Annotated in this window: 44 protein-coding genes and 15 pseudogenes (1 of these 59 cut by a window edge); 31 read left to right on the top strand and 28 right to left on the bottom strand. The window is 70.3% G+C overall.

What is annotated here, in order from left to right; translation table 11 throughout:
- The first annotated feature begins 223 nt into the window (after positions 1-223).
- Positions 224-559, top strand: coding sequence for a hypothetical protein (locus tag ACH4LD_RS38930; RefSeq protein WP_398059036.1), 336 nt, complete (start codon positions 224-226; stop codon positions 557-559).
- Positions 560-1,325: 766 nt separating this feature from the next.
- Here the strand turns inward: ACH4LD_RS38930 and ACH4LD_RS38935 are convergent.
- From ACH4LD_RS38935 to ACH4LD_RS38960, 6 genes and pseudogenes are all read right to left on the bottom strand, one after another.
- Positions 1,326-2,633, bottom strand: a complete 1,308-nt coding sequence (locus tag ACH4LD_RS38935; protein WP_398059108.1) for a ricin-type beta-trefoil lectin domain protein — start codon at positions 2,631-2,633, stop codon at positions 1,326-1,328.
- Positions 2,634-2,706: 73 nt separating this feature from the next.
- Positions 2,707-4,689, bottom strand: coding sequence for an alpha-L-fucosidase (locus ACH4LD_RS38940; RefSeq protein ID WP_398059037.1), 1,983 nt, complete (start codon positions 4,687-4,689; stop codon positions 2,707-2,709).
- A 68-nt stretch (positions 4,690-4,757) separates the two neighbouring features.
- Positions 4,758-7,166, bottom strand: a complete 2,409-nt coding sequence (locus ACH4LD_RS38945; RefSeq protein ID WP_398059038.1) for a ricin-type beta-trefoil lectin domain protein — start codon at positions 7,164-7,166, stop codon at positions 4,758-4,760.
- Between the two features lie 405 nt (positions 7,167-7,571).
- Positions 7,572-9,110 carry an arabinofuranosidase catalytic domain-containing protein gene (locus ACH4LD_RS38950; RefSeq protein WP_398059039.1) on the bottom strand — a complete coding sequence of 513 codons (1,539 nt, stop codon included), beginning with the start codon at positions 9,108-9,110 and terminating at the stop codon, positions 7,572-7,574.
- A gap of 930 nt (positions 9,111-10,040) precedes the next feature.
- Positions 10,041-10,181, bottom strand: a pseudogene (locus ACH4LD_RS38955) (IS5/IS1182 family transposase); the annotation flags it as partial.
- 2 nt (positions 10,182-10,183) lie between these two features.
- Positions 10,184-10,347, bottom strand: a pseudogene (locus ACH4LD_RS38960) (IS5/IS1182 family transposase); the annotation flags it as partial.
- A gap of 289 nt (positions 10,348-10,636) precedes the next feature.
- Here ACH4LD_RS38960 and ACH4LD_RS38965 point away from each other — a divergent pair.
- The 4 genes from ACH4LD_RS38965 to ACH4LD_RS38980 all read left to right on the top strand — a co-directional run bounded on the left by ACH4LD_RS38965 (position 10,637) and on the right by ACH4LD_RS38980 (position 15,025).
- Entirely contained in the window at positions 10,637-12,067 is a 1,431-nt protein-coding gene (locus tag ACH4LD_RS38965; RefSeq protein WP_398059040.1) for a selenium-binding protein SBP56-related protein, read from the top strand.
- Between the two features lie 563 nt (positions 12,068-12,630).
- The gene (locus tag ACH4LD_RS38970; protein WP_398059041.1) at positions 12,631-13,404 is read left to right on the top strand and encodes an SDR family NAD(P)-dependent oxidoreductase; all 774 of its coding nucleotides are present in this window, start codon (positions 12,631-12,633) and stop codon (positions 13,402-13,404) included.
- A gap of 144 nt (positions 13,405-13,548) precedes the next feature.
- Positions 13,549-14,559 carry an aldo/keto reductase gene (locus ACH4LD_RS38975; protein ID WP_132791490.1) on the top strand — a complete coding sequence of 337 codons (1,011 nt, stop codon included), beginning with the start codon at positions 13,549-13,551 and terminating at the stop codon, positions 14,557-14,559.
- A gap of 46 nt (positions 14,560-14,605) precedes the next feature.
- Positions 14,606-15,025: an SRPBCC family protein gene (locus ACH4LD_RS38980; RefSeq protein WP_398059042.1), complete on the top strand. Its 420-nt coding sequence runs from the start codon at positions 14,606-14,608 to the stop codon at positions 15,023-15,025.
- Positions 15,026-15,123: 98 nt separating this feature from the next.
- Here ACH4LD_RS38980 and ACH4LD_RS38985 read toward each other — a convergent pair whose 3' ends face one another.
- Positions 15,124-15,294, bottom strand: coding sequence for a hypothetical protein (locus tag ACH4LD_RS38985; protein ID WP_398059115.1), 171 nt, complete (start codon positions 15,292-15,294; stop codon positions 15,124-15,126).
- Positions 15,295-15,375: 81 nt separating this feature from the next.
- Positions 15,376-16,344, bottom strand: a complete 969-nt coding sequence (locus tag ACH4LD_RS38990) for a helix-turn-helix domain-containing protein (protein WP_030653041.1) — start codon at positions 16,342-16,344, stop codon at positions 15,376-15,378.
- Positions 16,345-16,588: 244 nt separating this feature from the next.
- Between ACH4LD_RS38990 and ACH4LD_RS38995 the strand changes: the two genes are divergently transcribed.
- The 4 genes and pseudogenes from ACH4LD_RS38995 to ACH4LD_RS39010 all read left to right on the top strand — a co-directional run.
- Complete coding sequence (locus tag ACH4LD_RS38995; protein WP_398059043.1) at positions 16,589-20,329, top strand: S8 family serine peptidase; 3,741 nt, start codon at positions 16,589-16,591, stop codon at positions 20,327-20,329.
- Positions 20,330-20,416: 87 nt separating this feature from the next.
- Positions 20,417-20,680 (top strand): annotated as a pseudogene (locus ACH4LD_RS39000) (S8 family serine peptidase); the annotation flags it as partial.
- Between the two features lie 679 nt (positions 20,681-21,359).
- Positions 21,360-21,596, top strand: coding sequence for a helix-turn-helix domain-containing protein (locus ACH4LD_RS39005; RefSeq protein ID WP_398059109.1), 237 nt, complete (start codon positions 21,360-21,362; stop codon positions 21,594-21,596).
- A 94-nt stretch (positions 21,597-21,690) separates the two neighbouring features.
- Positions 21,691-21,819 (top strand): annotated as a pseudogene (locus ACH4LD_RS39010) (IS481 family transposase); the annotation flags it as partial.
- A 278-nt stretch (positions 21,820-22,097) separates the two neighbouring features.
- On the opposite strand, the gene ACH4LD_RS39015 reads toward ACH4LD_RS39010, so the two are convergent.
- On the bottom strand, positions 22,098-22,778 hold the full coding sequence (locus tag ACH4LD_RS39015; protein ID WP_398059044.1) for a hypothetical protein: 681 nt from the start codon (positions 22,776-22,778) through the stop codon (positions 22,098-22,100).
- Between ACH4LD_RS39015 and ACH4LD_RS39020 the strand changes: the two are divergent.
- Positions 22,773-22,976: pseudogene (locus ACH4LD_RS39020) on the top strand (CGNR zinc finger domain-containing protein); the annotation flags it as partial. The gene ACH4LD_RS39015 and the pseudogene ACH4LD_RS39020 sit on opposite strands and share 6 nt — an antisense overlap.
- Here the strand turns inward: ACH4LD_RS39020 and ACH4LD_RS39025 are convergent.
- Both ACH4LD_RS39025 and ACH4LD_RS39030 read right to left on the bottom strand, forming a co-directional pair.
- The gene (locus ACH4LD_RS39025; RefSeq protein WP_398059045.1) at positions 22,943-23,080 is read right to left on the bottom strand and encodes a hypothetical protein; all 138 of its coding nucleotides are present in this window, start codon (positions 23,078-23,080) and stop codon (positions 22,943-22,945) included. The pseudogene ACH4LD_RS39020 and the gene ACH4LD_RS39025 overlap by 34 nt on opposite strands.
- The gene (locus ACH4LD_RS39030; protein WP_132791495.1) at positions 23,077-24,315 is read right to left on the bottom strand and encodes a PP2C family protein-serine/threonine phosphatase; all 1,239 of its coding nucleotides are present in this window, start codon (positions 24,313-24,315) and stop codon (positions 23,077-23,079) included. Before ACH4LD_RS39030 ends, ACH4LD_RS39025 begins: the two co-directional genes overlap by 4 nt.
- A 502-nt stretch (positions 24,316-24,817) precedes the next feature.
- Between ACH4LD_RS39030 and ACH4LD_RS39035 the strand changes: the two genes are divergently transcribed.
- On the top strand, positions 24,818-25,246 hold the full coding sequence (locus tag ACH4LD_RS39035; protein ID WP_398059046.1) for a hypothetical protein: 429 nt from the start codon (positions 24,818-24,820) through the stop codon (positions 25,244-25,246).
- Here the strand turns inward: ACH4LD_RS39035 and ACH4LD_RS39040 are convergent.
- Positions 25,212-25,490, bottom strand: a pseudogene (locus ACH4LD_RS39040) (FAD-dependent oxidoreductase); the annotation flags it as partial. The gene ACH4LD_RS39035 and the pseudogene ACH4LD_RS39040 sit on opposite strands and share 35 nt — an antisense overlap.
- Here ACH4LD_RS39040 and ACH4LD_RS39045 point away from each other — a divergent pair.
- Positions 25,377-26,279, top strand: a complete 903-nt coding sequence (locus tag ACH4LD_RS39045) for a YncE family protein (protein WP_398059047.1) — start codon at positions 25,377-25,379, stop codon at positions 26,277-26,279. The pseudogene ACH4LD_RS39040 and the gene ACH4LD_RS39045 overlap by 114 nt on opposite strands.
- 98 nt (positions 26,280-26,377) lie before the next feature.
- On the opposite strand, the gene ACH4LD_RS39050 is transcribed toward ACH4LD_RS39045, so the two are convergent.
- Both ACH4LD_RS39050 and ACH4LD_RS39055 read right to left on the bottom strand, forming a co-directional pair.
- The gene (locus tag ACH4LD_RS39050; RefSeq protein ID WP_398059048.1) at positions 26,378-26,527 is read right to left on the bottom strand and encodes a hypothetical protein; all 150 of its coding nucleotides are present in this window, start codon (positions 26,525-26,527) and stop codon (positions 26,378-26,380) included.
- Positions 26,528-27,096: 569 nt separating this feature from the next.
- Positions 27,097-27,702: a TetR/AcrR family transcriptional regulator gene (locus ACH4LD_RS39055; RefSeq protein ID WP_398059049.1), complete on the bottom strand. Its 606-nt coding sequence runs from the start codon at positions 27,700-27,702 to the stop codon at positions 27,097-27,099.
- A gap of 70 nt (positions 27,703-27,772) precedes the next feature.
- On the opposite strand from ACH4LD_RS39055, the gene ACH4LD_RS39060 reads away from it, so the two are divergent.
- On the top strand, positions 27,773-28,666 hold the full coding sequence (locus tag ACH4LD_RS39060; RefSeq protein WP_398059050.1) for an NADP-dependent oxidoreductase: 894 nt from the start codon (positions 27,773-27,775) through the stop codon (positions 28,664-28,666).
- 184 nt (positions 28,667-28,850) lie between these two features.
- On the opposite strand, the pseudogene ACH4LD_RS39065 reads toward ACH4LD_RS39060, so the two are convergent.
- The 4 genes and pseudogenes from ACH4LD_RS39065 to ACH4LD_RS39080 form a co-directional block, all read right to left on the bottom strand.
- A pseudogene (locus ACH4LD_RS39065) lies at positions 28,851-29,475 on the bottom strand (NADPH-dependent F420 reductase).
- A gap of 33 nt (positions 29,476-29,508) precedes the next feature.
- Entirely contained in the window at positions 29,509-30,255 is a 747-nt protein-coding gene (locus ACH4LD_RS39070; protein WP_398059110.1) for an SDR family NAD(P)-dependent oxidoreductase, read from the bottom strand.
- Between the two features lie 605 nt (positions 30,256-30,860).
- Positions 30,861-31,022, bottom strand: a complete 162-nt coding sequence (locus ACH4LD_RS39075) for a hypothetical protein (RefSeq protein WP_398059051.1) — start codon at positions 31,020-31,022, stop codon at positions 30,861-30,863.
- A 510-nt stretch (positions 31,023-31,532) separates the two neighbouring features.
- Positions 31,533-32,042 carry an SDR family oxidoreductase gene (locus ACH4LD_RS39080; RefSeq protein ID WP_398059052.1) on the bottom strand — a complete coding sequence of 170 codons (510 nt, stop codon included), beginning with the start codon at positions 32,040-32,042 and terminating at the stop codon, positions 31,533-31,535.
- A gap of 1,072 nt (positions 32,043-33,114) precedes the next feature.
- Here ACH4LD_RS39080 and ACH4LD_RS39085 point away from each other — a divergent pair.
- Positions 33,115-33,915, top strand: coding sequence for a universal stress protein (locus ACH4LD_RS39085; RefSeq protein ID WP_398059053.1), 801 nt, complete (start codon positions 33,115-33,117; stop codon positions 33,913-33,915).
- Positions 33,916-33,942: 27 nt separating this feature from the next.
- On the opposite strand, the pseudogene ACH4LD_RS39090 reads toward ACH4LD_RS39085, so the two are convergent.
- Positions 33,943-34,990 (bottom strand): annotated as a pseudogene (locus ACH4LD_RS39090) (lactonase family protein).
- A gap of 288 nt (positions 34,991-35,278) precedes the next feature.
- Between ACH4LD_RS39090 and ACH4LD_RS39095 the strand changes: the two are divergent.
- The 5 genes from ACH4LD_RS39095 (at position 35,279) to ACH4LD_RS39115 (ending at position 40,696) form a co-directional block, all read left to right on the top strand.
- A complete protein-coding gene (locus ACH4LD_RS39095) occupies positions 35,279-36,328 on the top strand; it encodes an NAD(P)-dependent alcohol dehydrogenase (RefSeq protein ID WP_398059054.1) in 1,050 nt (349 codons plus the stop codon).
- A 69-nt stretch (positions 36,329-36,397) separates the two neighbouring features.
- Positions 36,398-38,245, top strand: coding sequence for a glycoside hydrolase family 15 protein (locus ACH4LD_RS39100; protein WP_398059055.1), 1,848 nt, complete (start codon positions 36,398-36,400; stop codon positions 38,243-38,245).
- Complete coding sequence (locus ACH4LD_RS39105; protein ID WP_398059056.1) at positions 38,242-39,675, top strand: glucose-6-phosphate dehydrogenase; 1,434 nt, start codon at positions 38,242-38,244, stop codon at positions 39,673-39,675. Before ACH4LD_RS39100 ends, ACH4LD_RS39105 begins: the two co-directional genes overlap by 4 nt.
- A complete protein-coding gene (locus ACH4LD_RS39110) occupies positions 39,662-40,222 on the top strand; it encodes a gluconokinase (RefSeq protein WP_398059057.1) in 561 nt (186 codons plus the stop codon). The genes ACH4LD_RS39105 and ACH4LD_RS39110 overlap by 14 nt, the downstream gene beginning before the upstream one ends.
- A gap of 90 nt (positions 40,223-40,312) precedes the next feature.
- On the top strand, positions 40,313-40,696 hold the full coding sequence (locus tag ACH4LD_RS39115; RefSeq protein WP_398059058.1) for a TIGR02391 family protein: 384 nt from the start codon (positions 40,313-40,315) through the stop codon (positions 40,694-40,696).
- Between the two features lie 20 nt (positions 40,697-40,716).
- On the opposite strand, the pseudogene ACH4LD_RS39120 reads toward ACH4LD_RS39115, so the two are convergent.
- A pseudogene (locus tag ACH4LD_RS39120) lies at positions 40,717-41,392 on the bottom strand (M48 family metalloprotease); the annotation flags it as partial.
- Positions 41,389-41,703, bottom strand: a pseudogene (locus tag ACH4LD_RS39125) (BlaI/MecI/CopY family transcriptional regulator). The pseudogenes ACH4LD_RS39120 and ACH4LD_RS39125, both read right to left, overlap by 4 nt.
- 167 nt (positions 41,704-41,870) lie before the next feature.
- On the opposite strand from ACH4LD_RS39125, the gene ACH4LD_RS39130 reads away from it, so the two are divergent.
- From ACH4LD_RS39130 to ACH4LD_RS39150, 5 genes and pseudogenes are all read left to right on the top strand, one after another.
- The gene (locus tag ACH4LD_RS39130; RefSeq protein ID WP_398059059.1) at positions 41,871-42,539 is read left to right on the top strand and encodes a DedA family protein; all 669 of its coding nucleotides are present in this window, start codon (positions 41,871-41,873) and stop codon (positions 42,537-42,539) included.
- Positions 42,536-42,985: pseudogene (locus ACH4LD_RS39135) on the top strand (phosphatase PAP2 family protein); the annotation flags it as partial. The gene ACH4LD_RS39130 and the pseudogene ACH4LD_RS39135, both read left to right, overlap by 4 nt.
- Positions 42,968-43,852, top strand: a complete 885-nt coding sequence (locus ACH4LD_RS39140; RefSeq protein WP_398059112.1) for a phosphatase PAP2 family protein — start codon at positions 42,968-42,970, stop codon at positions 43,850-43,852. The pseudogene ACH4LD_RS39135 and the gene ACH4LD_RS39140, both read left to right, overlap by 18 nt.
- Complete coding sequence (locus ACH4LD_RS39145; RefSeq protein ID WP_398059060.1) at positions 43,821-44,483, top strand: response regulator transcription factor; 663 nt, start codon at positions 43,821-43,823, stop codon at positions 44,481-44,483. Before ACH4LD_RS39140 ends, ACH4LD_RS39145 begins: the two co-directional genes overlap by 32 nt.
- The gene (locus tag ACH4LD_RS39150; protein ID WP_398059061.1) at positions 44,480-45,853 is read left to right on the top strand and encodes a sensor histidine kinase; all 1,374 of its coding nucleotides are present in this window, start codon (positions 44,480-44,482) and stop codon (positions 45,851-45,853) included. Before ACH4LD_RS39145 ends, ACH4LD_RS39150 begins: the two co-directional genes overlap by 4 nt.
- Positions 45,854-46,160: 307 nt before the next feature.
- Here ACH4LD_RS39150 and ACH4LD_RS39155 read toward each other — a convergent pair.
- Together ACH4LD_RS39155 and ACH4LD_RS39160 are read right to left on the bottom strand one after the other, a co-directional pair.
- Positions 46,161-46,241, bottom strand: a pseudogene (locus ACH4LD_RS39155) (hypothetical protein); the annotation flags it as partial.
- 84 nt (positions 46,242-46,325) lie between these two features.
- Positions 46,326-47,165 (bottom strand): hypothetical protein, encoded by an 840-nt coding sequence (locus ACH4LD_RS39160; RefSeq protein WP_398059062.1) that lies wholly within the window; start codon positions 47,163-47,165, stop codon positions 46,326-46,328.
- A 243-nt stretch (positions 47,166-47,408) separates the two neighbouring features.
- Here ACH4LD_RS39160 and ACH4LD_RS39165 point away from each other — a divergent pair.
- The 3 genes and pseudogenes from ACH4LD_RS39165 to ACH4LD_RS39175 all read left to right on the top strand — a co-directional run bounded on the left by ACH4LD_RS39165 (position 47,409) and on the right by ACH4LD_RS39175 (position 49,981).
- Positions 47,409-48,409 (top strand): annotated as a pseudogene (locus tag ACH4LD_RS39165) (sodium-dependent transporter).
- 95 nt (positions 48,410-48,504) lie between these two features.
- On the top strand, positions 48,505-49,296 hold the full coding sequence (locus ACH4LD_RS39170; RefSeq protein ID WP_398059063.1) for a hypothetical protein: 792 nt from the start codon (positions 48,505-48,507) through the stop codon (positions 49,294-49,296).
- 553 nt (positions 49,297-49,849) lie between these two features.
- Positions 49,850-49,981 (top strand): hypothetical protein, encoded by a 132-nt coding sequence (locus tag ACH4LD_RS39175; protein ID WP_398059064.1) that lies wholly within the window; start codon positions 49,850-49,852, stop codon positions 49,979-49,981.
- An 18-nt stretch (positions 49,982-49,999) separates the two neighbouring features.
- Here ACH4LD_RS39175 and ACH4LD_RS39180 read toward each other — a convergent pair whose 3' ends face one another.
- Genes ACH4LD_RS39180 through ACH4LD_RS39190 form a run of 3 tightly spaced genes read right to left on the bottom strand, consistent with a single transcriptional unit; the run spans position 50,000 to position 51,557 of the window.
- Positions 50,000-50,422, bottom strand: coding sequence for an arsenate reductase ArsC (locus ACH4LD_RS39180; protein WP_398059065.1), 423 nt, complete (start codon positions 50,420-50,422; stop codon positions 50,000-50,002).
- A 26-nt stretch (positions 50,423-50,448) separates the two neighbouring features.
- A complete protein-coding gene (locus ACH4LD_RS39185) occupies positions 50,449-51,186 on the bottom strand; it encodes an aquaporin (protein ID WP_398059066.1) in 738 nt (245 codons plus the stop codon).
- On the bottom strand, positions 51,183-51,557 hold the full coding sequence (locus tag ACH4LD_RS39190) for an ArsR/SmtB family transcription factor (protein WP_398059067.1): 375 nt from the start codon (positions 51,555-51,557) through the stop codon (positions 51,183-51,185). The genes ACH4LD_RS39185 and ACH4LD_RS39190 overlap by 4 nt, the downstream gene beginning before the upstream one ends.
- A gap of 104 nt (positions 51,558-51,661) precedes the next feature.
- Between ACH4LD_RS39190 and arsM the strand changes: the two genes are divergently transcribed.
- The 3 genes and pseudogenes from arsM to ACH4LD_RS39205 all read left to right on the top strand — a co-directional run bounded on the left by arsM (position 51,662) and on the right by ACH4LD_RS39205 (position 54,109).
- Positions 51,662-52,555: an arsenite methyltransferase gene (gene arsM / locus ACH4LD_RS39195; protein WP_398059069.1), complete on the top strand. Its 894-nt coding sequence runs from the start codon at positions 51,662-51,664 to the stop codon at positions 52,553-52,555.
- 268 nt (positions 52,556-52,823) lie between these two features.
- A complete protein-coding gene (locus ACH4LD_RS39200) occupies positions 52,824-52,973 on the top strand; it encodes a hypothetical protein (RefSeq protein ID WP_398059070.1) in 150 nt (49 codons plus the stop codon).
- Between the two features lie 306 nt (positions 52,974-53,279).
- Positions 53,280-54,109, top strand: a pseudogene (locus ACH4LD_RS39205) (IS5 family transposase).
- Between the two features lie 132 nt (positions 54,110-54,241).
- Here the strand turns inward: ACH4LD_RS39205 and ACH4LD_RS39210 are convergent.
- A pseudogene (locus tag ACH4LD_RS39210) lies at positions 54,242-54,477 on the bottom strand (hypothetical protein).
- A 346-nt stretch (positions 54,478-54,823) separates the two neighbouring features.
- On the opposite strand from ACH4LD_RS39210, the gene ACH4LD_RS39215 reads away from it, so the two are divergent.
- Positions 54,824-55,882, top strand: coding sequence for a hypothetical protein (locus ACH4LD_RS39215; protein ID WP_398059071.1), 1,059 nt, complete (start codon positions 54,824-54,826; stop codon positions 55,880-55,882).
- A 311-nt stretch (positions 55,883-56,193) separates the two neighbouring features.
- Here the strand turns inward: ACH4LD_RS39215 and ACH4LD_RS39220 are convergent, their stop codons facing one another.
- Positions 56,194-56,239: the final stretch of a hypothetical protein gene (locus ACH4LD_RS39220; protein ID WP_398106215.1), read on the bottom strand. 518 nt of this gene lie beyond the right edge of the window; only the last 46 of its 564 coding nucleotides appear in the window; its start codon lies beyond the right edge, outside the window; the stop codon is at positions 56,194-56,196.

Raw genomic sequence — 56,239 nt, forward strand, 5'->3', positions numbered from 1 at the left:
GGGTATTTGCGTGGTGCTGGCACTGCTCGTGGTTCTCCTTCGGGCCAGAATCATATGCCTGGCTTCAGGGACTCCACGAAACCGGGGTCAGCTCACCTCCGCCTCCGTGTATTCCTCAGGACTCGCAAGGACAGTGCCGAAGGTGCCACCACGATCAGCAGGCAGGGCACGCCAGCGCAGAACCGGTTCGAGCGCGTTGATGGCACCGGAGAGGAACCAGGCCATGCGGGCCGTGAGTGCGAGCGAGGGAGATCGCCAGGACGGCGAGCGTTTCCCGCAGGTGTTCGAGCCGGTCGATCTGCCGCAATGCCTCCTGGACATCCGGTGGCCCGACAACTCTGCGCAGGCCGGCCTCAGTCTCTTGAGCCAGAGCACGATCGCCCGGAGCCAGTTCCCACACCTGGTCATGGATCTGTTGCTCGGCTTCCTCGGCCAGCACCGCGACGATCCTCCGCATGTCCATGCGGCTCACTCCAATGAACGAGTCAACGCCGTCCGACACGGCTTCGTTCGAATCCTGACCTGGCTCAACGACACACCGGGGATCAGAAACAGGTAGGCGCCGAACTGCCCAGGCTTCCGCGGCCGGCTCAACGCCGGCCACGTCACGCGTGAAGCCGATCAGGTCGAGCAACAGGCCTGGCCAGCCGGACCGCCGACCAGTTCGGCGCAGCACCGGTCGGGTCGCGGGGTCGGCTGGTCGTGCCCGGTGCCGTGGATCGGGCGGCGTGGCAGCTGCTGAGCAGGTCCGCTGCGAGTGCGGCACGCTGGGGGCGGCCGTGCGTCACTGGGTTCTCAGACGCGTTCTCCGACGACGCGGCCGCCCCCGTGCCGATGCCGCTGCCGCCGAATCGGCACTCGGGACCCGGCGGCGAGGCCGGGGCGGGCGGGCCGGTCGCGTGCACCCGGACGGCGCGGGGCCGGGGATAGCGGGCCGGGCGGCGTGCGGGACGGCGGCGCACCCCGCATCCCGCGCAGTCTGCGCGGACGGGACCGGCCCCACCGTCCGGGCGTAGTCGGCTGACGAAACGGCCGCACATGATCGGGCCACCCATTCGGTGCAGTGTGCGTGTACAGGCGAGGGGTACTCCGCTGTGTGCGTTGTGCATGCCCTGCGGGCAGGGGCGTCGCGGCCGGTCCCCGAGTCCGGTCGCAACGCCTCTGCCGGGACGCCCGGGGCCGGTATGCCTGTTGAGCAACCGCATGAAGGCCCTCACCTGTTCAAGGCACCCAGCATCAACCCCGGCGACTCGCTCCAGACGATGCAACCTCGCGAGGCTTGGTCCGGGGCCAGGTCAGAGCGGCGTCGTATCTGCCCCGGTGTGTCAGTTCTGCAAGTGCCAGCGCTGGTTCGTACCGCCCGTGCAGGTCCACAGCTGGATCTTCGTTGCGTTGGCGGTCCCCTGGCCGTTGGCATCCAGGCAGAGCCCCGAGCGCAGCGCTGTGATCGTGCCGTCGGGATTGATGTTCCATTGCTGGTCTGTCTGTCCGTTGCAGTCCCAGATCGCCGCCGGGGTGCCGTTGGCCGCTGTCTGGCCGGCGCTCAGGCACTTGTTGCCGTAGACGACCAGTTGCTTTCCGGATGTGTGGGTCCACCGTTGGTTGGCGCCACCGTTGCAGTCCCACAGTTGTGCCTGTGTGCCGTTGGCCGTGGTGGAGTTGTTGATGTCGAGGCAGCGCCCTGACTGCTGACCGACGATCTCCTGGTTGCCGGTGGACGGCGGCGGATTCGAGTCGAACTGTGTGAAGAACTGCCACACCGCTGCCGATGTCCAGGTGCGCCAGCCGTCACCGGTGGAACCGTCTACGGGGCCGGGGTCGTGGCCCGCTCCGTCGAACGCGGCCCAGACGACGGGGTATCCCGACCGGCAGCCGGAGTAGGCGGTGACGATGTGCGTCAGGCTGCCGTAGGCGGGCTCGGGCGGGTTCTGCGGGGTGCAGCCGTTGTTCCGGACGAAGGTGTCGCGCAGTCCCCGTCCCGACGCGATGGGCAGCACGTTGTCCCTGATGCCGTGCAGGCCCATGTAGGCGATGGGCTGAGTACCGCCGTCGCATCCGCTGAGGTTCGCGCCGGCGTAGACCGCGACCGCGCGGAAGACCGTGGCCCGGGAGCAGGCGAGGGCATACGACATCGCACCGCCGTAGCTGAAGCCGGCGGAGAACAACTGCGTGGTGTCCACGCACAGGCCTGCTTCGAGCTGGCTGACCATGGCGTCGACGAAGGCCACGTCCTGGCCGCCTGGGTTGGCCCAGCCGTTGCCGTTGCCCTGGGGGGCGACGAAGATGGTGCTGTTGCTCGCGTCGGCCAGGCGCCGCAGGCCGTAGTAGGACCAGTTGTACCCGTCCGTTCCACCTGAGTCGACGTCGTTGGCCGTGCCGCCCCGCCAGTGGAAACCGAAGATCAACCGGTAGGGGTGGTTGTTGTCGTAGCCGGCGGGGACCCGCAGGAGGTAACTGCGGGTCTGGCCGCCGCTCTGGATCGTGTGCGTGCCGCTCGTCAGCGCCGGAGCCTTGCCGCAGCCGGCGGTCGCCCTGACGGTGCCTGGGGTGGCCGGCGCGGTCACTGCGCGGGCGCTGCCGAACGAGGTGCCCGCGGCCGACAGGACGAGGAGTATCGCAGCCGCGATCGACATCAAGAGTGGTTTGCGTTTCATACACTCCTTCTTCCGTGGGTGAGGAGGTGCAGGGGACGCGGTAGCCGGCGTTTCAGGCGCCGTTGATGGTCCATTCGTTGTTGGTGCTGGAGTTCGGCGTCCACATCACCGTGGTGGAGCCGACCGTGGTGCTGCCACTGCCGTCGAGTGCGGTGCCGGTTCCGCGGTTGACGATCTGGTAGCGGTTGCCGCCGAGGCTGTTGAGCGACCACTGCTGGTTGTCGCCGCCGTTCCACGCCGCCTGGCGGGCGGGAGCGCCGTTGGCGGAGTCGCCCCAGCTGTCGACGTCCATGCCGTTGGCGCGGTTCGTGATGCGGTGGTAGCCGTTGCCGAGGTCGATCAGCTGCCACTGCAGGTTGACGCTTCCGTCGTAGTTCCACTGCTTGAGGTTGGAGCCGGAGGCCACATTGCCCCCGCTGTCGAGCACCAGCCCGCTGGTCACGTTGGCGATCCGCACCCAGGTGGTCGAGCCTCCCGGCCCGCCCAGTGGGGGGATCCGGCCGGAGAAGGTGAGCTTGACCGTGTAGGCCAGGGCGCTGAACGGCGGGTTGGCCGAGGGCATGGTGAGGTGCAGGCCGGAGGCGTCCTGGACCGGTGCGGGCAGGTCGGTGTAACTGCCGGCGGCGTTGTTCAGCAGTTGGGCGCTCGTCAGGGTGCTGAGGCTGAACTGGTTGGAGTTCAGGGTCGTGATGGTCATGGTGCCGCCCTGCCAGCCCAGCGCGGTGGCGTAGAGGATCTTGTCGTCCTTGCTGCGGGTGAACCGGACGTCCTTGGCGGTGCCGGCCACCGGTCCGCTGAACGAGCCCCCGCCCATCTTGGTGGGGCCCTCGCCGTAGCTGGTCCAGGAGCGGGTGGAGTAGACCGCCTCCCCGAAGCGGCCGAGCCAGTCGCCCATGCCGAGCAGGATGGACTGCTGTCCGGAGGGGATGACGCCGGCGGCCGTCGGTGCGATGTTCAACAGCATGTTGCCGCCCTTGCTGACCCGGTCGATCAGCGAGTGGAGCAGCGCCTGCGTCGAGTAGTAGCCGATGCCCGTCGTGTAGCACCAGCTGGAGGAGGAGATGCTGTCGTCGGTCAGCCAGTAGGGGGTGAGCAGCCCGGCCGGGCCGCCGCGTTCGAAGTCGTAGACCTCACCCTTGGCGTTGAGGCCGTCCTTGTAGGTCGCGACCACGTCCTTGTTCCAGGAGACGGCCTGGTTGTAGTAGTGCGCGAGGAACTGGAGGCGGTAGGACTCCTGCACCAGGCCCAGGTCGAAGTCCTGCCAGATCAGGTCGGGCTGGTAGCCGTCGATGACCTCGACCAGCTTGTCGAACCAGAGTCTGTTCTCCGCTGCCGCGCCCTGCTGGCCGTAGAGCACGCGCAGCGACGCGTCCGACTGGGACGGCACGTGGTCGTAGTAGCCGTTGAAGTGGTACGCGTGGTGCAGCGAGGCCATGAACTTCAGCCCCTGCCCGCGGATGGATTGCGCGTGCAGTCCCACGAGGTCGAGCCGGGGGCCGTGCTGGACCGAGTTCCACGGGTTGGCGCGGCTGTTCCACATGGAGAAGCCGTCGTGGTGTTCGGCGACCGGGCCGGCGAACCTGGCGCCCGCGGACCTGAACAGCCGGGCCCAGGCGTCGGGATCGAAGTCGCCCCCGTCGGAGGCCAGTTCGGGCGCGAACCGCACGTAGTTGCCGGCCTTGTCGCGGGCGCCGTCGATGAAGTTGTGGTACGGCCATACCGAGGGGTCGCCGTAGGTGGCGATGTGGTGCCTGTTCTCGTTCGAGCCGCCGATGTACATGTTGCGCGGGTACCACTCGTTGCCGAACGCGGGAACGCTGAAGACGCCCCAGTGGTAGTAGATGCCGAACTTGGCGTCCTGGAACCAGGCCGGGGCCGGGGGGTGCTGGTCCACGGACGGCCAGCTCGCGGTGTAGCTGCCGGGACCGTCGGTCGCGGCGGCCTCGGGAGCGAACCGCAGCAGGCCGAAGGCCGTGGCCGCGCCGGCCGCCGCCAGCAGTCGACGGCGGCTGACCGGCAGGGAGGAGGAAGACATGTGGAGGCCTCTCGGGGGTGGTCGACTGGGGTGGTGCGGGAGCCGGTGGTCGTCGGCCGGTCACCGGATCAGTCGCGCGTCCACTGCTGGTTCCTGTTGCCGTTGCAGGTCCACAGCTGGAGGAGGGTGCCGTTGGCCGTACCCCCGCCGGTCGCGTCGAGGCACAGGCCTGACTGGTCGCCGGTGATCGTGCCGTCGGAGTGGAGCGTCCACTTCTGGTTGCCGCCGCCGTTGCAGTCCCAGATGTCCACCTCGGTTCCGGGGCTGGTGCCCTGTCCCGCGGCGTCCAGGCAGGCGTTTCCGTAGACCCGCAGCTCACCGGCCGAGGTGTTTGTCCACTGCTGGTTGGTGCCTCCGTTGCAGTCCCACAGTTCCACCTGGGTGCCGGCCGTCTGCGACTGGTTCGGCACGTCCACGCACCGGCCGGATGCGGCCCCGACGATCGCGCCTGTCGTGCCACCGTCGTTCCCGCCGCTGCCGGGGGTGATGGACAGGTTGTCGAACTGCGCCGTCTCACCCTGGCTGGTCGCGTAGCCGATCTGTCCGCCGGCCCAGGTCCGGTCGTTCACGGAACCGACCGTGGCACCGTCGATGACGGCGGTGATGGTGGTGCCGGAGAAGGTGAGCGCCAGGGAGTGCCACCGGTTGGTGCCCAGCGCCGTGGTCGTGCCATGGGCCAGGGTGGAGACGTTGCCGTTGGTGTTCGAGTTCAGGACCGACCAGGCACCGGTGTCGCTCACCCGCAGGTGGTAGGCGTTCAGTCCTCCGGTACTGCTGTAGTCCTGCGCGCCCGCACGGCCGATCAACTCCGCGTATCCGGCCTGTTCGAGCATCACGTCCGACGAGACGGTGTAGTTGCTCCAGCTCACGTCACCGAGCAGGGCGTGCGGATCGGACAGCGCGTCCCAGGTGATCGGCTTCTGCGGGCTCATCTGGCGCACGCACCTGCCGCTGCGTCCGCCGCCGCAGCCCACCTCCTCGAAGGCGCCCTGCCAGTCCATGAGGTACCTGGCCTCGGTGCCGGCGGCGTAACCGTCGAAGGAGTCGCTGTACGGCAGCTTCAGCGTGCCCTGGGCGGGACCGGTGACGGTGCCCTTGCCCTGGCCGGTCGTGGTGGTGAGGGTGTACACGCGGCCCGGCTGGACGGTGAGGCTGAAGCTGCCGCCGGACGGGGTGATGTCCGCGGTGTGCACGAGGTGGTCGGCCGGGTTGCCGGAGGTGACGTCGGTCGACCAGACGTGGACGGTCTTCGTGGACAGTCCCCCGGTGACGGTGAGGTTCAGCGTCTGGGCGCTTGGGGCGTCCATCGTCTCGATGACCGTGGAGTAGTCGGAGTTGTTGGTGGACTTCAGCGAGACGTAGCTGCCGTTGTTCCGGTTGCCGCCGATGTAGCCGCTGGAGGCGTCGAGGTAGTGCCAGCCCGGGGCGGTGAACTGGCTGGTCTGCGCCGTCACCCAGGCGTTCTTGCCGATCGCGTAGTGGCCGGACCAGGGCTGCGGGGCCAGGGCGAGCCCCATGGTGGGGTACGGCAGGTTGGGCGTGATCGAGGCGACGACCGGCCAGTTGAAGTACGCGGTCATCCGGCCGTCGATGTATCCGCGGTTGATGCCGCGCGCCACGGCCGGCGCTCCCCCGTTGTAGTCGTCCGAGCCGTTCTCGCTCGCCCACAGCGTCTTGCCGGACGACGTGGCGGCCGACGGTACCGAGCAGTTGGACTGGGACGACCGGTAGCCGCAGGGGTAGTGCGTGCCGATGGCGCTCACCGCGGAGGCGAACGCCGGGTCGGAGTTGATGTCGTTCGCCACGGACCAGTCGGAGTCGGCCGCGACGATCTTGACGTTGCCGTAGCCGTTGCCGTCGAGCGCGCTGCGCAGTTGTTCGTACCAGGAGATGTTGTAGCCCCGCTCGTTCCACCCACCGAGGTAGTCGATGCTCAGCCCGTGCTGCTTGGCGCAACCCAGCCACGAGAGCAGGTAGTTGACCATGTCGGTCGACCAGAAGTTCCCGCCGCCGATCCAGCCGGGCGCGCCCCAGGCGAGCCCGTACAGCTTGATGCCCGGATTACGGGCCTTGGCCTGCTCCATCAGCCACCATTCGTAGCCCCGGTCGCAGTTGAGGTCGGACCGGGTGTGCTGGTGACTCGGCTCGGCCCCTGAGGTGGAGTTGGTGTCCCCGCCGATCTCCGCCTTGAGGATGTGCAGGGAGGCGCCGTAGCCGGGCTTGAACAGGTAGTCCAGGATCTGGCCGCGCTGGGGCTCGGGATAGTCGAACAGGAGTCTGCTGTTGCCGCCCCCGCCGCTGATGGCACCGACGCCGTCGAAGGTCCGGCCGCCGGACGCGCCGTTGATCGTGATGGACGTGGCGGCCTGGGCCGGGGCGGCGGTCGTGGCGACGATGCCGCCGGCGGTCAGGAGGAGGCCCGTGAGCACGGCCGTCAAGACGCACAGACGCCGGAACAACCGGCTGAATGCTGACACGGTGGATTCCTTTCCCAGGTGTGAGGTGTCGCGTGCGAGGGGTCCGGTCACGGGGCCCGATGGCTGTGCGGTCGCCTGTCACCGGCCGGCTGCGGACCGCCCCCGTTGAGACTCAGCACTCCGGGCCGGGTCCGGGGTGACGCAGCGCGCCCGGCCGCCGTGCATCGCGTGGGTGTGTCCCCTCGCCCAGACCGGCCGACGTGCATCGCGTGGGTGTGTCCCCTCGCGCACACCGGCCGACGGTCTGCGTGCCGACGCCTTCTCGTCCTCATCCGGTCCTCCTGTGCGGTCGGTCGCTGCGGCGCGGGTGAGGGGCGGGACGGTCCCGCGCGTGGGCGGTTCGGTGACGCGCCGGGGCGGTGGTCGCGTGCCGCCCCGGTCGGCTGCCGCGGATCCTTCAGGGGGTCAGTTCAGCGACCATTTCTGGTTGGACTGGCCGTTGCAGGTCCACAGCTGGACGGGGGTGCCGTTGGCGGTGGCGGCACCGGTCACGTCCAGGCACAGGCCCGACTGGGCACTGGTGACGGTGCCGTCCGCGTTGACGTTCCACTGCTGGTTGGACTGGCCGTTGCAGGACCAGGTGATGACCTTGGTGCCGGGACTGGTGCCCTGGCCTGAGGCGTCCAGGCACAGGCGGCTGCTGCCGGAGTACACGGTGAGCTCCCGGGCGTTGGTCTGGGACCAGGTCTGGTTCGCCGCGCCGGTGCAGTCCCGGATCTGGGTCTGCGTACCCGCCGTCGTGGACGAACCCGTCGCCTCCAGGCACCTGCCCGCACCCACGGCGCGCAGCGCGCCCGTCCTGGTGCCGCCGGCCGTCCCGTAGCCGGCCGCGGTGATGGCTGTTTGCACGGCGTTCTCGGTGGCGTCGGAGGGGTAGCCCGCCGTCATCGCGCCCTCGAAGAACTCGCCCGAGCCCGAGACACTGTTGTCGCCGCCGGTGCCGAGCAGCACCGAACTGTCGAGCTTCATCGGCGAGTAGCCGTTCGGCAGCGGGCCGGAGAACGTGGTGGTCAGGCCGCCGCCGGCGCCGTTGCCGTATTTGAGGGTGAAATTGCTCGTGCCGTTGTTCTTCAGCCACGCGCTGACGAACGGGTAGTGCACACCGCTGTTGTCGGGATCCTTGTTGGAGCCGGTGTTGGTGTGGTACATCCCGTTCTCCAGGTCGGCCTCGACCCACGGACCGCTGCCGGTGCACCCGCCGAACCAGCAGGCGTTGCCCCAGTAGATGGCGTTCATGGTGGCGTTGCCCGTGTCGGTGTGGGAGTTCTCGCCGCTGCCGTAGTCGAAGCAGCACCACTGGTTGGTGTAGTCCGACGACGTCACCATGTAGATGCCCTCGGGCTGGGAACCGGTGGCCACGCCGTTCGCGTGGTCGATCCGGTAGCCGACACCGGGCTTGACCTTGACACCGAAGACCTGGTGACCGCCCGCGGTCACCGGCAGGGCCATGGCGTCGGCCCCGACGTCGGCTCCGTTGGGACCGGGCCCCTTCCAGTAGCCGCCCCAGGAGATCGGCAGGTCGTTGTGCTTGGTGGTCTGGTCGTAGATCTTCGTGATCGTGCACGATGTGCCCGAGCAGAAGGAGATCTGGGACGCCCCGTCGGCGTAGCCGCCCGCGCTCAGCACTCCGATGTCGCGGTAGCTGTGATCGGAGGACCTCTGGATCTGGTACAGCGGCCCGTTGTACGACGCGAGGAGCGCCCTGGTGGTGGAGTGCGCCGTCACGCACGGCGTACCGCCCGCTGCGTAGATGTCACACGGCAGCGACGCGTCGGCCGCGATGGCCTTCGGCGAGTGGGCGGCCGGGCGGGCGGTGGTGGCCGTGCCGGTCGGTAAGGACTCGGCGAACGCCGTTGTGCCGAACGCGGCCACGAGCATCGCCAGGGCGACGAGGAGCGCGGCTTTCCCTCGCCTCCGCCGGCGGTCGACGGCTGATCGGATCATGAGACCTCCTCTGTGAGGGTGCCGCCCCACGGCGGCGCCGTAGCTGTCTGTGGTCGGTGCGGAGGCGCCCGGTTGTCCGCGGCCGGCAGACACGCGGCAGGCTGACCGGTCGGGGCTCGGCCGGGGCGTGAAGGGGGGACTCATGCCGGCGTCCACCGCTGGCTGCTGCCGCCGTTGCAGGTCGACAGTTGGACGAGGCTTCCGTCGGAGCCGGCCCCTCCGGTGACGCCCAGGCACAGCCTGCTGGTTGGTCTGGCCGTTGCAGGTCCAGATCTCCACCTTCGTGCCCGGTGTGGTCTGGTGGTGGGGCGGTCCGGAACGTCCAGGCCCTCAGGCCCTTGCTTCCGTGCTCGGTCAACCGGTCGCCGCCCCGCTCCCCGGCGGCACCCCGGACCTGGAGGACCTGGTGCAGGCGCGGAACGGTTCCTGGTTCCAATGGGCCGGCACTCCCGAAGGTTCTGACGAGTCCATGACATATTCATGGTGCGACATGCTCCTCACGGCTCGGCCGCCGCGGTGGCGACGGAAGTGCACTGACAGGCGGAGCAATCCCGATCTTCTGTTCGATATACCGAACTACTGTCGGAGTATCGGGCACCGTGGATAATAGGGAACCGGTGAACGGCGTCAATACCTGCAGCATGAATCGGCAATCGCGTCGAAACGTTCGCAGCACCCGTGAAGGCACAACGCCGTAGACATACCCGACCAAACCAGCTGGCAAGGCTGTGCGAATGGGCACCCCTCGGCAGCGGAGCGGCGCCGCTCCCGGACGGCTTGGCCGCAGCCGGTCGCCCCTCCGGTACCAGCGCCCTGCTCTGGTTTTACGAAGAGCATCCGAAATTTCGAGACATCAGCGGATGCGGACCGAGCGCGGGCTGGGACGACCGAGGCCGAATTGACGGACCTGGTGAATGCTGCGGGGTGATCTCAGCCCGTGACAGCGAGATGAAGGACCAGGGCGGCTTGGACAAGGCTCGTGATCCGGGTGGTCGAGCAGCGGAGTTCGCGGAGGAGGCACCGGGACTTGAGGGTGGCGATGGCCTGCTCGACCAGCGCGCAGATCTTTGCTAGGCGGTGGTCGTGCCGATCCCGAATCCGGCCGCGAGCCGGGCGCAGGGCTGGTCATTGCGAGGTGGGCGTGGGTGAGCAGGGCCTGTCGGCCTGCGTTCAGGCGCCGCCGTCGGGTTCCGAGAGCGCGGCGGTGCTCCCTCAGGCAGGCGGTGAGGAAGCGCAGGGCGGGCCGAGCGGCGGCACGGCACGGCGCCCTCGACGGAGACGGGCTGAGCGAGCCCACCCGGCACGGCGGGGACGACCCGACGGCCCGGGACACGGGCCGAGACGGCCGCACGGCGCGAGGCACGGCAGCACAGGCCGGGCGCCGTGGCAGGGCCCCGGGGACTGTGAAACGCTCGGAAGCAGCGGCACATCCGTCCTTCACCGCACGTCGACGGCGGACGAGAGAGCCGGCCCGTCCATGACGGGAGCCCACCTTGGCCCTGTGTTCGCCGAGTGGGGAACACACGATGACGACGACCGAGCACCCGCACGACCACGACGGCCACCAGGATCCGACCCTGTACCGCACCCCGGCGGACGCCGTCGCCGCGCCCGGGGAGGCACTCGCCTACGTCGTCGGGTTCGACCCGGCCGGAGCGCGCCCGGACGCGCTGTTCACCGTAGGCACCGACCCCGGCTCCGCGGCGTACGGCCGGGTGATCGCCCGCGCCGAGGTGCCCGGCGTGGGCAACGAACTGCACCACTTCGGCTGGAACGCCTGCTCAAGCGCGCTGGCCCATGCCGGTCACCAGCACGCCGCGCGCCGCTATCTCATCGTCCCCGGACTGCGCTCCTCCAGGCTGCACGTCTTCGACACCGTCCCCGATCCGGCCCGCCCCCGCCTGGTCAAGACGGTCGAGCCCGGCGAACTGGCCGCCCGGGCCGGGTACTCGCGCCCCCACACCCTGCACTGCGGTCCCGACGGCGTCTTCCTGTCGTGCCTGGGCGGCGCGGACGGCGCGGACGGGCCCGGCGGCGTGGCCTTGCTGGACCACGACAGCTTCGAGGTGCTGCGCGGTTGGGAGAGCGAGCGCGGGCCGCAGCATCTCGCCTATGACGTCTGGTGGCACCTGGCCCAGAACATCGCCGTGACCAGCGAGTGGGGAACCCCTTCCATGATCGAGGGCGGTCTCGTCCCCGACCTGCTGCTGGGGCGCCGTTACGGCCACTGCCTGCACTTCTGGGAACTCGGCACCGGCCGGCACCTGCAGCAGGTCGACCTGGGCGACGCCCACCAGATGGTGCTGGAACTGCGTCCCGCGCACGACCCCGAGGCCACCTGGGGGTTCACCAACACCGTGGTCGACGTCGAGGACCTGTCGGCCTCGGTGTGGCGGTGGCACCGCGACGGCGAGGACTTCCACGTCACCAAGGTGATCACCCTTCCGGCCGAGCCCGCCCCGGCCGAGGACCTGCCCCCCGCGCTCAAGCCGTTCGGCGCCGTGCCCCCGCTGATCACCGACATCGACCTCTCGGTGGACGACCGGTGGCTGTACGTCTCTGCGTGGGGCACCGGTGACCTCATCCAGTACGACGTGAGCGACCCCCGGCAACCCAGGCGGACCGCGGCCGTGCGGCTCGGCGGCATCACCGCCCGCCGGCCGCACCCCGCAGCGCCCGACGTGCCGCTGACGGGCGGGGCCCAGATGGTCGAGGTCAGCCGCGACGGGAAGCGCGTCTACCTGACGAACTCCCTGTACGCCGCCTGGGACGAGCAGTTCTATCCCGCGGGCATCGAACCCTGGATGGTCAAGCTGGACGCCGACACCTCACACGGCGGGCTCTCGGCGGACAGCCGCTTCTTCCCCCACGGCGAGGACTTCTCCGGCCTGCGCGTGCACCAGACACGCCTGCAGGGCGGCGACGCCTCCTCCGACTCCTACTGCTACCGCCGCTGACCCCAGGGCCGGTACCTAGGTCCGAGGCCAGCGCCGGTGCGCCAGGGCGCGCCCGCACGGCCCGCCGCCTGAACGGCGCTGGGCTGAGCAATCGTCTCCACGCTCGACAGGCAGTTCCTGACCGCAGCCCCCCAGCCCGGGACAGCGGCTAGCGGAACGGCTGGCCAGCGCGCGCCGGACGGCACCGTGCCCCACAAGGCTCAGAACTACACCGTCCGCATGATTGGAGCCGGCCGGGGAGGGGTCGGCCGGGGGCGACACCGGGCTCAGGCCTCAGCCGGGAGTGGTGGCCCCGCTGAGGTGCGGGTTCCGGCGCCTTGCCGAAGAATCGTGTACGTCTGGTGCCCTCCCGGAAAGCCCGGCACCCGCGAGCGCTTCTCGGGTGCGGCAGGGCGCACGGCGAGGAGGTGCGTCATGCCCGTTGCCCTCACCGCGGGCGGGTTCCGTGGCTCGGGACCGGGCCATGACGCCTCAAGGGCCGGGCGGCTACCGGGGTGTCGTAGGCGCGATCGGACGCGGCCCGCTGCCGGGTGGGCCGCACTCGTGGAGAGGTGTACCGCCCGATGCAGATCGATCTGAGCGGACGTACCGCGCTGGTCACCGGCTCGACGGCGGGCATCGGGGAGGCGGCCGCGCAGGCGCTGGCCGCCGCCGGGGCCGATGTCGTGGTCAACGGCCGCGACGCCGACCGTGTCGCCGAGACGGCGGAGCGGATGGGGGGACGTGGCGTCACGGCCGACGTCGGGACGGCCGACGGGACGGCGCTCCTGATCCGGCACCTGCCCGATGTCGACATCTTGGTCAACAACGCCGGCGTCTTCGAGACCAGGCCCGTCTTCGAGATCCCCGACGCGGACTGGCTGCGCCTCTACGAAATCAACGTGCTATCCGGTGTGCGCCTGGCGCGCCACTACGCACCGCGGATGGTCCGGCGCGGGTGGGGCCGTGTGATTTTCGTCAGTAGTGAGGCGGGCGTGCAGACACCGACGGACATGGTCCACTACGGGATGACCAAGACGGCGCAGCTGGCCGTGTCCCGTGGCATGGCACAGGAGGTCGCCGGCACCGGGGTCACGGTGAACTGTGTGCTGCCCGGGCCCACGATGAGCGACGGCGTGCTGGCCATGTTCGACGAGCTGTATCCCGGCCTCGAGCCAGCGGAGCAGGAGCGGCGCTACCTGGCCGAGAACCGTGCCGCCGCCTCCCTGCTCAAACGGCTGATCCGTCCGCACGAGGTGGCCAGCATGATCACGTACGTGGCGTCGGAGCAGGCCTCGGCGAGCACGGGCCGGGCGCTCGGCGTCGATGGCGGCCTCGTTCCCACGATCGTCCCCTGACGGGTCGCGCAGTCCGTCCGCTCTTCTCGGGGCGGCGGCACCACCACTTGCATTAACCCGCGTCTGCAATTACCTTCATAGACAATAAGGCGCGTCTGCAAGGATTTAGTCCGTGCGTCCGGCACCGATCGTAAAGGCACCGCCATGTCACTCAAGAACATCCTTCCCGGCCGGCTCGGCTTCGGCACCGCCCCGCTCGGCAACATGTTCCGCGCGATCCCCGACGAGGAGGCCCGCGCCACCGTCGAGGCCGCCTGGGAGCAGGGCATCCGCTACTACGACACCGCCCCCTTCTACGGCGCCGGACTGGCCGAGGAGCGCCTGGGCCGGGTCATCTCCGCCAAGCCGCGCGATGCCTACGTGCTGTCGACCAAGGTCGGCCGGGTCATCCTGGAGGAGCCGGAGACCGATGTCCCCGACTTCGGCGAGAAGGGCGGTCTGTTCGAGCACGGCAACCCCAACAAGATCGTTCACGAGTGGACCGCCGAGGCCACCGAGCGCTCCATCGAGGGCAGCCTCAAGCGCCTGGGCGTCGACCGGCTCGACATCGTCTGGGTCCATGACATCGCCCAGGACTTCCACGGCGACGCCTGGTTGCAGAAGTTCGAGGAGGCCCGCACCGGAGCCTTCCGCGTTCTGTCCCGGCTGCGCGACGAGGGCGTCATCAAGGCCTGGGGCCTGGGTGTCAACAAGACCGAGCCCATCGAGCTGACCCTCGCCCTGGACGAGCCCCGTCCCGACGGCTTCCTCCTCGCCGGCCGCTACACCCTCCTCGACCACGAGCACGCCCTGCAGCGGCTGCTGCCCATGGCCCAGGAACAGAACGTCGACATGGTCGTCGGCGGCCCCTACAGCTCCGGCATCCTCGCCGGCGGCAGCCACTTCGAGTACCAGCAGGCCCCGCCGGAGATCATCGAGCGCGTCGGCAGGCTCAAGGCCCTCGCCGCCGAGCACGGCATCAGCATCAAGGCCGCCGCCCTGCAGTTCTCCCTCGCCCACCCCGTGGCCGCCGCCGTCATCCCCGGCGCCACCCGGCCCAGCCGCATCGCCGAGGACATTGCCGCCCTGGACGAGGACGTCCCGGCCGCGTTCTGGCGCGACCTGCGCGCGAGCGGTCTGGTCAGCCCGGCCGCCCCGCTGCCCGACGGCGCCTGACCCCGCACCCCCCGCACCCCCCGCACCAGGATCCAGGAGAACGACCATGGCCTCCACCTCCGTCAGCCGCATCGTGCCCGCCTCGCCCGAGAGGGTTTGGAGCCTCATCGGCGGCTTCCACGCCCTGCCCGACCGGCTCCCCTACATCCCCGAGAGCACCGCGCTCGAAGGTGGCCGCGTGCGCCGACTGAAGAACCCCGAGGGCGACGTCATCATCGAGCGCCTCGTCGACTTCAACGAGGCCGAGCGCCACTACAGCTACGCCATCCTCCAGGCCCCGTTCCCCGTCAACGGCTACGTGTCCACCATCCGGGTCCATGCGATCCCCGGCGAGGAGAACGCCGCCGAGGTCCAGTGGTCCGGCCGCTTCAACCCGGACGGCGCCACCGAGAACGAGGTCGTCGACCTGTTCACCGGCATCCACCGCGACGGCCTCGACGCCCTTCACAAGCCCCTCGCCGCCTGACATCGCGGCCGGCGCGGCACCCGGCACCCGGCCCGGACACGCCCCACACGTGCCCGGGCCGCGGTGTGCCGACGCACCAGAACCACGCTCCCGTCGTGTCAGCGCCAGCGGAGTTCCAGCGCCACATGGGTCAGGACGCTGTCGATGACACGGGCGTTGTAGTCGACGCCGAGCTGGTCAGGCACGGTGAGCAGCAGGGTCGGCGGCTGCGACGGCCTACAGCCCCGGCTCTTCGCGGAGGAACTTCGGGCCTTCGCCCGTCTCGGCACGTGACCGGCTCGCCGTAGGGCGTGCTCGGCACGGAGAACGCCCCGCGGACACTCGCCTTCGGCGTCGAAGGCACAACCCCTTCAGATCCAGCCTCTCTTCGCGGCCTCGGCCCCCACCTGAAAGCGGGTGTCGAGGCCGAGCCCGGAGGCGATCGCCGCGATCCGGCGGGTCACGGTGCGCGCGCTCGTCCCCAGCTGCCGGGCGATCGCCTGGTCCTTGTACCCCGCCTGCATCATCTTCAGCAGCAGGAGGTCCTGAGCGCTCGGCCCGTCGGCCGTCGCCGGGTCGGTGGCGACGACGGACTGCGCACGCTGCCAGTAGGAGTCGAACAACTCCAGGAGCGCATCGAGCAGTCCCGACCTGTGGACCACGGCGATCATGTCGTAACGGCCCGGGACCAGCGCGACCAGCGCGACGCGTCGGTCCATGATGCGCAGTCTGAACGGCAGGGCCGGCAGGATGCGGGCCTGCTCGCCGATCCGGGCAAGGTGGGTGATCAGCTCGAAACGGCCGGGCTGCGCCAGCGCCTCCGGGGTGTAGACGGACCGGATGTCGACGCCGCGGCCCAGCAGGTCCATCGTCAGGGCCTCCTCCAACTCGGTGCTGTAATGGCCGAGATAGGGAGGACGATCGAGCACCCAGAAGTGAGTGCGAACCGACTGCATCAGTTCGGCGACGCGCAACGTGATCTCCGCCTCGCCCGTGATCACCTCCACCAGTCCGGTCGGATCCTCCCGGAGCCGGCGGGCGCGGTACTCGTCCGCCAGGTCCTCGACGGCGCCCCACACCGCGGTGAACGCCGCCTCGCTCTCGGCCCGGCGTCTGGCGAGCAGCGCGCTCAACGCGGTGTGCGGGCTGACCGGACGGTACTGGCCGTGCCCTTCCTTCCGCAGCATGCCCAGCTCCACCAACCGGGAGATCGTGCGCCGGATCCGGCTGGGCGTCGTGCCCAGGATCTCGGCGATCTCGGTGGCCGTCCGGCCCGACCTGGTCAGACAGACCCGGTAGACCCTTTCGTCGAACTCGCTGATCCCCAGCGTGCTCAGCACCGGCCGCCCTCCCGTGATCACCACCCGACGGCCCGTCGGGATGCGCGTGACGCGAATCGCCAACTGGCGATCTACGACACGAGTCTGATCTAGACATCTCTCCTTCACAAGCCTTCACTCTGAACGTTCACGCCGTCTGTGGAAGGGATCGGAAACCTTCGATGCCGACGAGCCGTCAGGTGGCGCAACGTGGACGGCAGAGGACGACCGTGCTCTGCCCGACCGCAGAGCCGGGAGAGACCTTGTGAAAGCACACCACCGCAGACGCTGGAGCGTGCCGGTTGCGGCCGGCGCTCTGGTTCTCGCGCTGGCGGGCCCCTACGACGCGACTGCCTCGGCGTCCTCAGCAGCCCGTCTCGACGCCGCGTCCACCGCATCCGCGTCCGACCGGGTCCCCGCGGGCGACCACTCCGTCACACTGATCACCGGTGACGTGGTCACCACCCGGCGGAGCCCCGGCACCGACGGCGAGGCCGGAGGCACCGTCAGCGTCCGCGGTGCCGACGGGCGCCCCGTTCAGACCCGCATCCTGACGTCGGGCGACGACCTCTACGTGTTCCCCGAGTCCGTACTGCCCTTCGTCGCCGAGGGCACCCTGGACCGGCAGCTGTTCAACATCACGGACATGATCGCCGACGGGTACGACGATGCGCACCGCGACCAGCTGCCGCTCATCGTCTCCTACACGCACTCCGCCGGCACACGCCTCAAGGCCGCTGCTCTGCCCGCCGGGGCGACCCGGGTCCGCACCCTCGACGGCATACGCGGCGCCGCCCTCACCGCGGACCGCTCGCGCGCCGCGGACTTCTGGAAGTCCGTGGCCGGGACGGCGACGACCGACCGAGCCCGCAAGCAGGCCGCCGCACCCGCCTTCGCCGACGGGATCGCGCACATCTGGCTGGACGGCCTCGTCCACGCCGACCTCGCCGACAGCACCAAGCAGATCGGCGCGCCTCAGGTCTGGGCGGAGGGCAACACCGGACAAGGCGTGGACGTGGCGGTCCTCGACACCGGCATCGACGCGGGACACCCCGACCTCGTGGACCGCGTCGCGAGCCGGCAGAGTTTCGTACCGGGCGAGAACACCGACGACCACTTCGGCCACGGCACACATGTCGCGTCCATCGTCGCCGGCACCGGCGCGGCCTCCGACGGCAGGGAGAAGGGCGTCGCCCCCGGCGCCCGCCTCGACATCGCCAAGGTGCTGGACGACACCGGCTCCGGACAGACCTCCTGGGTCCTGGCCGGCATGGAATGGGCCGCGGTCGACCAGCACGCCAAGGTCATCAACATGAGTCTGGGCGAGGCGCAGGCGTCCGACGGAACCGACCCCCTCAGCCAGGCCGTCGACAAGCTCAGCGCCGAGACGGGCGCGCTGTTCGTCGTCGCGGCCGGCAACGCGGGCGCACCCGGCACCATCGGCGCACCGGGCGCGGCGAGCACCGCGCTGACCGTGGGCGCCGTCGACTCCGGCGACTCCGTGGCCGACTTCTCCAGCCAGGGCCCCCGCGTGGACGGCGCCCTGAAGCCGGAGATCACCGCGCCCGGCGTCGGCATCCTGGCGGCCAACTCCCGGTTCGACGGCAACGACGCGGGCGCCTACCAGACCATGAGCGGCACCTCCATGGCCACGCCCCACGTGACGGGCGCCGCCGCCCTGATGGCCGCCGCTCATCCGGACCTCACCGGAGGCCAGCTGAAGGACCTGCTGACCAGCAGCTCCCGGCAGACCCCGCAGTACGACGCCTTCCAGGCGGGCAGCGGCCGCCTCGACCTCGCCGCGGCCGCGCACGCCGGTGTCTTCGCCACGGCGACCGCGTACGCCGCGCAGGTCCCGCAGACTCCCGCCGGCGGCGTGCGGCGCCCGGTGACCTACACCAACACCACCGACACGCCGGTCACCCTCGCGCTGACCGTCGAAGCCGCACACGTCCCGGCCGGCGTGTTCCGCCTCTCCGCCCCCCAGGTGGTCGTGCCCGCGCACGGCAGCGCCGGTGTCACCGTGACCATCGACGGCTCGGTCGCCTCCGCCGACGGCCGGTACACCGGCCAGGTCGTCGCGAGAACCTCGGCCGGGAAGGTCGCGGCGCACACCGCCGTCTCCCTCGGGGACGTCGAACACAAACTGACCATGACGTTCAAGGACGCCCATGGCCGGCCCATGTCCGGCGTGGTCGAACTGCTCAGGTCCGGTGACGACTCCCCCGCGTTCGTCGAGATCGACGGCTCCGGCACAGGGCAGATGTACCTGCCCAAGGACGTGTACTCGGTGCTCTCCTTCAAGACGGTGCAGGGCGTCCACGGCCCCCACTCGTGGGGCATGGCCCTGCTGGGCGACCCCGACGTCAACCTGGACCGCGACACCACCGTCACCCTTGACGCGTCCGGGATCGACCGCATCGACATGACGGCCCCTCAGCGGACCGAGACGACCTATCAGCGGCTGGACTACACCCGCATGATGGGCGGTCAGCTCTGGCGGGACTACATGGAGACCCAGACCAACTACGACAGCCTGTGGGCCCAGCCGACCACCCACAAGGTCACTCACGGCGACTTCTACCTGGCGGCCCGCTGGCGCAAGGAGAAGCCCGCGCTGGCCGTCTCCACCCGCACCACCGACTTCACCGATGTGCTGCGCCAGGACGGCGTCACGCCCCTGCCCAAGGGCAGTGCCAAGCTCCCCCTGGTCTTCGCCGGCCAGGGCGCGAGCAGCGACTACGCGCACCTCGACGCGCACGGCAAGGCCGTGGTGGTACGCCGCAACGACGACGTCACCGACATCGACCAGGCGGCCGCCGCGACAGCCGCGGGCGCCGAACTCATGCTGGTCGTCAACAACGTGGACGGCCGCGGCTTCCGCCGCTACAACGCGCCGTTCGGCTCGACACCCGTCCCGCTCGACGTGGGCCTGCTCAGCACCGACGAGGGCGAGAAGCTCGTCCAGCAGGCCCGGGCCCGTAACGCCTCCGTCACGGTCGACTCCGCGCCCGTGAGCCCGTACGTCTACGACCTCAGCCGGACCTGGCACAACGAGATCCCCGACCGCATGGTGGTGGCGGGCAGTTCCAGGAACCTCGCCCGGGTCGACGAGACCTTCGCCAGCCCGGCTCCGGAGGAGACCGGCGGCGAGTTCCGCTTCGACTGGCCCGCCTACAACAACTGGGCCATCGGCGAGCTGATGCCGGAGCCGGTGCGCGGCAAGCGCACCGACTGGGTCTCCACCGGCGGGTTCAACAGCTGGAGCCAGAGCGCTTACGCGGACGGCATGGTCTTCGAAGCCGGGGCCAAGACCGCCTACCGGGCGGGCAGCAGGCAGTCCGAGGAATGGTTCGAGCCGATCGAACGGCCCTACCTGAACGACGTCTACAGTCTTCCCACGCGCAAGGGCGACCATCTGTACATCGACATCCCAGCCTGGGGCAGCCGCGACCACGTCGGCATGAACCAGATCGACAGCGGAGCGGAGCAGCGCCAGACCCTCTACCAGGGCACCAAGGAACTCGGCACCGGAACCTTCACGAACGTCTCGGGCGACGCGCCCAGCGCCGGTAAGCTGCCGTACCGGCTGGTCGTCACGGGCAAGCGCGACGTTCCCTTCACCCCGTACTCCTCCGGCACCCGCACCGAGTGGGACTTCACCTCGAAGGCGGCGTCGGACGGCTCCGACACGGTTCTGCCGCTGCTGCAGATCGACTACACGGTCGCCACCGACCCGGCCGGGCGGGCCGGGAGGCACGACACCCTGTCCGCCACCGCCGCACAGCTGCCGGGTGCCGCCGGCGCCGGCCGGGTCGGCGCGGTCACCCTGGAGCTGTCCTACGACGGCGGCACGACATGGCACAGGGCCACCGGTGACCATGACGGACGGTACCGCCTGGACGCACCGAAGAACGCGTCCTACGTGTCACTCAGGGCGAGCGCCGAGGACTCGGCGGGCAACGCGGTGCACCAGACCGTGATCCGGGCGTTCGGCCTGCGCTGACGCCATCCCGCGGCTCGCACGCGGGTCAAGGCCGGTCCGTCCGTGGTAGCACGACCACGGACGGACCGTTCGCCGTCTGGCGGCCCCGTACCGGACTCCGGCGTCGGCACCACCCACCCCGACCTCGCCCCGCGCATCATCGGCACCCGGAGCTCCGTCCCGGGCGAGGACGTCATCGGCCACACGGTCACGGCACCCACACCGCCTCACCGTCGCCGGAACCGGCGCCGCGTCCGGCGGCAAGGAACGAGGCGTCGCCCCGATGCCGACCTGCTCGTCGGCAAAGTGCTCGACAACTCCGGCTCCGGCGCGATGTCACAGATCATCGCTGGCATGGAAGCGGGCGGCCGCTCCAGGCGTCGGAGCCGGCTGGCGCGCTGGGCTTCGGTCTTCCCGGTGAACACGAACGCCACCGGCACGTACCCCTCGCGGCCCGTCGCCGGGTGGATCCGCGACCACTGCCGGAAGGCGTGCACGGCCGCGGCCAGGCCGTCTCGTCTGGCGAGAGGCAGTGATCAGTCGACCTTCCAGCCCGCTGGCCGGTCTCGTCGGCGACCCCGAGCTTGTCGAATATCGATATGTTCTTCCATCTTGGACCTATCGAAAGTCGATAGGTAGGGATGCAATGAACACGCGACTCACGAGGACCCTGGCCTCGGCGACCTTACTGCTGGCCGTTCTCTGCGGGGTCGCTTTCATCGGCACAGGGGTTACGCACATGATCGACGACGGGGCGGTCTGCGTGCAGACGGACTTCTGGCAACTGCCCTGGCTGCTGTTCGGTGCGCTCGCGCTGGCGCTCTTCTCCCGGCCACTCAGGGCAGTCTTGCTGCAGGGGCCGTTCACCGAGGTGGTGGCACACCGGCTCTCCGTTCTCGGCTGGTTCGTCACCGCGGGCACGCCGCTGGCCGGCCTCATCGTCGGCTGGTCTCAGTCCTGGCTCGTCGGGAGCATGGCGCCGATCGTGGGTTCCGGGCCGACGGTCTCCGGGCCGCTCGTGCTCATCCTTGCCGGCCTCGCCGCAGTGATCATGGGGAAGATCATGCGCGAAGGCGTCCGCATGCGAGAGGACCTCGAAGGGACCGCACTCACCGAACTGTCCGCGCAGGTGGGTACCACCGTCGTAAGCCTGTCCGTACTGAAGAACGGGCGGGCCAGGGCCATCCGCCTCTCGACCCTGTCGAGGATCTGCGAAGTCCTGCGGTGCCAGCCGGGAGACCTGATCACCCACGACTTCGCCGAGCCGACCCAGAGCCGACCACTCTGACAGACGATCCACTCCGCGGACTGCCGCTCACGACGGGCGCGAGTACCCCGGCAGACCGTCACCCAGCTCTCTGGCTACGACTTCAAGTCGGCGAAGGCTCCGCCGGGGCGGCACCGGATGCGCCTACCCGCAAACCGCCCTGGACGACCACACACGCCTGGCCCACACCGAAGACCTGCCCGACGAGACCGCCGCCACCTGCGCAGGCTTCCTGCGACGAGCGACCACCTCCGGGTTGGAGGCTCTCCCACAACTTCTCGCTCAGCCGCGACGTTTCGGCGGAGCGTCTCTCATGGGGTTTCGATCAGCCAGGTGGGCCGGAGCGCACCGGCTGTCTGGGCTCCGAGCTTGTTCAGCTGTTCGACCGGAAGCCCGTGGGAGCGCGGCCTCCCATCGTTGCGCAGGACAGCGGTGACCGCAGTAGTCCGGGACACGCGCATCATTCCGGGTCAGGGTGGTCGGCCCTGCCGTACCTTGCTCAGCTCCGGAGCGCTCGGCGGATCAGTCCTCGTGCAGGAGCCAGCCGATTTGCAGTTCTTCCGCGCCCGGGCGGAACGTCCGCATGAGCTCGGCGCGCTCGGGGTCGCCTTCGGGGAGGTTGTCGGCGAGGAGGGCTTGCGCGGCGATCGTCTGGGGCCGGGCGCCGAGTGCGGCGCGCAGGTGGAGTGAGCGGCGCAGCATCGATATCCGTTCGGCGGGCTCCTTGTGCGGTGCGAGGTGCCGGATGATGTAGGACTCGAAATAGCCGTCGCCGTACTTCGTTGCGACCGCGAGAGCCGTCTCGTAGAGAGGGAGGGCGCCGGTCGGGTCCTCGTCGATGTTGTCCAGCAGGACGGCCCAGTGGTACTCGGCCCAGGCACGCTGCTTCTCGTCGCCGCTCTCGACTACCGCGCGGTAGCCCGCCTCCGCCACGGCGCGATCGTCGGTGCGGGGGCCGCGCTGGAACAGCAGTCGGCTGTAGGCCAGTCGCACTGTGAGCAGGTGTGCGGTCGGTGATGCGGGATCGAGCGCCGCGACTGCCTTCTCGGCCTCCTCGTGCCCCTCGATCTGGAAGAACCAGCGGTCGACGGTGACTACGGCGAGCTGCCGGACCTCGTGCGCTCGGCCCTGGCGCAGTCGGTCGACGGCTCCGCCCCCGAAGCCGTGCACCGCCTGCTGCGCGATCACCCGCCGGTAATGCATCTGTCCGACCATGACGGCCTCGGCGGCTGGCACATCCACTTCAGCCGCGACGGCACCCCGGCCAAGCGCTGGGTCGGCCAGCTGATCGCCGCCGAGCTGGCCCTGGTCGTGGCCGGGGATCCGGCGGTGACGCTGGGTCGGTGTGCCGCGGCCGGGTGCGGAAACTACTTCGTCGACCAGTCACGGAACCGGACGCGCCGGTTCTGCTCCAACGCGTGCGCGAGCCGGACGACGGTCGCGGCGTATCGGGCCCGGACGGCAAAGGACTCCTGGCACACCGTCCACAAGAGCGCCCTGGTCACCGCTCCTGCTTCGTGCGGCCGGCTGAAGCCTGCCGGGTGTCCGCGCCAGAGCCGACCTGCCGCAGGGTCTGCTGGGGGCCATGCCAGTCCAGGCACATCACGGTCGCGTCATCCACGAGCTGGCCCCCGGCGGCGTCCCGGACCGCGGACGTCAGCGTCAGCGCCGCCTCCCGCGGGTGCAGATCACGGGTACGCTCCAGCAAGGCCAGCAGGTCGACCTTCTCCCCATGACGTTCGAGCATGCCATCGGTCACCATGACCAGACGGTCACCCTGGCGCAGGTCAATGTCCTGAACACGGTAGGGGTGCGGCACGGACACGGACAGCCCGAAGGGATGGTCCACCTCGCAGCTGATCACCTCCGCAGCCCCCTCACGCATGCGCAGTGGCCAGGGGTGTCCGGCATTGACGAGCTGGGCCCGACCCGTGTGAAGGTTGATCCGCAGCAGTTGCCCGGTGGCATGGCCGTGGCCGTGGCCAGCCAGGGCCTGGTCGGCCCGGTGGGCCTGCTCGGCCAGGCCGGCTCCGGCCCGGCGGGCGCCACGCAGGGCGCTCACCAGCACCGTGGCGGCCAGGGCAGAATCGATGTCGTGGCCCATGGGGTCGGTCACCGACACGTGCAGAGTGTCGCGGTCCAGCGCGTAGTCGAAGGTGTCACCGCTGAGGTCTTCGGAGGGCTCCAGGTGCCCGCACAAAGTGAACTGCGCAGCCTCGCACGACAGTGAGGGGGGCAGCAGCTGGTACTGGATTTCAGCGGCCAGCGTGGGGGGCCTGGAGCGTTTGCCCCAGGCGTAGAGGTCGGTGAAGCGTCCGTTGGCGATCACCACGTAGGCCAGGATGTGGGCGGCTTCTGCGACCTCGTCGAGGACCTCATCATCGGGATCGGCGGGCAGGAGCAGCTCCAGCACTCCGATGGCATCCCCTCGGTTGGTGACAGGCACGATCACCCGCTGTCCCTGGCCGGTCGCCTCCTGATACAACCGCTGGGTGCGGATCACCTGCTCGTAGACGCTGCCGAACATGGGAATCCGCTCCGATTCCCGCCCACCCTCCACACCGTCGGCAGTAGCCAGCCGCGCCACCGCCTTCCCCGTCAGGTCCACGATGAGGAACGACACCTCCGTGGCCCCGAAACGCCGCCGCAGGTCCTCAGCGACCACCGCGACCGCATCCACCGGCGCCGCCCTCTCCGCCGCAGCCAGCAGCTGGGAAAGGCCACTCTGCCTACCGCTCACGACCACGGCCCCTTCCACCAGCCCCTTCTACAGCTTGGGAACCCGGACACCGGGCGTCAATCCGTGCGTGATCACGGTAGGCGGTCAAGCTGTCCGTACACGGAGACGAATCGCCCGGCTCCCCCTGGCGGCGCCGCCGTCTGGTCGCGCAACTCGACGAGGCGCTGACGTATTCGGCCCTGCTTCCACAACCGCGGGCCCAGCTCACACCGCGACTTTCCCGCCCGCAGCCCGGCCTCCGTGTGGACCCCGGCATGGTGACCCGGCACTGCGATGGCAGGAAGGTCCGCGGCTACGTCGTCTACTCGTGCCCCACACCCAGCGGGCGCCGGCCCGCACCCGGATGTCCAAAGGCGCCACAAGGACGTACAGCGGCATCGGCCTGTCTGCTCCCGGCATGGCAGGAAGCCGGACGTTGTCGCGGGTGTGGTGAGCCATCGCAGACGCTGCCACCCGACCCGCTCCTCTACCGGTGGTAGAGGAGCGGCGATGAAGTCCGGAGATGGCAGCAGACGAGACGAGCATCAAGGTGAGCGCGGCGACGCGGGACCGGCTGGCCCAGCTGGCGGCCGAGCACCGCACGACCATCCGGGACCTGGTGGAGGACCTCGCGCAGGGCACCTCGACCCAGGGCGAGTACGCCGAGCTGGCCTCCCCCCTGGGCAGCGCGCCGAGCGAGGAGACCAAGGCGAAGGCCCGCACCCTGCTGGAGCGCCTGGGCGCCACTGCGCCCAACGGGACTCCGCCGCCCGGCGCCTCGTCGAGCGGCCGGCGCGGCGGTGAGAGAGTGGTCGCATGTGCGGTCGACACGTCTCCACCCGACGCCCGCAGGACCTGGTACAGCTGTTCCAGGCCGCCAGTGGCCCACCACGGAGGCGCTGGCACCAAGCGAGGCATCAGTTTGGGCTTGAGTGCCGGCCCTTCTCCGTGAACACGTTGATCAGGCCGTGGGCTGTGTTGTCGGCGGAGTCGATCCCGGGCATCTCGTCGGTGACGGCCTCGGCGCTGCGGCGGAACATGGTCTGCTCGTACTCGGTGAGCGCCGTTTCGATGTCGTCGGGATGCGCGGCGATGGCTTCACCGAGTTCGGCGCCGTCGAGCATGGCCAGGTTGGCGCCCTCGCCGTTGGGAGCCGCGAGGTGGGCGGCGTCGCCGAGCAGGGTCGCCCCGGGCAGGCTCTGGATGATCGATACGCACACGCAGCAGCGAACTCCCGCATCCAGACCGGTGAGTCGCAGGACGTCGCGATCAGCCCCGACGGGCGCCGGGCCTACGTGACCAGTCCCTCGACGGTCTTTCCCACGGTGAGGGTGATCGACACGGCCACGACCATGGAGGTCGACCATGTCCCCGTCGGCCACGGTCCGTTCGGCCTGACCGTCACCCCCGACGGCCGCCGCGTCTACGTCGCCAACGCCTACTCCGACTCCCTGTCCGTGATCGACACGGCCAGCGACAAGGTCGTCGACGAGATCAAGGTCGGCAGCGACCCGGTCGACGTGGTGATGTCCCCCGACGGCCGCCTGGTGTACGTCGCCAACTCCGGCTACGGGACCCCCACCTCCCTGTCCGTGATCGACACAGCCACGGACAAGGTCGTCGGCCGGCCCGGCCGCCTCGGCGACTTCACATACGGCCTCGCGGTGACACCCGACGGACGCCGGCTGTACGTCACGGACCTGCTGGGCAGCGTTTCCGTCGTCGACACGGCGACCGGCAAGACGACCGGCGGCCCCATCCCCGTCGGCTCGCACCCGAAGGACGTCGTGGTGAGCCCCGACGGCCACCGCGCCTACGTGACCAACGAACACTCGGACAGCCTGTCCGCGATCGACACGAGCACGAACAAGGTGACCGACACCATCCGCGTCGGCGGGCCGACCCGTATCGCGCTGACGCCGGACGGCCGCCACGCCCGGATCACACAGAGCTGTCGCGGGTCGGTGTCGGTGATCGATTTCTGAGAGGGCGGTTCGTGACGTCTGATTCCGAGTGAGGCTGGGCCGGGTCATACGACGCCTGGTCAAGCTCCACACCCTCACCGATGCCGACACCGGCAGCTTCACCAGGAATCACCAGCCGGCCGAGCACCGTGACCAGCAGCCCGCAGCCGGGCCCGCAGTTCGCTGATCCGGGTGCGGAGGCCGTCGGCCAGGCCTCGGACGGCGTCTTCCCGGATGTCGAGCGCGTCGAGCAGGGGCTGGACGTTCACGTGCTCATCTTGGCGCACCGGGTTCGCTCCATCGACAGGGTCCGCGTAGCGGTCCGCGCGGGCGCCGGAGGCGTCGGCTGCCTTGGCGAACGCGTCCTGGAGGTGGCACAGCCGCTTGGCCGTGAGATCGTCATCCGTCAGCGCTCTGCCCGGTGGGCCCCGCCGCCGGTTCGGTCTCCGGGCTGCTGCCCACAGCACAGCAGTTCGGCGGATCCAGTGGAGTGACCGCGGCCGGTCTCGCCTACTACGCCCCGCCGCCGACGCGGACACCGCGTTCCGGCACGCCATGCTCTACCAAGTCGCCGCCTTCACTGTCACCGCGGTGATCAGCCTCGGGCTCCGCCACCGGCCTGGCACCGAGCCCATGCACGGCCACAGCAGTCACGGCGGAAGGGCACGTATACAACCAGGAGATCCTCGGACGTTGCGCGCATCTGTCAGACCAGTGTGGGGGCGAGGTCGACGGGGTACTTCACTTGCCGTTCGAGCCGGTCGAAGAGCCGCTGTGCTTCATGGTCCGCTCTGCCGCTGGGGTTCGGCGAAACCGGGCCGGGCGGTTCGGGTCCCGACTACGATCCGGCCCTGCCGGTGGAGTGCGCGGACGGGCAGGTGACCTCCCAGGCCGCCTCGATCATCTGGAAGATCTCGTCCACCGTGGCTTTCGGATCGGCCGCCGCACGGGCCAGCGAATAGGCGTCGATCACGAACCTCGCGATCGCCCGGCAGGCCGTTGGGGTCCGTGACAGGCCGGGATCGGCGGCGATGGCCGTTGCCAGCGACTCCGCGTGGCGCAGTCTCATCGACTCCTCGTAGTCCCGCAGGGCGGGTGATGCGTCGATCATGCGCCAGATGGGGGCGGCACTGTCCGCCGTGCAGTGGCGCACCAGGGCCTGGATCTCGCGGCGCAGCGCGGGGATCAGCGGTTCGTGCGGCGCCCGGTCGGTGACTGCCCGCGTGAGGCGTTGCTCGAAGTCTTCGTCCTGCTCGAACACCAGGGCCTCTTTCGAGGCGAAGTGAGAGAAGAGCGTGGTGACGGCCACGTCGGCCTCGGCAGCCACGTCACGGATGCCTACCGCGTCGTACCCACGTTCCAGGAAGAGTCGCAGGGCGGCGTCAGCGATCTTCTGGCGGGTCACGGCCTTCTTGCGCTCACGTCGTCCGGTCGGCACGGTCATGCACCTCACACTATCAGGTGTGAATCTGTAACGGTTACAAAACACTATCCGTTAGTGCTACGGTCACCTCATGAAGAAGGTGAGCTTCGCCGAGTTCGGCGGTCCGGACGTCCTGCAACTCATAGACGCCGAGGAGCCCCACGCGGGCCCCGGCCAGATACGCATCGCCGTGCGGGCGGCGGGCGTGAACCCCGTCGACTGGAGGATCCGGGAAGGCCAGGTCCTGGGGGCCCATCCGATCGAGTTGCCCTCCGGAGTCGGGCTGGACGCCTCCGGGGTGGTGGACGAGGTCGGTAAGGGCATCGAAGGGGTCAAGGTCGGCGACCGCGTGTTCGGCGAAGGGTCGAGCACGTATGCCGAGTTCGCCGTGCTGTCGGCCTGGGCCCGTATGCCCGAGGGGCTGACGTTCGAAGAGGCAGCCGGGTACCCCTCCGTGGTGGAGACCGCGCTACGCGTCATCCGCGAGGTCGGTGTGCAGTCCGGGCAGACATTGCTGGTCAGCGGCGCGTCGGGGGGAGTCGGTTCGGCGGTGCTGCAGATCGCCCGTGACCGCGGCATCAAGGTGATCGGAACGGCTGGGGCCGCGAACCAGGACTACCTGCGGAGCTTGGGTGCCGTCGCCACGACATACGGCGAGGGCTGGGTCGAGCGGGTGCGGGAGCTCGGTCATGTCGACGCGGCTCTCGACCTTGCCGGCTCGGGCGTGCTCCGCGAACTCGTCGAACTGACCGGGGACGCGCAGAGGGTGATCTCCATCGCCGATCTCAAGGCGCCGGAGTTCGGCGTCCGGTTCTCCGGCGTGGCCGGGAGCGTGCCGGAAGCGCTCGCCGAGGCCGTCGACCTCATCTCGCAAGGACAGCTCCACATCCCAGTCGAGAAGTCGTACACGCTCGCCGAGGCGCCGGCGGCACACATCGACAGCCAGGCCGGCCACACGCGCGGGCGCCGGGTTCTGGTCGTCTGAAGCCGGCTACGCGAACAAAGCCAGCCGGGTGGGGAACCAACAGGGCTCCCGTACTGCTGAGTTGAGACTGCGAACACCTACCTCAACAGCACGGGAGCCCTGTGCGTCGTTGCGCACCTCGCCCTCACGCCGGCTCCGTCCCCCGGTCGGCAGCCGCTCCGGAAAGGCTCGGTCGATCGTTTGCTCAGACGGGAAGTTCGGTGATGCTGAGGGCGAAGTTCACGTTCCCCATCCCGTGGTCGGCGAGGCCCACCGTGACCACGCCCGCTCCTTCCAGCCAGTGCGCCATTTTCAGGCCGCCGACGTCGAGCGGGCGCATCCCGAGGCTCTCGATGAACGCCTCCACACTGGCCTTGGCCTGCGCATCGTCGCCGGCGAGGAAGACGTCGGGCCGACCCTTCTGCAGGACATGGCGGAAGATGGTGTTGAACGCCTTCACCACGCCGGCGCCGGCCGGGGCACGCCTTGGCGACTTCCTGCGCGATCGAGGTCTCCTCGCGGTGGGCCAGCCCGTCGAACGTGGAGTTGAAGGGGTTGCTGATGTCGACGATGACCTTGCCCGCGAGAGCGTCTCCGTACTGGGCTACGGCCGGCACGACGCCGTTGTACAACAGGGCCACGATGACGATGTCCCCGGCCTGGGCGGTGCCCCATTCTCCGGTCGTGGCGCCGTCGCCGAGAGCCTTGGCCAGTTCAGCGGCCTTGGACCGGTCGCGGCCCATGACCTCGACGGTGTTGCCGCCCGCTATTGCCCGCGCGCCGATGGTGCCGGCCATGTTTCCGGTGCCGATGATGCTGATGTTGCTCATCAGATGTCCTGCCCTGGTTGTGGGTTGCTTGGTTCAGAGGGCGGTGGTGCCGCCGTCTGCGACCAGTTCCATGCCGTTGACGTAGCTGGAGTCGTCGGAGGCGAGGAAGAGGGCGGCGGTGGCGATCTCGTCGGGGCGGCCCATCCGGCCGCGGGGGATGAGGGACTCGAACTGGCGCTTGGTGGCCTCGTCGAAGAGTTCTTCCTGCTTGGCGGTGGCGACCTGGCCGGGGGTCAGGACGTTGACGCGGATGCGGCGGTCCTTGAGCTCGTTGAGCCAGATGCGTGCCCACGCCTGCTGGACGGCCTTGCTGCCGGCGTAGACGCTCCAGCCGGGGAAGGCGCCCAGGGAGGCGTTGGAGCCGGTCATGAGGATGGAGCCGCCGTCGTTGAAGAGCGGAAGGGCCTTCTGGACGGTGAACAGGGTGCCGCGGGCGTTGAGCCCGAACCAGGTGTCGAACTGGGCCTCGGTGATTTCGCCGAGCAGGGCGGGCTCGCTCCCGCCTGCGCTGGCCCACAGCACGTCGATGCTGCCCTTCTCCCGCTTGACGGTGTCGTAGAGGCGGTCCAGGTCGTCCAGGTCGGCGGCGTCACCCCGCACGCCGGTGACGTTGCGGCCGATCTGCTTCACGGCCTCGTCCAGGGCGTCCTGGCGGCGGCCGGTGATGAAGACGTGCGCTCCCTCGTCGACGAACAGCTTCGCGCCTGCCAGCGCCATGCCGGTGGTGCCGCCGGTGATGACCGCGACCTTGCCGTCGAGTCCAAGCGCACGGCCTACCAGCACTTCACCAGCAAGGACGAACTCGTCGCCGAGTACCTGCGCCGGTTCGACCCCTCCGTTCTGTCCGGCGTGTTCGACCGCACCGACCTCACGCCCCGCGAACGGCTCCTCGCCGCCTTCGACATCCCCCCACCACCCCCCTGTGCCCCTACATCGCCGCCGCCGTCGAACTCCACGACCCCCAGCACCCCGCCTCCCAGTACGCACGCGACTACAAGAAAGCCGTCGCCGCGCGGCTCGCCGACACGGCCCGCGAAGCCGGCGCCGTCGACCCTGAACAGCTCGGCGAGCAGCTCGCGCTGCTCCTCGACGGCGCCGCGGCCCGCACCCGGGTCCTCAACGCCGACGCCTTCCCCACCGCCGCCGCCATCGCCGCCGTCCTCATCGACAACGCCATCCCCGCCACAGCCGGCGATGACCGGCGACCGGAGGAAGTGTCGAGTTGACTCGGCACTCCGCGGCCGGGCTGGACGCGCTGCCGATCGGGCGGTTGCACCCGCCGGTACGCGACACCAGCCGCCCGGCACCTCGCCCGGATCTGGCGACGAAGCGCAAGTAGGCCGTGTTGCGGCGCTGGTGGTCCTGGAACGGCCCGGCCGGCAGGGTCACCGCGGTGAGCGGAACGGCCGTAGGGCGGCGGCTCGCCGGTGTGCTGTCCGCGCGGTCCGCAGGGCGGCGTGGGCGGTGCCGCCGCCCACGACCGACAGGGCCGCCGCCGTGGCACCGGCCGCGGTGAGGAAGGACCGTCTGCCGAGGGGCGGGGTCACGAAGTCCTCCGCATGCCGATGGCAGCGGGTGCGGATGCCTGTCCCCACCCGGCAAAGGCGTCTTCGATATCGAAAGCTGTGCGGCACGCTGTGCGAGGGCCTACGGTGAAGGACTTGCTCGATGTCAACGGCACAGGAGAGAACAACCGTCAGGGCCCCGCTCCCTGGCACACCCGGCCCGGTGGCCACGATCCCTGCCCATGTCCGTACGCGCACCCGGCGGTACCTCCCGGCCGAGACGGCTCGCCCGCACGGCGTTCCTGCTGGCGGGCGGCCTGTTGCTCCTGTCCGGCGGCGAGGACCGGTTGGGCGGGCCCCCGCCGCGCCCGGCGGGACCGCCCGCCGTCACCGCGTGCCGGACGCGATCGGGGGACCTGATCGCCGACCAGGAACAGGATCGGCACGCACTCGGGGTGCCCTGCCGACCAAGATCTTCAAGCGCAAGACCCGCAGCTCAACTCATTCTGAAACGATCGGTTACTGGTAAGGCCCACACGCACGCTCACTCCCTCACTGCCGGCTCTCCCAGTCCCGCAGCCATTGTCCGAACTCGGCGGCGACGATGCGCTCGTCATGCACGCCGGCTGCGTCGTCGGAGGCCAGCCAGACGATGGGCGGGCCCATCACCGTGGGACTCAGGAACCCGTGGCCCTCGGGGGCGACGTCCTGGGGCAGCATCCCGGTGACCGTCGCGCCTCCGGGCAGCAGCAGGTTGACGGTGACGCCCGTGCCCCGCAGGTCTGCCGCCGTGATGCGCGACAGCGCCTCGCTGCCGGCACGCGACGGCCCGTAGGGAACGAAGCCGGCGCGTCGCATGGTTGACTGGTTGATCGAGATGTTGACGATGCGGCCACCGCCGGATGCCAGCATCCGTGGCGTGATCTCGCAGGCGACCAGGAAGTAGCCGGTCAGGTTGGTGTCGATCACCGCGCGGAAGCGATCCGCTTCAGCGTGTCGGAACGCCTGACACCGGGGTACGACAGGATCGAGATCGGCAGCGGCTCGGACGCGAAGAGCCATGCGCGAAGGCAGGAGACCCCGGCGTGCGGCCAGGCACCGGACAGCGTGTGCCCTGGGGCGGAGGAGTGCTTATGCCCTTCATGGCGTCCCTGCCGAGAGCCCGGATCGTTCGTGTCACGCTGTGGTGGGGGATGTCCGATCCGCCCGCTGGCTTGAAGACCGAACGTTCCGTGGAGAGGACGGGGCGGGCGGCGACCACGGCTGCGATCAGCTGGAGGTACCGGCGCGGGTCTGGACTCGGCGAGGTACTGGATGCATGGGGCGAGGATCTGGACCTCATGCGACCGCGATAAGGAGACAGAGAGACTCCCCGCTGCCGTGGCTCGCGGCACCTCGCCGAACAGCTTCGCCGGCCCGCCGTGCCGCGAGGAGGAGGGTGCCCCGCTTGGCAGCAGCACCATGACGTGGTGAGCCCTGCGTGGGGCGTGCGTGTGCACGCCCCCTCCGAATGGCCACGGTCGACTCGCCGGTCGCGATCTCGGGGCGGAAGATGAGTGTGCCCGGCCGTGTGAGGCGCAAAGGATGGCACATGTCCCCAAGATTCCCCGGCAGCTCCCGTCGCTTCGGTCACCGAGCCGTCGCGTTGCCACGTGGCTGCGCCGCCGGGGCGCTCGCCCTGTCAGGTCGCGGCGGCGGTCAGAACATTTCCGGCACGCCACGGTCGGCGCCGACCTCTTCGGCGGCTTCCGCGATCGTCTCCGCTCGCCCGTCCGCCTCGGCAGCGGCATCCTCCGCGGCTGCCCAGGCCCTGGGATACGAGGCATCCGTCGACGCGGAGGCCGCCCGGGCCGGCACCTCCGCCGAGAGTGCGCTCAGGAACGCCCAGGGCCGCGGCAACGCTGTGTCCGAGAGCCTGCCCCGGAACCGGACCGGTGGGCTGCCCGCCGCCCTGGTGACGATCACGAACAAGACCGACGAGAGGGCGTCCTGCGCCGTGCGAGCGGCGAACGTTGAGCCCGGCCACAAGGAGCAGCCCGTCGCCTTCGGCGGACAGCCGCGAGGGGCCCGCCTGACGGCCCGACTCGCCAATGCCCGGCGGTACCGACGTGTGTGAGGAGGCGTTGTGGGCAGCATGGTCGTCGTAGGTGTGGACGGCTCGTCGTCGAGCCATGCCGCGGTGGTTCAGGCCGCTCGGGAGGCTGAGCGGCGCGGTGCGGAGCTGCGTGTGGTGCACGCCTTCAGCTGGCCGGTCGGGCCCATGTACGCACCGCTGGACCCGTCCCCGCTCAACACGCTGGCGCACGACGCCGCACAGGACGCCCGGCGTGTGGCGCCCGGGGCGAAGGTCGACGGAGCCGTGATGATCGGCGGTGCGGTGTCGGTGCTGGTGGCCGAGTCGCGCGCCGCGGACCTCGTGGTGGTCGGCCGCCGGGGCATCGGGGGCTTCGTCGGCATGCTGCTGGGCTCGACGGCGGTATCCCTGGCCGCCCACAGCCACTGTCCGGTGCTGGTGGTCCGCGAGGAGCCGGACTGCTCCGGGCCCGTCGTGCTGGCCGTCGACGGCTCCCCCGAGGGCGAGGAGGCGGTCGAATTCGCCTTCGCGGAGGCGGAGTTGCGGGGCGTCGAGCTCGTCGCCGTGCACGCGTGGCTGCCGGACCACGCACCGGCCGGTACGGGCGTGGAGAGTCCGGAGCGCCTGCTGGCCCAGGCGGTCGCCGGACGCGCGGAGAGCCATCCGGATGTGACGGTCCGACAGGAAGTGCTGAGCGGCGAGACCCGCGAGGTCCTGGTCCAGGCCAGCAGAAACGCCCAATTGATGGTTGTCGGCGCCAGGGGGCGCGGCGGGTTTTCCGGAATGCTCCTCGGTTCGGTCAGCCAGGCACTGTTGCACCACGCGCACTGCCCGGTCGCCGTCGTCCGCGGCGGATCCTGAGCGGAGCCGGGTGTGCGTGCGCTGCCGTCAGGCGAACACGATGCTGGACGCCGCCGGTACCGGCAGGGAACCGGCGCGTCGCGGGACGCCGGTCGCGGGGTCCAGGTCCAGCCATGTGACGTCGCCCGAGCGTTCGTTGGCCGCGAACAGCCGCGTGCCGGAAGGGTGCAGGACCAGATCGCGCGGCCATCGACCTCCGCACGGCACGGACGCGACCGGCTCCGCTCGCTCGCCGGTCGCGTCGAGCGCCAGCACGGTGATGGTGTCGGTGCCGCGGACCGCCGCCCACAGATGGCGGCCGTCGGGCGAGACAACCGGCGCCGAGGGAGAGACGGCCTCGTCGGTGCCGTCCGGGAACAAGGATGCCGTGCCCACCGGTTCGAGCACGCCGGCAGCGGCGTCCCAGCGGCACACGGTGACGGGCGGATCGAGTTCTCCGAGAACGTAGGCGTGGCTTCCGGACGGGTGGAAGGCCAGGTGACGCGGACCCGTGCCGGGCGGCAAGGACGTCTCGCCGTTCGGCGCCGGCCTTCCCTGCCGCGCGTCCAGGGAGAAGATCCACACCTTGTCGGCGCCGAGGTCGACGCCGGCACCCACCATCCCGAGGGATCGGGCAGCACCTGGTGCGCGTGCGGGCCGGACTGGCGGGCGGGGTCGGGTCCGCGGCCCGCGTAGTACCGCACGTCGTCGGCGGTTCGCAGGCCGCCGTCGGCGGCGAGGGGGATCACGGTGACGCTGCCGGAGGCGTAATCGGCGGTCAGCAGGTGACCACGCACCACCGAGAGATGGGTGGGCGAATCCCCTCGCACGGCCACGGGGACGCCGAGGAGCGGGGTTCGGGACCGGCAATGTCGTAGGCGGCGACCGAGCCCTGTGCCGTCTCGGAGACGGCGTACAGGACCGGTCCCGGCCCCGCGTGATCGACGGTCAGGCAGGACGGGTCCGGTAGGGCATCGACCACGCCGATCTCGGTCAGCGCTCCCGTTGTCGGATGCACGGCGGCCGCCACGATGCCGCGGCCGCCCGATGATGTGAACGATCCGATGAAGGCTCGGTCCGTGCGTTCGTCACCCACAGCGTCCTCCGCCCTCGCGCGCGTGGCCCGACGCTGACAGGGCCGCTTGCGCCGCCGGGACCAGTGCCGGGACAGGCATGTCACCCGGGTCACCTCACCGGGGCCATGTTACTGAGCCCTCCCCCACGCCCGCGTCGCCTGACCGGGGCGTCGTCCGGTCGAGTCGCGAGCGGGCTCGGACCTTGCGACAGTGGCAGGAGTGAAGGGCTGACGCCGAATGCCGGAGTCGATGCGGCCGGCTCACCGTCGTCGCGGTCAGCAGTGAGTCGGCGGAGGAAGGACGGGCGGATGAAGGCGTTCGTGATGAAGGAAATCGGACGGGTGGGCTTCATGGAGAAGCCCGTCCCGGAGCCGGGACCGGGCGACGCGGTGGTGCGGACGACGAGTGCCCTGATCTGCACCTCCGATTCCCACACCGTTCACGGCGGCATCGGCCCGAGGAAGAACCTGACGCTGGGCCACGAAGCGGTCGGCATCGTGCACGCGGTGGGCAGCGAGGTGAAGGAGTTCCGGCCCGGCGACCGCGTGCTGGTCGGCGCCATCACCCCCGACTGGGGCGACCTGGCCTCCCAGAACGGGTTCCCGTCGCAGTCGGGCGGAGCGCTCGGAGGGTTCAAGTTCGCCAACCGCAAGGACGGGGTCTTCGCCGACTACTTCCACGTCAACGACGCCGACGCCAATCTCGCCAGGATCCCCGACACGATCGGTGACGACGTTGCGGTCTACTGCGCCGACATGCTGTCGACGGGATTCATGGGAGCGGAGAAGGGCAACATTCCGATCGGCGGGACGGTCGCCGTCCTCGCGCAGGGACCGGTGGGCCTGATGGCCACGGCGGGGGCCAGGCTCCGCGGCGCCGGCCGGGTCATCGGGGTCGAGTCGGTCCCCAGTCGGCAGAAACTGGCGCGCGAGTACGGCGCCGACGAGATCGTGGACTTCACCAACGAGGACGTCGTCCAGCGGATCCGTGAGCTGACCGGAGGAGAAGGGGTCGACACCGCCATCGAGGCACTGGGCGCGGACGTCACCTTCCAGACCGCTGTGAAGATCACCAAGCCGGGTGGCACCATCTCCAACGTCGGCTACTTCGGCGAGGGCGAGTTCATCCGCATCCCCCGCGTCGAATGGGGCGTCGGCATGGCGGACCAGACAATCGCGACCGGGCTCTGCCCCGGAGGCCGACTCCGCATGGAACGGCTGCTGCGCGTAGTACAGGCGAAGCGCGTCGACCCCACGCGCATGACCACCCACACGTTCTCCTTCGACGACATGGAGCGGGCCTTCGAGGTCGCGGACAAGAAGCTCGAAGACGTCGTGAAGGTGCTGATCACCTTCTAGGCGGGCGTCCTCTCCCGGACTTGCGCAGCGCGGCGGGCGGTACTTTGCGGTGCGCGGAAGCGAGGAGCCATGCACGATCCCGACCCCCCGTTCCGCCCGGTCCACAGGCGCGAGGGCTACCTGCCGCTGGAGGACCTCGGCCTCATCGGGGACGGTACGACGGCCGCGTTGGTCGGCCTGGACGGTTCGATCCCGTGGATGTGCCTGCCCCGGTTCGACTCCGACCCCCTGTTCTGCGGCCTGCTTGACCACGCACGAGGCGGCCATTTCACCCTCGCCCCGCAGGATCTGGTGGAGGCCCGCCAGCGCTACGAACCCGATACCGGTGTACTCACCACCGAGATGCGCAGTACCACCGGCCTGGTACGGATCACCGACGCGCTGACCGTGCGCACCGGCGCCGACCTCACCGACGATTCCCCGGCCGGACGGTGCGAGCTCGTCCGGTCGGCCGTGGTCCTCTCCGGGCACGTCCGGCTGCGGGTGGACCTGGAGCCCCGCGGCGGCGGCACGACCCAGACGCTTTTCAGCGGCCTGGAACTGCGCCCCTCTCGCCGGCCGGACCTGCGCCTGCACCTGCGCTCCGATCACCCCCTGCCCGGCCTGCACAGCACCCATGACCTGAGACAGGGCGAACACCTCGACCTCGTCCTGTCCTGGGGCCGCTTCCACCGCCACCACCGGTTCCGGACCGACACGATGCTCGCGGACACCGCCGACGCCTGGCGGCGCTGGATGAAACACTTCGACTACTCCGGTCCCCAGGAGGCACTGGTCCGGCGTGCCGCCATCACCCTGAAGCTGTGCGACGACTGGACCAACGGCGCCGTCGTGGCGGCGCCCACCTCCTCCCTGCCCGCGCCGGTCGGCGGAGTCCGCAACTGGGACTACCGCTACGCCTGGATCCGCGATGCCGCCTACGCCGTGTTCGCCCTGCGGCGCGTCGGCTTCACCGGCGAGGCGGACGCCTTCCTCGGCTGGGTCCTCGACGCCGTCGAGCAGAGCCGCAGCCCCCGGATCATGTACAACCTCGGCGGCGGCCCCGTACCCGACGAGATCGAGGACACCGAGCTGGAGGGGTACCGCCGCTCCGGTCCGGTGCGGTGGGGCAACGGCGCGGCCGATCAGCGCCAGCACGACGTCTACGGCGAGATCCTGGACTGCGCCGACCAGTGGCTGCGCACCGACCAGTGGCTGCGCTCGGGCCGCGAGGTGCAGCCCGCGCTGTGGGCGGGCCTGGCGGGGCTGGCCGAAACCGCGGAGCAGGCTTGGCGCCAGCCGGACCAGGGGATCTGGGAGGTACGCAGCGACGGCCGGGTGTTCACGTACTCGGCCGGCATGTGCCAGGTGGCCCTGGACCGGGCCGCGGACATCGGCGAGCGGCTCGGCCTGCCGGGGCCGACCGCAGCCTGGCGTGCCTCGGCCGACCGGCTGCGTCGGTGCATCCTGGAGGAGTCCTGGGACGAGGACGCGCAGACGCTGAGCGCGCACCTGGACGGCGGCGGCGCGCTCGACGCGAGCCTGCTCGCGCTCCCGCTGCGCCACGTGGTGCCGGCCGACCACCCGCGGATGGCCGCGACCGCCACGGCCGTGGCCGAACGCCTGTCGGCCGGCGACGGCCTGCTCTACCGCTACCTCCACGAGGAGTCGCCCGACGGCCTGCCCGGCGACGAGGGCGCCTTCGTGCTGTGCAGCTTCTGGCTGGCCGACAACCTCACCGCCCAGGGCCGGATCGAGGAGGCCGAGAAGGTGTACACCTCGCTGTGCGCCCGTGCCAGCACGCTCGGACTGCTGCCGGAACAGATCGAGCCCACCACCGGAGAGTTCATGGGCAACTTCCCCCAGGCGTTCAGCCACATCGGGATCATCGCCGGCGGCGTGAACCTCGCCCGGGCGAAGGAAGGCACACGGACATGATCAACCGGCTCGCCGTCTTCGGCGCGACGGGCGACCTCACTGCCCGCTACCTCCTGCCGGCCCTGGCCGCCCTGCGGGCCGCGGGACACATCGACGACGACTTCCGGCTGACCGGCGCGAGCAGGGAAGGCTGGGACACCGACCGCTTCCGCGGGTGGTGCGCCGACCGGCTCGACCGCCACGGCGGCTCCTGCCCCGTCGAGGCGAGGACGGCCGTCGCGGCTTCGGCCCACTACCGGCGGGCCGACGTCACCGACCCCACGGACGTCGCCGCGGTCGTCGTCGGCGACGACCCGATCGCCGTGTACCTCGCCCTTCCCCCGGCGCTCTTCCCGCACGTGGTCACGGCCCTGCACAAGGCCGGCCTGCCGCCGGGCAGCCGGATCGTCCTGGAGAAGCCGTTCGGCGAAGACCTGGCGAGCGCGCGCCGGCTCAACCGGCTGCTCGCCGGTCTCGTGCCCGAACAGGCGGTGTTCCGGGTCGACCACTTCCTCGCCATGACGACCGTCCAGAACGTGCTCGGAAGCCGGCTCGCCAACCGGATGCTGGAGCCCATCTGGAACAGCACCCACATCGCGGACATCGAGATCGTCTGGGACGAGACCCTCGCCCTGGAAGGCCGTGCGGGCTACTACGACGGCGTCGGCGCGCTGAAGGACATGGTGCAGAACCACCTGCTGCAACTGCTGTGCCTCGTGGCCATGGAACCCCCGATCACCCTCGGCGAGCGGGACCTGCGCGACCGGAAGGTCGACGTGCTGCGGTCCGTGCGGCTCCTCACCGACTACGATGTCGTGCACCGCACGCGCCGCGCACGCTACCTGTCCGGCCGGATCGGCGACCACGATGTCCCCGCATACGTCGACGAGGACGGCGTGGACCCCGTGCGGCGCACGGAGACCTTCGCCGAGGTCGAACTGGAACTGGACAGCTGGCGCTGGTCGGGGACGATGTTCAGGCTGCGCAGCGGCAAGGCGCTCGGACGGGACCGCAAGGAGGTCGCGGTGCGCTTCCGCTCCGTTCCCCACCTGCCCTTCGGTCACGAAGGGCAGGCCGAGCCCAACGTGCTGCGTTTTGGGCTGGAGCCGGAAGGGATGACCCTCGACGTGACGGGCATCGGCGCACACGCCCAGGCCCTCACCCAGCTCTCGTTGACCGCCCGGATGGAGCCGCCCGACCTGCCCGCCTACGGCCGGCTCCTCCTGGACGTCATGAGGGGCGATCCCGCCCTGTCCATCCGGGGCGACGAGGCCGAGGAGGCATGGCGGGTCCTGGCTCCCGTCCTGAGCGCGTGGGAGAGCAACCGGGTGCCGCTGGAGGAGTATCCGGCCGGCTCCGACGGTCCGCCTCCCCGGCCGCACGAAGGCGCCCAACGGCGGCGCAGCGACCTGCTGCACCCGGAAGCACTGCAGGAAGATGGACCGCGCTGAGCGCCGGTCCCCGTGCGTCGTCGTCACAGGCGTAGCGGGGATCGGCAAGACCACGGTGGCCCGCCTGCTGGCACAGCGGCTGGGCGTGCCCTTCGCGGACGGCGACGACTTCCACTCCGCGGCCGACATCACCAAGATGTCGGCCGGCACGCCGCTCGACGACGCCGACCGCCGCCCCTGGCTGGAGTCCGTCGGCCGTTGGCTGCACCAGCGGGATGTGGCGGGCACCGGTGCGGTGGTCGCCTGCTCCGCACTCAGGCGGCGCTACCGGGACATCCTGCGGGCGGCCTGCCCGGGCGCGTTCTTCCTGCACCTGGTCGCCAGCCGCGAAGTGCTGGCGGACCGGATCGGCGGACGCACCGGCCACTTCATGCCGAGCTCGCTCCTCGACTCGCAGCTTGCCACGCTCGAACCCCTCGAACCGGACGAGCCAGGAGCCGAGCTCGACGCGACGCCGGCTCCCGACGTCCTCACCGAGCTGGCCGCAGACCTACTGGCCCGGCAGCTCGGGCCCCGTTACAAGCCCGGGATGGAAACACCCACTTGAGGTCGCCGTCGTACTCACCCCCCTGACGGGTGCGCGCTGCGGAGGCGTTCACGCCACAGCCGCCCCTGTCTCGCCGAGGCAGGGGCGGCTGTGGGATCGGGCCCTCACCAGGCGCTTCGAGCGCCTCCTACGTCAGTCTCCGCCGTTGTTTCGACGGCCGACGAGGTAGCTGACGAGCGGTGCCACGATCGGGCCCAGGAACGCGCCGACGTTGGCGATCGGCGCGTGGCCAACATCGACGAACAGGAAGCCGAGGGCATGGCCCGGGTGGCTGTCAACGCGAACGCCACGGGTCCCGAGCTGGATGAGCGAAAGGCGCTGGCGAACCTGGTCAAGGGCTTGTTCAGCATGTATCGCAGTCCGGCCGCGCACGAGCCGCGGCTTCACCGCAGCGTCACCGACCAGGAGTTGCTGGAGCTGCTGACCACTCTTGCGCCGAGCCCTCACGGGTTGTCCTCGCCTCGCCCTGGGTGATCTCGACCTCGTGGTGGAAGGATGGCCCGTGCCAGGAGGCGGCCGTCGCCGACGGCTGCGGCAGCGCTCTCGTCGGCGGCGCGTTCCGCGGCGAGCCGGATGGTGGCCCGTGTGCCGTGCAGCGCGGGGTGGCAGTGGGCGGCGAGTTCGGCGGCTGCCAGGAAGTAGTGGTGGCCGCCCGCGTTGTGGGCCCGCTCGTGGGCGAAGAGGGCTTCTCGTTCGACGGGGCCGAGGCTGCGCAGCATCGCGGTGGTGACGACGATCCGGTGGGGCCTGCCGGGCGGGGCGTACGCGTCCGGGTGCAGCGAGTCGACGACGCATAGGTCGCCGGCGGCGGGGCGGCGGTCGGCCTGCGTGCGAGCGGTGCGGAAGGCCCGGGTCTGACGCACGGCTGAGCGTGCGAGGGTCCAGGCGCCGAGGGTGAGCGCGCCGGTGGCGAGCGCGGCGGCCGGGAGGACGATCAGGGCCGAGGGGGTGTGCAAGGGTGGATGAGGTCGCCGAGTGCCGCGAAGAGGGGGAGCTTGAGCAGTCCGATCAGCACGAGGGCGCCGAGGGCGGCCACGCATGCACCGGCGCACGCCGGAGCACAGGCGGTCAGCGCGCGCAGGGCGGTGACCGGGTCGAGGCGTGCGCGCGACGGGCCAGTACCGGCAAGGTGAAGGGCAGCAGGGGCGGAATCAGGAGGATGGCGATCACTGCCCGTCGGCCTCCAGCAGTTGGCGCAGCAGTACCCCGTCGTCCGGGCTGAGCTGGGCGACGAACCGGGCGAGGACTGTCTCGCGGCCGGCGTCCCGGTCGAGTTCGGTGTGCATGCGCTGGGCGGTCAGCCCGGGGGTCCTGCACCGGGACGTACGCGTAGCCGCGCCCGTGTCGCTCGCGGTCGACGATGCCCTTGTCGTAGAGGCGGGACAGGATCGTCACGACCGTCGTCCGGGCGAGGCGGGAGGAGGACTCGTCCTGGACCTGCACCGGGGTGAGCGGTGCACCGGCGGCCCACAGGCCGTCACAGATGCTTCGAGCTCGCCGCCCGGCCGATGTTCGTCTTCGGGTCGGTCATAAGAACGATCCTCACTCCGTTATCGTCTACAGTTCAGTAGACCGTCTACAGGATTGTAGTCACTGATCGGGTGCTGTTGCGACGCGCCCGCTCCGCCGGACCGAAGGGGTCGCGACGATGTCCACACCCGTCCACCTATCGTCGCAGCTCGCTGTCAACGTGCTCGATGCCCATTCTCTGCTGGCCGCCTTCGGAGTGCTGGGGGTGGGGGCGGTGTTGTTCGCGGAAACGGGTTTGCTGATCGGGTTCTTCCTGCCGGGCGACTCACTGCTGTTCACCGCGGGCCTGCTGTGCACGGGCTCCACCGAAGAGGGTGTGCACCTGTCCCTGGGGCCGTTGCTGGTCGCGGCTGCGGCAGGTGCGCTGGCCGGGGCGCAGTGCGGGTATCTGCTCGGCCGGAAGGCGGGCGGAGCCCTGTTGGCCCGCAGTCGATCACAGCGCCTGCACGAGGGTGCGAAACGCGCCGAGGAACTGCTGGAGCGGTACGGGTACGCGAAGGCCATCGTGCTGGCCCGCTTCGTGCCGGTGGTGCGGACCGTGCTCAATCCGATGGCGGGCGCGCTGGAGGTGCCGGTGCGGACGTTCACGCTGTGGCAGGTCGTCGGCGGGCTCGTGTGGAGCGTCGGCCTCACTCTCGCCGGCCATGCGCTGGGTTCGTCGATCCCGAACGTCGACCGTTACCTGCTCCCGCTGGTGGCGCTGATCGTCGTCGTATCGCTGATCCCGCTTCTTGCCGAGGTGTTTCGGTCTCGCCGGGGCGCCGGTTCCAAGGAGGGAGGCAGGTGATCATGGCTTTCGACGGGGCGTCGATCGACGGCTCCGCCTACTTGGACGTGGTGCGTGTGGCCGGGCATGCGCCGGGCCGGCTGGACGGCGCGGTGTCGTTCTGGTCGACGTACGGGCTCGCGGTGTTCGCCGTCCTGGCGGGCGTCGGCTGGTGGTTCGCGCGCCGGGCCGGGGGCGCGGCGGCGGTGACGGCGCCGGCCGTGCCGGTTGTCGTGGTCGTGGCGTACGGCGTGGACGCCGCGGTGAAGCTGTTGGTGGGCGAGGAACGGCCGTGCCAGAGCCTGCGCGTGAAGACCCTGGAGGCGTGTCCGGCGCCCGGGGACTGGTCCTTCCCCAGTAACCATGCGGCGATCGCGGCCGCCGCTGCGGTGGCCCTGTTCTTCGTCTCGCGCCGGCTAGGGGCGGCCGCAGCCGTGGCCGCTGTGGCGATGGCGGTCTCCCGTGTGTGTGATCGCGACCACCGCCGCACGGCGGTCATCGGCAGGAGCGCAACGAGCCCGCCGACCAGCACTCCGGCCAAAACATCATGCGGATGGTGCACGCCGACCCGTGGGCCGGTGGATCGGCTCCGGCCGTCTGCGCCCGCTGGTGACGGCCTCATGAACCGGCGCGACGCCGCCGACCTGGCGGGCACCCGGTCTCGGCGCCTTCATGGGGTTCGGCATCCTCGCATGGGTGGTGATCGGCCAGAACGGCGCTCCTCTGTGGGCAGACGACGGTTTGCGGGTCTGGTCGCTCGGCCATGGCGCGGACGTGGCGATGGCGCTGGCCCGAGGGGTGACCGATACCGGCAGTCGCGCTGTCCCGTATGTCCTCGCGGCGCCGGCCGGCATGGTTGCAGGGCGAGCCGTGCGGCAACGGATGTGGGCTGCCGCGCTGAGTCTTGCCTGGCTGGGATGCGGGCAGGCCATGCGTTACGGGGTGATGGCACTCGTCCAGCGGCCGCGTCCGCCGCACGCCGACTGGGCGACGTCGGCGGCGGCTGGGCCTTCCCCTCGGGGCACACCACCACAGCAGCTCCCACCGCGGGGCTGCTGATCATCGCTCTCTCGCTGCGCGTCCCGCGCGGCGCCACCGTGCTCCGGGTCGTTGTCGTGTGCTGGTGCGTGCTGGTGGGCCTGTCCCGTGTCCATCTCGGCGTGCACTGGTTCAGCGACGTCATCGGGGGCTGGCTGTTCGCCACCGGATGGCTCGGAGTGAGCCTGTACGGGATGGCCCGGTGGTTTCCCTCATTGTTCGTCTCGGGCTCACTGCCTACGGCCGAAGATCCGGCGGAGGATCATGCACCACAAGATCTTGGTCGTCGAGGATGATCACGCCCTGCGTGATGTACTGCGCCGCGGCCTGCTCGACGAGGACTTCGAGCCCGTGCTCGCCGCCGACGGGGCCACCGCCCTGAGGCTGGCCACCGGTAGCGTCGCCGCGATCGTCCTTGACGTGGGGCTGCCCGACGCGGATGGGCGGGATGTCTGCCAGGCGCTGCGCGCCAACGGGTTCGCCGCCCCCATCATCTTCCTGACGGCCCGCCACCACCTCACCGACCGGCTGTCCGGATTCTCGGCCGGGGCTGACGACTACCTGCCCAAGCCGTTCCATCTCGCCGAACTCGTCGCCCGGCTGCGGGCCGCGCTCAAACGCGCCGGGCCACCGGCTGTGGCCACGGCCGGGGATCTGGTCCTGGACGCGACCCGGCATAGTGCGAGGGCCGGCGAAGCCGACGTCGACCTGTCGCCGACGGAGTTCCGGCTGCTGGCCACGCTCGTGGCCGCGGGCGGCGCCATCGTGAGCCGGCGCGACCTGGTCAGGGCCGCCTGGCCGGACGGCGCACAAGTCAGCGACAACACCCTTGATCAGTACCTGAGCCGGCTGCGCCGCAAGCTGCGCGAGGCCGGCAGCGTCCTGAGTCTGACGACGGCGCGCGGGATCGGACACCGCCTGTCATGAACCGTCTCCTGCGCCGCCTGGCTCCCCGCACCCTGCGCGCCCGGCTCTCCCTCGTGGCACTGACCACCGCCGCGCTGCTGATGACCGTGCTGACGGTGGCGTTCAACACCGTGATGGACCGGCACCTGCAGCACCAGGCGGACGATCAACTGCGCGACCGTGCCGCGGCCGTCGCCACGACCATCGACACCAGCGGCCGGCGGGTGCGGGTTCTGGAGACCGTCAACGACCGCCTCCTCGACGCCAACGCGTGGATCTACGCCGGGACACGGCTGCTGGAGCAGCCGCCCGCCACCACGGCCGACGGCACGCTGACCCGGGCCACCGGCCAGCTAGCCGCACAACGCGAGCGAGCCTGCTCGACCGTCGACGCCCAAAGCCCCCACGCCGTACGGCTGTGCGCGGACCTCGTGGGCGGCCGTCACGGCGCCACCGTGGTCACGGCCCTGGACCTGGGGCCCTACCGGAGTTCGGCCGACACCCTGCTGCTGGGTTCCCTGATCCTGGACGCCGTCATGCTCGCGTGCACCTACGCGCTGACGCGCCTGGCCGTCGGACGGGCGCTGCGCCCCGTACGCACCATGACCGACCAAGCCACCCAGTGGAGCGCCGTCGCCTCCGACGAACGCTTCGGCACCGAGGACCATCCAGCCGAACTCGCCCGCCTGGGCTCCTCGTTGGACACGCTGCTGGACCGTATACGCACCGTGCTGCGCCACGAGCAGCAGCTGACCGGCGAGCTGTCCCACGAACTGCGCACCCCGCTCACTCGGATCGTTATCGAGCTCGACTGGTGGCAGGCGCGCCCGCGTACCGCCGCCGAGACCCGCGCGACCCATGGGGTGATCGCCGAGGCGGCCCAGTCCATGCGCACCATCTGCGACACGCTGCTCGACGACGCCCGAGACAGAGCGCAGAACACCTCGACGGCCCCCGGCACCTCCTCTGTCGTGCCGGTCCTGCACCGGCTGGTCGAAAGCCTCGACGCACCGGAGCAGGTGAAGATCTTCGTCGACGTGGGGGATCCAGGACTGCAGGCGGGCATCGCGCCCGCCCTCCTCGAACGCATCGTCAGCCCGCTGCTGACCAACGCGGTCCGCTACGCACACTCCGCGGTGACCGTGTCCGCGCGGCAGCTGCCCTGCAGCGTGCGTATCGACGTCACCGACGACGGCCCCGGTGTGCCTCCGTCGTTCACCGACGACCTTTTCCAGCCCGGCCGCCGTGCCGACCCGGCAGACGGGCACGACGGCGCGGGTCTCGGACTGCCGCTGGCACGGCGCCTGGCCCGCACTGTCGGCGGCGAGGTGTCCCACGATCGCGGTCACACCCGCGGGGCGCGCTTCCGGGTCGACCTGCCTGTTGGGTGACCGGACTCAGCCGGCCCGCTGAGCGACCGGCTCCCGTTCCGTCGGTCGTGGTGCGGTGGTGCGGCGTTCCTGGACCTGTGCTAGGCCACCAGACCGAGCAGGACGGCCAGCAGCACGGCCGAGGACCCTGCGGTGCCGAGGTCCAGGCCGCCCTTGGTGACCGGCCGGTCAGGACGTCACCCGCGATGGCGCCCAGGGGCGGGTGAGGACGAAGGCGATCCGGAACAGCAGCACGTTCGGCCGGCACCCTCATCAGGGCGACGAGGACGGCGAGCGCCCCGCTCACGAGCAGCGTGCCACCGGCGTAACCGAGTCCGGAGCTGTCGGAGAGGAAGTCACCCATGGAGGTGCCGAGGGTGTCGGAGACGATGCGAGCGCCCTGTGCCATGGGGCGACCTCGAAGAGTGATCCGCCAAACCCGATCTCGGCAGCGTCAGCCTGAACGCATTGCGAATGCCTGCCGCGCCCCTGCTCAGGCCGCGTGCCGGGCGGCCGGCTGCCACTGCGTCACGTCCTTGCGGGTCACCGACAGATACACCACCAGGCCGAGGATGACCGTGAGGAACAGCGCACTGGTGACGACGGTTCCCAGGCCCAGGCCGCCGTCGCCGGTCGGCTGGGAGAGGTCGTCGCCGATGGACGCGCCGAGCGGTCGGGTGAGGATGTAGGCGATCCAGAAACTCCACATCGCGTCCAGGCCGAGGCTGAAGTGCGCGAGAGCGACCGCCGCGATGGCCAGGGCGAACAGCAGCGCGGCGAGCCAGTAGCCGAGGTCCATGCGCTCGGAGACCAGGTCACCGGCCGCGGTGCCGAGCGCGAAGGTGAACAGGACGGCGAGCCAGTAGAAGGACTCCCGGCTGGTGGTGTCGATGTGGTGGATGGACAGCGTCCGTTCACGCCGGTACCAGACCACGAAGACAATCGCGAGGATGATCGCGAAGACGGTGGCGCTGGCCTCCAGCGGTACGCCCAGGTTGTCGGTGAGGTTGTCGCTGACCAGTGTGCCGACGACGCTGATCAGGGCGACGGCCAGCCAGTACACGCCGGCCCGGTACGCGGTGGTGCGGAACTGCACGACCAGGACGACTGCCAGCACGGCGCTCATCAGCACCGACACACCGGTCAGACCGAGGCCGGCCTTCTCGTCGAGCAGGTCGGCCGCCGTCTCACCGACCGTCGTGCACAGCACCTTGATGATCCAGAAGTAGACGGTGACTTCGGGCACCTTGTTCCAGCCCAGTCGGCGCCCTCCGGGCGCCGTCTGGCCGCTGACGGCAGCGGCCGCGGGTGTCTGTGAGGTCTCGTCTGTCATGAGGCCCGACCGTGCCACGGGAGACCTGAACGCATCCTGACTGCCGTACGCCATCCGCTGCCCCGACGGCTTCACCCGCGCGCCATGGGGGCCATGACCAGTCATGACCACCGCCTTCTCATAGCGGCACCCGCCTTCTCATAGCGGCACCCCACTCCTTCCCGTTCGCCGTCGCTGTGGAAGAGGGCCGCATCGAACCATCCGACTGGCTCCCACTCGCCCACTGACCGGGCGACGCTCTGGCTGCGTCGCCGACTCGGCCGGGCCGTCGTGCTGTCCTATGTCGCAGCTCTCCTCCTGCGTGGCCCCGGACTGTGGCTGCGCCGGGACCACACGCTGCCGCTCGGCACCGTGACCGGCCTGCCACTGAGCACCGGCCCACTGCTGCTGTCCCTGGTGCTCTTCTCAGCCGGGCTCCAAGTACCCGTCCGCGAGCTGAGCCGGCTGCTGCGCAGTCCCACCACTCTGCTGACGGGACTCGTCCTGCACCTGGTGACCCCGCTCCTGGTCACTCCCGTCGTCGCGTTCGTCCTGCCCCGAACTCCCGACACGGACGGCGGCAGCGGCCTGGTCACCGCCATGATCCTGATCGTGGCGATGCCCGTCGCCGCCGGAGCCACCGTGTGGACCGGCAAGGACGACGGCGGCCAGCCCACCATGGCGGGGCTCGTCCTCGCCTCACCCTCCTGAGCCCGCTCACCATCGCGCTGGTCATCACCACGCTGGTGCCGCTCCTCAGCGATGACTTCGCGCACACGCTCTCCACGACCGGGCACACGACCCACGGCGGCTTCGCTCTCGTCGGCGTGGGCCTGCCCTGCGCGGCCGGGATCCTGTGCCGGCTCGCGCTGCCGACGGCGTGGCGGGGCCGCGCGCTGCGCGTGATCATGCCAGTGGTCCTGGTCGGATCGTTGGTCCTTACGTATGTCAACGCCAGTGGCGCCCTGGGTTCCTTCCTCGCGCACCCGCGCCCGCTGCTGTTCGGCGCGGCACTGGTCGTGGCGGCGCTCGTCTGCCTGCCGTCCTTCATGCGGGGCCCGGCTGCCGCGCGCCTGCTGCGCCTGGACGCCCCCGCCGCCGCGTCGCTCACGCTCCCCTGCGGCATGAACAACAGCAGTGCGAGCGCGGTCCTGATCATCACCACGCTGCCCGACAAGCCGCACCTGCTCCCGCCTGTGCTCGCTTACGGGCTGCTGCGGAAGACGGCCGCGAGCCGGGTCGTCGCCGCGGCCTCACGTGCCTGAACGGCTCCGGGCCCGTGTCCGCACCCCGCGTGACACCGCTGCCGCGCGCACGCCGTTCAGGTCGCGTTCAGGCTCGAAATGCCATCGTGCCGATCATGACCACAGAGCATGTCCTCGACGACCGGCCCCTCGCCCCCATGCGCCAGATGGCGAACAAGGTGCCGGAGGTGACCGTCTACTTCTGGATCATCAAGGTGCTGACCACCGGCATGGGCGAGACGGCCTCGGACCTTCTGGCACGGACCCTCGGCCCGGTACCGGCGGTAGCGCTCGGTGGTCTAGCCCTAGCAGGCTGCCTGGCCGTCCAGTTCACCCTCCGCAGGTACGTCGCCTGGGCCTACTGGACCGCCGTCGTCATGGTCAGCGTGTTCGGCACCATGGCCGCCGACGTCCTGCACGTCGGCCTCGGCGTGCCGTACGCCGTCTCGACGCCGGCCTTCCTCGCCGTACTGGCCGTGGTCTTCGTGCTCTGGTACGCGAGCGAGCGGACCCTGTCCATCCACAGCATCCGCACCCGCCGCCGCGAGACGTTCTACTGGGCCGCCGTCCTAGCCACCTTCGCCCTCGGCACCGCTGCGGGCGACCTCACGGCCACCGTCGGCTTCGGCTACCTGGGCTCGGTCGTCCTCTTCGCGGTCGGCATCTGCGTGCCCGGCATGGCCCACCGTCTCGGCGCCCTGAACGCGGTGACCGCGTTCTGGACCGCGTACGTCATCACCCGGCCCCTCGGCGCCTCCCTCGCCGACTGGATGGCGCTCGGCCGCACCCGTGGCGGCCTTGGCTTCGGCCTGGCACCGGTCACACTCGCGTGGACGGCCGCAATCATCGGATTCGTCGGCTACCTCGCCGTGTCACAGCGCGACAGGCGCGTTCTCACCGCAACCTGAAGGTCAGAGCGACCTTCGGGTGCCACGTTCACCCAAGCCAGGGGCAACGGTCGATCCTGCAGCGCGATGTTCTCCGCGAGGTCACCGGCCGCCCACAGCACCGAGTCGTCCTCGTCGACAGTCGCCGTCCCATTGTGGTTGGTCACTGTGCCACCTCTCATCCGGCCGGCTACCCGCACGAACTTCAGCGATAGCCGTGCGAATCAATCCGGCAGGACCAGGCTCAGGCCACTCTGCGGCGCCCGGGGCCAGGCGGCTCGCCCTGCGGGCGCACCTGCAACTCTCGAACACCGACACTCCACCAGTGCTCCCGCACCATCTCCGAGGGGCTTGTCGGCGGGCTCACCGGGGCGCTGACGGCTCCGTCCACGCTGCCGGCCCGCTACGACGCCGTGGGCCGTCCGCGGCTGCTCGCCCGTACGACCCCGTTGCCCACCGTCGTACAGCGCGAGCTTGCTCACCGGCTGCACCCGGGCGGCCCGATCACCCCTGGCATGGGCGGCGGCGCTTCAGTGCCGGCTGGGGCACCCGCGGCGAGCTGGAGTACCACCCTGTGCGCCCCGACCTGGTGGCGGAGTTCCTCGCCGACACCGCCGTCGACGAGGGCGTCTACCGTCACCCCGTGCGCTTTCTGCGGCTGCGCGACGACCTCACCGTGCGGCAGCTTCCGCCCTTCGGCACCTGATCGCGCCCCGGGCGGCGGTCAGGCGGAGGCCGGGATGCCCAGCTCGCCGAGCAGAGCGCGCACCCGCGCTTCGACGGCGTCGCGGATCGGCCGCACGGCCTCGACGCCCTGGCCCGCCGGGTCCTCCAGCTGCCAGTCCAGGTACCGCTTGCCGGGGAAGACGGGGCAGGCATCTCCGCAGCCCATCGTGATCACCACGTCCGAGGACTGCACCGCCTCCGTGGTCAGGACCTTCGGACTCTCGGTGGAGATGTCGATACCGACCTCCTTCATCGCCTCCACGACGGCCGGGTTGACGGAGTCAGCGGGCGCGGAGCCCGCCGAGCGGACCTCGATGCGGTCGCCGCCGAGGCGGGTGAGGAAGGCGGCGCCCATCTGCGAGCGGCCGGCATTGTGAACGCAGACGAACAGCACCGACGGGCGGGAGGCGGGAGTGCTCATGGCGGGTGTCTTTCTCAGGGGTGTGGTCAGGAGGCGGCGGGTTCGGGTTCGCTGTGCGGGACCTCGACCGCGCAGCGGACCGCAGCGGTGCGCGGACCGTAGACCGCGGTCACGACCCCGAGCCCGACCGCGGCGCCGACCAGCTGCGCGGCGATGAACGGCGCGACGGAGGCGGGCGCGATCCCGGCGAACGTGTCGGTGAACGTGCGGCCGATGGTGACCGCGGGGTTGGCGAACGACGTGGAGGAGGTGAACCAGTAGGCGGCCCCGATGTAGGAGGCCACCGCGGCCGGGGCCAACAAAGCGCGATCGATCCTGTTCAGGCCGAAGACCAACAGGATGAGCCCGGCCGTGGCGACGACCTCGCCGAGCCACAGGTGGCCGGCGGACCGGTCGTGGGTGGAGAACTTCACAGGCGGCTCGGCGAACATCGCGTCGGCCAGGACCGCCCCGCCGAACGCTCCCGCGATCTGGGCGGGCACGTACGCGGCGACGTCCCCCAAGCTGAGGCCGCCCGGGGTGCGGCGGCCGGTGAACCAGGCGGCCAGGGTCACGACGGGGTTGAAGTGCGCGCCGGAGACCGGCCCGAGCAAGGCGATCAGCACGGCCACGCCGAAGACGGTGGCCACGGAGTTGGCGAGCAGCTGGACACCGACGTCCTGCGACAGCTCGGTGGCCTGGATGCCGGAACCGACGACCACCGCCACCAGCAGCCCGGTCCCGATCGCCTCGGCGCAGGCCCGGCGGCCGAGCGGCGCGCTCACGCAGGGGCCCCGGCGGGCTGCGTGTTGGTCAAGAACGCGGCGAGCCGGTCCAGGACGCCGGGCAGCACCCAGTAGTACACCCAGGTCCCGCGGCGCTCGCAGTCGACGAGCCCGGCCTGCCGCAGCAGCTTGAGGTGGTGGGAGATCGTCGGCTGGGACAGGTCGAAGGCCGGGGTCAGCTCGCACACGCAGACCTCCCCGCCGTCCCCGCGCGAGGCGATCATCGACATCAGCCGCAGCCGCACCGGGTCGCCGAGGGCCTTGAAGACCTTCGCCAGGCCGGCCGCCTGGTCCTCGTCCAGCGGGGCGGCGGACAGGCCCGGGCAGCAGGCGGCGTCCTGGCCGATCACCTCAAACTCTTGTTTCGACATCCCTCTATGTTGACGTCCTTCGATTCAAGGCGCAAGGTTGCATCGAAAGACGTCAATACAAGCCGTACCAGGCGCCGCCATGCCCATCATCCAGGAGTGAAGTCATGAGCGAGCAGTCCACCGACCTGCGCGAAACCGTCCGCCAGCGGTACGCCGCCGCAGCCGTGAAGGTCACCCAAGGCGGCTCCGCCTGCTGCGGACCCGAGCCCGTCGAGGCCGACGAGAACTTCGGCTCCACCCTCTACACCGCCGACGACCGCGACGCGCTGCCCGCCGAAGCGGTGGCCGCCTCCCTCGGCTGCGGCAACCCCACCGCCGTCGCCGAACTCCGCGAAGGCGAACGCGTCCTGGACCTCGGCTCCGGCGGCGGCATCGACGTCCTGCTCTCCGCCCGCCGCGTCGGCCCCACCGGCAAGGCCTACGGGCTGGACATGACCGAGGAGATGCTGGCCCTGGCCCTGGCCAACGCGACGAAGGCGGGCGCCACGAACGTCGAGTTCCTGAAGGGCACGATCGAAGCGGTCCCGCTGCCCGCGAACACGATCGACGTCGTCATCTCCAACTGCGTGATCAACCTGTCCACGGACAAGCCCGCCGTCTTCGCCGAGACCTTCCGCGTCCTGAAGCCCGGCGGCCGGATCGGCGTGTCCGACGTCGTCGCCGACAACACCCTCAGCCCTGCACAGCGCGCCGAGCGCGGCGACTACGTCGGCTGCATCGCCGGCGCCCTCTCCTTCTCCGAATACCACGCCGGACTCGAAGCCGCCGGGTTCACGGACGTCACCATCACTCCGACCCACCCCGTCGCCGACGGCATGCACTCCGCGATCGTCCGCGCCACCAAGCCGGTGACCGCCGAAAACGCCCGGCCGACAGCCGAGTCGAGCGATGCCTGCTGCGGCGTCGACGCCTGCTGTACGCCCGCCAAGACCCCCGTCGATCCCGCCCTCACCGTGACCGAGGCCAAGACCGCGTCAGGGTGCGGCTGCCAGGACTGACGCAAGAACGGGGTCGGGTCCCTCAAGTTGGGGCCCCGGCCCCGCTTCCGTCGCGGACAACGGACAAGCCAAAACCCTGTCCATGATTTCTGCTCGAAAGCCAGCCCGCCCGGCAGCGCCCGCTCGGGCGGAAGCTCCGAGCGGGCCTCGGCGAGCATCGGCTGGACAGGAGGAGACAGCACAGTTTCAAGGTGTATGCCGGATGGGCGCCGGACGCACCCGGGCCGCTGTCAGTACCACCAGCGATGATGCCGCTATAACGATCATCATGCCCAGCTACGGCTTCATCTGGACCAACCCCGACCGCACCACCCGCGCCTCCGCCGTCGCCTACAACGAGGTCTCCGCCGGCCAGCGGCGGGACGACATCGAGAGAGTCGACGTGAAGCCCGGCGAGCTGCCCACCCCGCGCCGCTGAGCCCCGCACCGCTGCACGACAACACGGCCGGGCGGGATGTACTCGCTCGCAACGTTCCTCAAGCGGCCCAGCCGTCGCAGGCCGCGCCGACGGCACAGCACGGCCGGGGCCGGCCCGGGGCCACGCGGGACGACAGCGCACCGGCAGGGGTGTGATGGCGGGGCCGGCGCAGGACGGCGGCGGACTCGGCGGCGGGGCAGACCGGCGCGGAGCAGGACCGGCTGCCCGGGGGCGGCACCGCGCGGCCGAAGGCGACGTCACGGCAGTGTCTTCAAATGATCTTGAGTGGCGGATCATGGACGGGTGATACGTCGCCATGAACTGTCCGATGCCGAGTGGGAGTTCGTCCGGCCGCTGCTGCCCGTGTCATCGCGTGGGCGCAAACGGCTAGATGACCGCAGGGTCCTCAACGGGATCGTGTGGAAGTTCCGTACCGGGACGGCCTGGCGGGATGTGCCTGAGCGGTACGGGCCGTGGGCCACGCTGCACACCCGTTTTCGCCGGTGGGCGGCGGACGGCACGTTCGAACGGATGCTCCGCGCCGCCCAGTCCCGGGCCGACGCCGTCGGTGACATCGACTGGCTGGTGTCGGTCGACTCCACCATCGTCCGCGCCCACCAGCATGCCGCCGGTGCTCGAAAAGGGGGCTCCGCAGCCCAGCTCTCGGACGCTCCCGAGGCGGCCTGACCAGCAAGATTCACCTGGCCTGCGACGGTGTGGGCCGCCCGCTCGCCTTCATCGTCACGGGCGGCAACACCAACGACTGCACCCAGTTCACCGCCGTGATGGCGGCGATCCGGGTGCCCCTCACCGGCCCGGGACGACCCCGGGTGCGGCCCTCGCATGTCCTGGGTGACAAGGGCTACAGCTCCAGAGCGATACGCACCTGGCTGCGTCGGCGCGGTATCAGCCACACCATCCCCGAGCGAGCCGACCAGGTCCGCAACCGGTTGAACCGCGGCGGCCGTGGTGGACGGCCCCCGGCCTTCGACCGCGACATCTACAAGCGGCGCAACGTGGTGGAACGGTGCTTCAACAAGCTGAAGCAGTGGCGCGGCATCGCCACCCGGTACGACAAGACCACCGAGTCCTACCAAGCAGCCGTCACCCTCGCAGCCCTGCTGATGTGGGCGTGACATTTGACGACAGAACCACGGGGCGGCGCCGGCCCCCGGCGCGTGCCGGCACGGGACCACGAGGGCAGCGGACCGGATGCGACGAATCCCGGCCGGACCACCTCGGAAGGCGCTGGTAGCCGGAGCGCATGGTCACGCGGCCCGCACGGCTTCCCGGGCCCGGGCCAGCCGGCGCAGCTCGCAGCGCGCCGTCGGCGCCGAGGGGGCGGTCCGCCAAGTAGGGGTGCCACCAGCCGTACGGACAGACGCAGCAGGCGGCGGCGCACGGCGGCGGTGTCGCGCGGGCCGGGTGCGGCCAGCGCGAGGTAGGTGGCGGTGAAGGCGGCTTGCGTCTGCACCAGGTCGTCGGGGAAGTCGCTCACATCCATACCGGAATTGGATCGTGCGTTCGAATCGCATGTCGCATTCGGACACGCCCCCGCGGAGCCGGCCGGCCGCCCGGGTGTCCTGTGTCATCGGAGCTTGAGTGCGTGCCATTGCACCTTGATCGACGCGAGTCTGTGTCACCGGCGATTGATCGCCCTGGTCGGTCGGAGCGGCTGAGGTGCTGACGGGCCCGGTGGGAGACACGGGCCGCCCGTTCGCATCGACTCTGCTGGATGTGGACTTCTGGACGGGAGTTTGGCCACCGGCAATGCTGTACAGATGCTTCGACGTGGATGGCGACGGTGGCGGGATCGCCGCGCGTACCAGAACCGGGCTGTAGCCGTCCGGATGAACGAGTTCTTCGACTCACTTCCGAAGCCGAGAAGAACCACTCCCCGGGACGTTGCCCACCTCTACGCCCGCACTCTCTACCCCGACCACGAGCGCCTCCTGAGCACGAAAACCTCCGCTGCCTGCCCGTACTACGTCGGGTTGTCCTCGGAGTTGGGGAGCTTCACCCATGTCACCAAGAGGATCGTCCTGGTCGCGGACACGATGCTGTCGTCCGACCACGGCATCGGATCGGTGCACGAAATCGGGCAGTACTCTCGGCATTCTTACGGCGACAGTTTCAGTCCGGGCGGAGGAATCGATGAGCCGCCGGTCACCACGGAGACATACCACTACGGAATGGTGACCAACGACCTTGCCCAGGTGGGGCGGTGGCTCCTGGACGCTGAACCCCTCCTGCGCAGCGGGCTTGCCTGGTACTTGCCGGTCTACACGCGAGGACGCTCGGGTTGGCAGGACAGCGAAGACAGGTTGGCTGCCAGCAGACCCGGTCGTCTGCCCTCGTTCAGTGACCGGTCCATCGACTTCGTGGTGGAGCATGGCCGTGCCGTGGATCTGTCGGGGACCAAGCCCCTTGCCAGCCGGGTGGTCCGGCCGGTCCTAGAGATCGATCTGCCGTTCATCGACGGGCTCAGTCTCACCGACTTCGCTCAGGTCACCAGGGAAAAGTTCGATTCCTACCGCCTGTACCGCGATTTCATGCGTTCCCGCCTCCTCGAACTCGACGACGCGCTCGAAGCGGTGCATTCCCAGGTGGCCCTGGAACGGATCGCGCTCTCCATCCGTGACGAGGTGAACGCCGCTGCCGCGCAGATGAGCAGCGCGGCTCGGTCCCGGGCCCTGAGCAGCGCCGGCGCTGTACTGGGTACCACGAGCGCCGTCCTGGCCGCGGTCCGCCCCGCGGCCCTACAGGGTGCGCTCGGTGTCAGCGCGACGATCGCGGCCGGTGCCACTGGCCTGTGGCCGACCATTCAGGCGCTCGCCGACACCAGCCTCAAACGCACACATGGCAAGTGGCACTACGTATGGGTTCTCCAGAAGAAGGCTGCCCGCTGAGGAGCTGGGCACCCCTTGCGACGGCCACACGCACGCTCGCGTCGCTCAAGGGTCGATGGCACACGGTCAATGTCTGCTGTCACCGGACAGCCGGGCCGCCTGTTACGGAACCCAGGTTGACTGTCCCGTCTTTGATGACCCTCGCCTCTGTCTCGGCCGATCTGGTCGGATTCGCTGGTGGTCTCAAGTGATCCGGCCGGGACGGAGGGGTGTTCGGGCATGCGCCCGGGCCGTTTCCGGGGTCTGCTCTTGTGCTGAGGCAGCGAATCCCGACGGTTCACATCCCCGCTCCAGGCACCGAGCGTCATACCTCATTTTCCGGAAATCTTGACACGGGCATCGGCCAGTAGCTGGAGG

The organism is Streptomyces sp. NPDC017676 (assembly GCF_044329325.1).
Classification (GTDB): domain Bacteria; phylum Actinomycetota; class Actinomycetes; order Streptomycetales; family Streptomycetaceae; genus Streptomyces.

Excerpts from the sequence above, each read along its gene's own strand:
- ACH4LD_RS38970 (WP_398059041.1), top strand. The coding sequence starts at position 12,631 with ATGCAGATCGATCTGAGCGGACGTACCGCGCTGGTCACCGGCTCGACG.
- ACH4LD_RS39085 (WP_398059053.1), top strand. The coding sequence starts at position 33,115 with ATGGTCGTCGTAGGTGTGGACGGCTCGTCGTCGAGCCATGCCGCGGTG.
- ACH4LD_RS39060 (WP_398059050.1), top strand. The coding sequence starts at position 27,773 with ATGAAGAAGGTGAGCTTCGCCGAGTTCGGCGGTCCGGACGTCCTGCAA.
- ACH4LD_RS39080 (WP_398059052.1), bottom strand. The coding sequence starts at position 32,042 with ATGGCTCTTCGCGTCCGAGCCGCTGCCGATCTCGATCCTGTCGTACCC.
- ACH4LD_RS38975 (WP_132791490.1), top strand. The coding sequence starts at position 13,549 with ATGTCACTCAAGAACATCCTTCCCGGCCGGCTCGGCTTCGGCACCGCC.
- ACH4LD_RS39110 (WP_398059057.1), top strand. The coding sequence starts at position 39,662 with ATGGACCGCGCTGAGCGCCGGTCCCCGTGCGTCGTCGTCACAGGCGTA.
- ACH4LD_RS39145 (WP_398059060.1), top strand. The coding sequence starts at position 43,821 with ATGCACCACAAGATCTTGGTCGTCGAGGATGATCACGCCCTGCGTGAT.
- ACH4LD_RS39140 (WP_398059112.1), top strand. The coding sequence starts at position 42,968 with ATGGCGGTCTCCCGTGTGTGTGATCGCGACCACCGCCGCACGGCGGTC.
- ACH4LD_RS38950 (WP_398059039.1), bottom strand. The coding sequence starts at position 9,110 with ATGATCCGATCAGCCGTCGACCGCCGGCGGAGGCGAGGGAAAGCCGCG.
- ACH4LD_RS39005 (WP_398059109.1), top strand. The coding sequence starts at position 21,360 with ATGGGGAAGATCATGCGCGAAGGCGTCCGCATGCGAGAGGACCTCGAA.
- ACH4LD_RS39200 (WP_398059070.1), top strand. The coding sequence starts at position 52,824 with ATGCCCAGCTACGGCTTCATCTGGACCAACCCCGACCGCACCACCCGC.
- ACH4LD_RS39045 (WP_398059047.1), top strand. The coding sequence starts at position 25,377 with ATGCGCGGCGATGGCTTCACCGAGTTCGGCGCCGTCGAGCATGGCCAG.
- ACH4LD_RS38940 (WP_398059037.1), bottom strand. The coding sequence starts at position 4,689 with ATGTCTTCCTCCTCCCTGCCGGTCAGCCGCCGTCGACTGCTGGCGGCG.
- ACH4LD_RS39035 (WP_398059046.1), top strand. The coding sequence starts at position 24,818 with ATGGCAGCAGACGAGACGAGCATCAAGGTGAGCGCGGCGACGCGGGAC.
- ACH4LD_RS39130 (WP_398059059.1), top strand. The coding sequence starts at position 41,871 with ATGTCCACACCCGTCCACCTATCGTCGCAGCTCGCTGTCAACGTGCTC.
- ACH4LD_RS38965 (WP_398059040.1), top strand. The coding sequence starts at position 10,637 with ATGACGACGACCGAGCACCCGCACGACCACGACGGCCACCAGGATCCG.
- arsM (WP_398059069.1), top strand. The coding sequence starts at position 51,662 with ATGAGCGAGCAGTCCACCGACCTGCGCGAAACCGTCCGCCAGCGGTAC.
- ACH4LD_RS39150 (WP_398059061.1), top strand. The coding sequence starts at position 44,480 with ATGAACCGTCTCCTGCGCCGCCTGGCTCCCCGCACCCTGCGCGCCCGG.
- ACH4LD_RS39190 (WP_398059067.1), bottom strand. The coding sequence starts at position 51,557 with ATGTCGAAACAAGAGTTTGAGGTGATCGGCCAGGACGCCGCCTGCTGC.
- ACH4LD_RS39170 (WP_398059063.1), top strand. The coding sequence starts at position 48,505 with ATGACCACAGAGCATGTCCTCGACGACCGGCCCCTCGCCCCCATGCGC.
- ACH4LD_RS39215 (WP_398059071.1), top strand. The coding sequence starts at position 54,824 with ATGAACGAGTTCTTCGACTCACTTCCGAAGCCGAGAAGAACCACTCCC.
- ACH4LD_RS39095 (WP_398059054.1), top strand. The coding sequence starts at position 35,279 with ATGAAGGCGTTCGTGATGAAGGAAATCGGACGGGTGGGCTTCATGGAG.
- ACH4LD_RS39100 (WP_398059055.1), top strand. The coding sequence starts at position 36,398 with ATGCACGATCCCGACCCCCCGTTCCGCCCGGTCCACAGGCGCGAGGGC.
- ACH4LD_RS38935 (WP_398059108.1), bottom strand. The coding sequence starts at position 2,633 with ATGTCGATCGCGGCTGCGATACTCCTCGTCCTGTCGGCCGCGGGCACC.
- ACH4LD_RS38980 (WP_398059042.1), top strand. The coding sequence starts at position 14,606 with ATGGCCTCCACCTCCGTCAGCCGCATCGTGCCCGCCTCGCCCGAGAGG.
- ACH4LD_RS39105 (WP_398059056.1), top strand. The coding sequence starts at position 38,242 with ATGATCAACCGGCTCGCCGTCTTCGGCGCGACGGGCGACCTCACTGCC.
- ACH4LD_RS39055 (WP_398059049.1), bottom strand. The coding sequence starts at position 27,702 with ATGACCGTGCCGACCGGACGACGTGAGCGCAAGAAGGCCGTGACCCGC.
- ACH4LD_RS39180 (WP_398059065.1), bottom strand. The coding sequence starts at position 50,422 with ATGAGCACTCCCGCCTCCCGCCCGTCGGTGCTGTTCGTCTGCGTTCAC.
- ACH4LD_RS39160 (WP_398059062.1), bottom strand. The coding sequence starts at position 47,165 with ATGACAGACGAGACCTCACAGACACCCGCGGCCGCTGCCGTCAGCGGC.
- ACH4LD_RS39015 (WP_398059044.1), bottom strand. The coding sequence starts at position 22,778 with ATGCATTACCGGCGGGTGATCGCGCAGCAGGCGGTGCACGGCTTCGGG.
- ACH4LD_RS38930 (WP_398059036.1), top strand. The coding sequence starts at position 224 with ATGCGGGCCGTGAGTGCGAGCGAGGGAGATCGCCAGGACGGCGAGCGT.